Raw genomic sequence first — 57671 nt, forward strand, 5'->3', positions numbered from 1 at the left:
GTTTCCTGTATCTGCGCAACGTCAAGGGCTTCAAGTGGAATCACAAGCGCGTGTAGGCTTGCAGAACTGTTTGACGGTGTTTGTCCACTGCTGGGCATGCTTTGGATTGCGCCATCCCAAGCGTTGATTTTCAATGTACTGGGCCGCGCATTCACCAAATGTTGGTACTGTCGATTGGGCCGCCTTAGCTGCTTGAGCCTCAATGGGGTCATTGCCTTTACGAACCTCGCTGGAGCTGTTATGGGCTTGAATACGTGCGTCCTTCAGGCCAACCTGCGGGTAGCCACCAAGACCCATCTCACGACGCTTGCCAGCGATTACGTAGCGAAGAACCCATTTAGCCGTCTGATTTTTGCCGACAACGAACCATAAGTTGTTGCCATCGCTGTACTTGCCGGGAGATTTCAGAAGGGATTTACACCGAAGTTCATTGAGTCCACCTTGCATGTCGGTCCACCTTTCAGTCCACCTTTATGTGGTGTACCATTGTGGCTCATCTTGTATTATTTTGTACAGTGCTGAAGATGTAAGTAGTTGAATAAAAACAATTTATTTATTCAGGGGCACACGGGGAGCAGCATATATGGCGGACACCGCTTCCGCCAAAAAATAAAAAGCGCCGAATGCATCGCATTCGGCGCTTTTTTCATGGGCTTGCTCCAACAGCACGTAATGATCGCTGGGGCAAACCGAACCTCACGCTCAATTCGAATACTTTCTAAAAGTATAGAAATGGCTCGCATCCCACGCATCACTGGTCCGACTGATCAGGTCAATGTCCGTGACGGTGGTTTCATAAGTAGTGTTCTTGAAGTTTCCGTTCACACACTGAGGTGCTGCGGCACCCTCTCCACAGTAAATGGATGAACTGCGGGCAGAAGTCCTGAACTGTACGGAGTCTTCGTATCCCGAGCGAAGCCATTTCCCTCCACTGAATTGCGCAGCGTTTCCATAAGCGCCATAAATACGGGCACGGTATGTCGCTGGTTCAGAACCTTTGAGCAATGGATTGGAGTCGCTGGCTACTGACCATGTGAAATCCACCTTGTTGCCCTGGGGAACGAAATAGCCAATGCTTTGGTGTTGGACCAATGTCAATGCATTTTGAGCCTGGTAACTGACAGTTGGAAGCGCAGATATCAGGTTTGGCAGGGGCACAGACTTTTTGAAACCATCCACTGTCTTGGAGCGGGCGGTGGTTTTGAAATATTGAGTTGCACTGGCGGTATCTGTCGTATTGCCAGAAAAATAATAATCGAACTTCCAAGTCCCGAACTGTGGTAATTTTTCCAACTGTGCATCGGTCATGTCTTGGTCTACGAAAAACAAGAAGGAGCTTTCTCTGATTCGAGGATGCATGTCAACCACTGGTGGTTCACCTGCATATTTCGACTGAATTCGCAGAAAGCCAGTCCCCGTAGGAGCGCCATTTTTTTCCACTGTCAAGTAGGAGTAATTGCACACCCCTCCGGTCACATTGGGCTTCATGTTGAATTGGCCCTTATCACCTGCCTCATTGTAAGGAGGCGTGGTGATGACCACTTTCACCCAATTTTTGGTGCGATCGTTGCACGGCAAGTCAAACACATAACCCACGCTGTCATAGGTGTTGGCCTGATCTTTGGGGAACTCGCGTCTTTGCGCATAAGGACTCACCCCGCCTGGAAGGTTGTATTGATTGCCGATGATCCGGTATTGGTTATCTGTGGGATCGAGCCTCGCCACATTTTTCTCGTACTGGAAGTTGCCGTAATCGTCTTGCCAGCGGTAGCCAAACACCACGTCGCCCGCACTGGGGCCACTGGCGACTGACTCAGCGACGGTGTAGTGGTACTTGGGGGAGATGAATTTCACGCCAGGATTCGCCGTGAAGATTCCACCAAAATGCTGGTCAAACTTGACGACAGCGCCATTCTGTTTGTACGCCCCAGGATTTTTTCCATAAAAGATGGCTTGGCACTGCGCAGCCGTGATATCCGCCGCGGTCCCTCTGGCATTGCTGGTTCGGGACACTTTGTCCAGTGCATAGCAACTGGTCATTTGGTCCAGCAGGGCTTGGAGCTTGACGCTCATTCCATCGGTCGCCAGTTCGTTGGCATTCACTGCTGGCAGGGTCTTGTAACTGGCGGCGCTGCTGAAGCTGACATTCGGCAAGTCTTCACCTTCTTTGACGGCTTTGCGCAAGGTCAGATCAATGGTGGAAGAAGAGCCTTTAGGCTCAATCTTCACATCGAGCGAGTCCAACAACTTGTCAAAACCTGTGCCGTTGGCGGCAAAACTGACGGTTTGCGGGTTGGTGTTCGCAGACAAATTGAGCGCATCGAGCAAAGGCTTGATCGCAGCCAGCATTTCCTGATTTTTGGAAGCCAAGGTCGAACTGCTGATCGTGGCCAATTTGGCGGCAATCTCACTGATCAAACTTGTGGGATCGCCCGTAGGTGACAGACGGGCGGCAATCAGGTTGGTCAGTTGGTTGACGTTGGCTGTGGCTGTGGCTCCTGCCTCGGCCACAACGCTGAGCAATTTGGTGGAGCCATCATCCGCGATGATGATCAAGGGAAATTTGGCGGTTGCGGGGATGGATGCGCTGTAGCTCCCATCGGCCGCAACCGTTGCCGGGCTTTGCAGCAAGGCGACACCATCAGCGCTGTAGATCTGCACCGTGGCGGCAGCCATAGGTGCACCGGTGGCGGCTATGCCCGCAAGAGCGATGGTGCTGCTGCCTAGTGTGCTGGCGGTATTGCCACCACCTCCACAACCTTGAATGCCGAGCAGGCCAAAACTCAGTAAGGCCACACCGGCTGTTGAGATGCTTGTCTTGATCATTTTTTCCTCTTGTGAATTGAAATCTTCATCGAAACAACAATGGGTTAATAAAATTGACACAAAAGAGTCTAGTACTCAGAGCTGAAAAATACCAGTTTTTGTAATCAATCAAGCATTTTCAACACTGCATCAGGACAAAGCAAAACACGAGAAGTAAATATTAGTGAGTCAAATTTTCGTGGGCACGTTGAACTGCAGGCTCAACGCCCCCCTTCACCCACCAGCGCATAAGGTGCCCAAAACGCGGGGTGGCCATAGCTGGGGGATTTCATGGTTGACAGCATGCCTTGGCGCAGGGCTTCTGCGCGGCGAATGGCGGGGTCTTTCTGATACGCGGCAAACGTTTGCGTGGTCAGCTGCATCGCGCTTTCTGACTCCACCGACCAGTGCGTCACCAACAGGCTGCGGCTACCGGCGAAGAAAAAGCCCCGAGCCAATCCGCTCAAGGCTTCTTCGGCTTTGCCATCGGCACCGGCCGTGTTGCAAGCCGACAGGACCACCCAGTCTGCGTTGAGCTTGAGCGACAACACATCTTCCAGCGTGAGCAAGGGCGACTCATTGGGGTTGCTGTTGCCCGCCATGGCCAGCGCGGGTTGGTTCAAATTGGGCAGATCACCGGCCAACAAACCGTGGGTGGCAAAGACCACCACTTTCTTTTTGCCCAGCACACCCGAAGCACTGCTCTTGAGCACCGACTGACGTGTGGCGTCTTTACCCAAGATCACGTCCTGCGCAGGATTGGCCACCATGATTTTGGCCAGCTCCAGCACTTCGTCACGCGTCTCGGGCAAGGTGGGCAGCTTGCTGTAATTCACATAGGTTTCTGCATCCATCACGTTGCGCGATACGGACTCCAAGGCGCGCAGTGCAACGGCCGACCGGACAACCGAGCCGACCGGGGCTGCGGCGACTTGGCTGGCTTTGGGATCAAAGGCGGGATCCCCCCAGGCCATCAAGGCTTGCGGACTGGACGCTTGTTCCCCCAGTTTTTTCAAGGAGAGCCAGCCGTTGGCGGTGGGCACGTGGCTGATCGCCAAGTCCTTGATGAGCCATGAGGACTCAGCGGGGCTGCTTGCGGCATTGGGGCTGCGCGTCAGAACGGCCAGTGGCAGTTGCGCCAAAGCACCACTGGTGGCCACGATCAAATGCGCTTTGCCTTGCAGCTTGGCGTCCAAGGGGCCCAACAGTTCTTTGTAGAGTTGGTGCGAATCAGCATGGGCAAAGGCAGGCGCCTTGCTGCCGTATCCGGCCACATCGAGTGTTTTGCGAATGCGCGTGACCAAGCCTTGAACAGCGCTTTCGGTCAAGGGTGAGCGGTGAAAGCTCACACCGCCTTGCGCATCAATGGCCCAGACATAAGTTTGATCGTCCATCGGCAAGATGGACACAAACAGTTCGTCCGCTTTGAGTTGCTTGGCCACGTCGGTGTGGCTGGGCGACTTGGGCTGAATGAGTTGGAAGTACTCCGGATATTGCTTTTGAATTTGCGCTTTGTATTCCTTGCGCTGCGCTTCCAGCTCGAGCTTGCGTTCACGCATCTGTGCCACCACTTGGGGATTGCGCTTTTCGGCCACCTCGGAGTTTTGATTCGCAATGTAGGTGCTCAGGTTGGTGATTTCGTTGCGCGCATCTTGCTCTTTACGAATGATGTCCGACAAGCCCGGCACGTTCACACCCGCACGCACGGCTGCTTCGGTCAAGGCCTGTTGCACGCTGGAAGTGCCGATCTGGTCAGCCACGGTGAAAAGAGTTTGAGCGTCCTGCAAATTGCTGGCAGCTGTTGTGGACAGAAGCTGCATGTAGCTTTGCAAAATGAAGCGCTTCATTTTTCGCTGAATCGCGTTTTCGGCAAAGTCACCTGACAGCGATTCGGGTGCGCTCAGGTTCAAGCTGGCCTTGTCAAATGCCAAACGGGCTTGGTCTTTTTGACCGCCCATGGACAGCGCTTGAGCCAGCAAGCCACGAGTCAACGCCGTATAAAAATGAGCCTCTCCAAAAGAGGCCACATTGCTTTGCAACTCCGCATCCAACAATTTAACGGCTTCTGCGTAGCGTTGTGCTTTCAAATAAGCCCAACCACGCAATGCCACTTGCTTGTCAACACGACCGGCCTTTTGCCTAGCTACCTCGGCCACATCCAATCGTTTGATCAGCTGCGCCCAGTCGTCCATGCCCGCCAAGGCCACATGGATCTTGTCTTGTGCACTCAGGCGAAAGTGCGATTCTTGGTCCAGGTTCTGCGCATCCAAAAGGGTCTCAATCTTTTGGCTGAACTGCAGGGCATCTTTGAACTGACCGGCCGTGTTGTAGTGCTCTGCCAGCATCATGAAAAAGCGGACCATGCTGGGCTCCGAAAACCCGAAAGATTTGGCCGTTTTAAAAACCTCGCGCAAAGTCCACTCGGCGTCCGAGGCCAGCCCCGCATCCATTTGACGTTTCGCATGCATGGCCTGAATCACCAACAAATATTCCTGTCCTCGTTCTTTGATTTGAGCGTCAGAGGTCCAACTCAACATGCGCAACACGTCTTTGCTTTTGGCTACTGCCAATTTAGAGCTCTCGATGGCTTGTGTCCATTGCCCCGAACGGCTCTCCAGCTCGGACTTTCCCGCAAAGTAGATCATCTCTGCACGCGCAATGCTGTAAGGCGCAAGCCCACGGCGCGGCAGCATGCCAAATTCGTTGCGGATGATGCCGCCAGCCTGGGTGACCAGCTCCCCTGCGCGCTTGAGATTTTGATCCTGCATGTAGTAGTAGGACAACTCAATCTGCGCGTTGACCCTCAAGGGCAACCAGGGAATTTCCTTGGCTAATTCTTCACCCAAACGGTAGGCCTCGACTCGATCCCCTTTGAGCCACATCAGCTCACGCAAAGAGGATTTCGCCCAGTTGTCGTTTGCGAAGGGCATGGCCTCACGCAGGAATTTTTCTTCATTGACCGTGTCGCCCAACAACCTGGCGGCTGTGCTTTTTTCTTTGAGCAAGGCCTCTTTGGTGGCGTTCAATGCGCCCGGATCTACTGGCTTATTGACCAGCTCTTGCAGGCGCTGGGCTTCTTTCGCTGAAATCTTGAGCTGCCCCACCTCTTCCATTTGCGCCCAGGATGCGCTCGAAAAAAGGCTGCCAAAGACCACGACAGCAACAGCCGCCCAGACGGAAAGACGCTGTGACATCTTCACTCCAATTCTTAAAACTTCTTGAAAGCAGGAATTCATTTTGAATCGATCCATGGCGGCAGAATCAACGCCCACCCTCCCCCACCAGTGCGTAGGGCGCCCAATAAGCGGGGTGACCATAGCGAGCGTCTTGCATGACCTTGAGCATGCCGAGTTGCAAGGACTGCGCCCGGGTCGATTGACTTTCTGCCCCGTAGACTTTGAAGGTCTCGGTGGTGAGCATCATGGCGCTTTCGCTTTCGACCGACCAGTGCGTGACGAGCAAACTTTTCGCACCTGCATAAAAGAACCCACGCGCCAAACCTGAAAGCGCCTCTTCGTTCTTGCCATCAGCCCCAGCCGTGTTGCAAGCCGACAAGATGACCCAATCGGCGTTCATGCGCAGCCCCAGCACGTCTTGCAAGGTCAGCAAGGGCGATTCATCGCGCGAACCGGAACTGGCCATGGCCAGAGCAGGTTCAGACAATCCTGGCAAATCACCGGCCAACAGACCGTGGGTTGCAAACACCACCCATCTTTTGTTCTTGAGCTGACCGCTGTCACTCGATTGCAAGACAGACAGGCGTGTCGCCTTGTCGCCCAACAGAACATCTGTGGCAACATTCGATTTAATCAAACGCGCCAGGGCCAACACCTCCTCACGTGTTTCAGGCAAGGGCGGCAAGGAGGCATAAGTGACCGGGTCCACATGCGGCTGGCTCAAATCTGCACTGCGCACGGCACGGGTTGTGACGGCGGAGCGGACACCCGCCTTCTGGGCCGCAACGTTTGCGGGACTCAAAGTGAACGATGGGTCCCCCCACGCGATCATGGAAGCTTGGCCCGAGACCGTCTTGGGCATCTTGCGCAATGCCAACCAGGATTGGGCCGAAGAAATTTGACTGATGGCATGGCTCTTGATCAGCCAAGGCGCATCTTTGTCAGCCCCTTGAGGCCATGGGGCATTGACCAAAACCGCATAAGGAATTTGTCCCAAATCGCCACTGGCGGCGATGATCAATTGCTGCGCACCGGCCATGTGGCTTGCCTGTGGCGCCAGCAGCTCCTGATACAGACGGAACGCATCGTCATAACGGAATCTGGGTGCTTGGGTGCCCAGCCCCGCCACATCCAGGGTGGTACGCAAACGCTTGACGATTTGCGCCACTTCATCTTGTTTGAGCGCACTGCGATGGAAGTGCAAGCCACCATCTGGCCCGACACCAAACACATAGGTCTCCGCCTCAGTGGGCACAATGGCCAGGAAATATTCGCGGGCTTTGAGCACGCCTGCAATGTCTGCTGAAGTGGGGGTGCGCGGCTGCAGCAACTGAAAATAATCTGGAAACTCTTTCTCGATTTTCAGCTTGTAGTTTTTCCTGCTGGTATCGAGTTCCTGAACCCGCTTGCGCATGTCCGCGACAATCTGCGCTTTGTCTGCCGCAGCACCAGACATGGATTGGTTGTTCAGGTATTGGTACAAAAAAGCCAGCTCTGATTTGGCATCTTGATCCGCACGGGCCACTTCGCCCAATGCCGGTTGCGTGATCGATGCCCGTGCAGCGGCCTCACCGATGGCTTTCTGGACCGAGGATGAAATCAAGGTATTGGCAACGACAAAGGCTTGCTTGGCGTCCTCCTGCTTGTCCGCGCTCTCAGCCTTGGCGCTGCGAGACAGAAAGCCCAAATACTCCTTGTAGATTTTCTTTTTGACCTTCAAGTAAAACGGGTGCTCCTGATTGACGTCGGGCAAGGTCTCCGCATCTGCCAATGTCTTGAAGGCATTTTCAAACTCGGTTTTGGCCTGTGCCGATTTCGCAGGATTCCTTGACAAAGCCACCGCATACATGCCTCGGCTCAGGCCTGTTGCATACGCCTGCGCACCGATGTTGGCCACCGCCCAATTCATATGGCCCCGGTACCAATTTTCTGCCGCTTGTGTGCGCCCTGTCTGCAAGTAGGCAAAGGCGCGGTACTCGGTCAAAGCGGCGATGGGCTTGAGCGCGGGATCGTTGGCTGTGATTTTGTCCAACTGGTCGGTTTGAGCCACCAGGTCTTGCCAACGCTCCAAACCGGCCAAGGCCCTGATCACGCGATTAACGGTCCAAAGCGACTGGGCGGTGTTTTCTTTCAGGCCACTGGCAGCGACCATCGCTTTGACCTTGTTGGCCGTGTCGAGTGAATCCTGAAAACGACCCTGAATGAAATACAGGTCTGCCGTGGTACGGTACAAATGCCATAGGTGCTGGTCCGTGAACCCGTAAGACTTGAACAAGGCCAAAGCACTTCGCAGCGACTCTTCGGCATCAGACGTCGCACCCATCTGCATCTGGATCATCGCGTGCGAGACCGCCGCGTTGGCGTGGTTGCTGCGACTGAAGTTGGCCAACCATGGACTGACATAGCGGTCATGCGAAGCCGCCAACTCAACACCTTTGCTTAAGGCTTGTTGACTGAACTTCAACGCCTCGCCATACCGACCTTGGTACTGAAAATACTGAGCCTGGGCAATGGCAAACTCCATTTGCACCCTGACTGGCCAATAGCGCCCCTCAGGGGGCCTTTGGCGCTTCATGTCTTCTGCAATCAAGCCACTGGCTTCAGTGAGCATCCTCTGCGCATTTTGGTACTTCCCATAATCGAGAAACGAACCAGCGAGCTTGATGCGCACCCGCATCGCAGCGATCGGCTCTTTGGTGTCCTGATAGATCCCCTCCATGATCCCAAAGCCCTCAGGCGCGGCGCTGCCCTTCTCAATCAGGAGCATGCCCAGATTCCAGCGTGGGGACAAATTGTTGGGTTGTGTCCGGTACCACTCTCGAAGAACCCGCTCACGCTCATTGCGGTCATTGAGTTTGAAGGTGGCGTCTTCCAGTTTTTGGTAATGCAGCGCGACATCTTTGTCGGCCAAGCCCGCAGGCAAGGCTTGCTTGAGCACTTCACGCAACTGGGCCTCTACAGCGGGTGTCATTTCGGCACCCGAAGGCAGCTCTTGTGCACAGACCGCATGCGTCATCAAGCCAAAAGCTGCAATCACACACACCAGTCTCTTGGCAAAATAACTTGAGAAATCTTTCATGGCAAATGCGTCTTCAATATGTTGCTGATGGCGCTTCAGCGACCACCCTCACCCACCAAGGCATAAGGTGCCCAATAGGCCGGGTGTACAAACTGAGGTGAACTCATGGTCTGGAGCATGGCTTGCCTGAGCGCTTCAGCGCGGCGCATGCCCGGGTTGTTCTTGTAAGCTGCGAAGGTGTGGGTGGTCAACTGCATCGCGCTTTCTGATTCGACCGACCAGTGTGTGACCAACAAGCTGCGGCTGCCAGCAAAGAAGAAGCCCCGAGCCAAGCCACTCATCGCCTCTTCGGCTTTGCCATCGGCACCAGCCGTGTTGCAAGCCGACAGGACCACCCAATCTGCGTTGAGCTTCAAACTGAGCACGTCTTCCAATGTCAACAAAGGTGATTCGGCAGCGTTGGCCGACGCCGCCATGGCCAAGGCCGGTTGGTTCAGGTTGGGCAAATCACCGGCCAACAAACCATGCGTTGCGAACACGACCACTTGCTTTTTCCCCAACTGCCCTGAAGCGCTGCTTTTGAGCACAGAAGCCCGCGTGGCCTCTGCACCCAACACCAAATCGGTTCTGGGGTTGGCACCCAAAATTTTGGCTAACTCCTGCACCTCGTCACGGGTCTCGGGTAAAGGTGGCATCTTGCTGTAATTGAGGTAGCTGTCTTCCACCGACTGCTCGAGACCGGATGACTGCACGGCGCGTGTCGGTATTGCTGATCGCACATGCGATGCAGCCCCCATACTGGCGATCTGCTGCGCGGCCTTCAGGTCAAAAACCGGATCGCCCCAAGCCATCAGTGGCTGCACACTGGAGGGCACTTTGCCGAACCGCTTCAAGGACAACCAACCGCTGGCGGTTGGAACTTGGCTCACAGCCATGTCCTTGATGAGCCAGACTGCATCCTTGGGGTTAGCGGATGCGAAGGGTTGACGCACCAACACGCCCAAAGGCATCTTGGCCAATGCACCTGATGTGGCCAAGATCAAATGGGTTTTACCCGTCAAGGAGGGCTCGATCGGTCCAAGCAAGCCCTTGTACAGTTCGTGAGCATCGGCATAGTTGAATACAGGCGCACGCGCGCCCAGACCCGCCACATCCAGTGTCTTGCGGATGCGATCAACAAGCTCATGACTTTGTTTCTCACCCAGATTCCAACGGTGAAATTTCACAACCCCTGCTGCATCAATGGCCCACACATAGGTTTGGTTTTCCATCGGCAAGACAGAGACAAACAGCTCATCAGGCTTGAGGCCCTGCGCAATATCCGTATGCGAAGGTGCCTTGGGTTGCATCAACTGAAAGTATTCAGGAAACCCTTTTTGTATTTGGACTTTGTAGCCCCTGCGCAACTCTTCGATCTCGCGCATGCGCGCTCGCATTTGCTCCATGACTTGTGGGTTACGCCGTTTGTCTTCCTCTGCGCCCTGCCCTGTCATGTACTGGATCAGGCTGACCATTTCATTTTTGGCATCCTGCTCCTTGCGAATGATGTCGGCCAAACCGGGCACATTCACCCCAGAGCGCACAGCCGCATCCGCCAGCGCTTGTTGAACGGAAGACGCATTGAGGTAGTCCGCCAATTGGAAAATCAGTGCCGCATCTTGTGCATCCTGGCTGGCGGTCTCGGCCAACATTTCCACGTAACTCTGAAAAATAAATTTCTTCACTTTGAGGCGATAGGCGTCCTCGGCCATGTCGCCTGACAAGCCCTCAGGGGCCGTCATCACCTTGACGGCTTGTTCAAACTGAGTGCGGGCTTGGGCTTTGTCACCCGCTTTCCACAGCGCTGCCGCATAGATTCCGCGAACCAATGCGGTGTAGTCATGCTTTTCGCCGAAATTGCTCACGTGCCACCGCAAATTGCCTCTCAACAGTGGCAAGGCTTGTTCGGTGCGCCCTGTTTTCAAGTAAACAAAGGCACGAAGATCGGGTCTAACACCGGCAGTGCTCTTATTACCGATGAGGGCCTTTTCTTCATCCAAGCGCTCAAAGTTGGCCATCGCATCGTTCCACCTGTCAGCCCCCACCAACGCGATATTTTTCCTGTTTTGAGATCCGATCCAAGGCATGGTCCCTTTTTTGAAACCCTGATTCAAAACAATACGTTCTGCCTTGTCTGCGTAGGCCCCCGCCTCATTGAACTGGCCCGCCGCATTTCTCAGATCTGCATACGCGTTGTAAGTGCCAAACAGTTGCTCATCGCTGAAGCCATTGGCTTTGGCAAATTGGTAGGCTTGCCGCAAAGTGACATCGGCATCTGTAAACAGCCCGGATGCACTTTGCTGAGAGGCCAGTGCGGCCAATACCTTGATGTACCAGTGACGTCCGTGCACTTTTTGCGTTGAACCAATCGGCGCATCGTTGGCCATAGACTCCTTGCCCTTGGCCACCGCCAACTTGGCGGATTCAATCGATTCTGGCAACTTGCCTTTGCGGCTCAGAAAAATTGAACGGGCGTGATGAAACTCCATCTCAGCACGCAAACGCCAATAGGGCCCAGAGCTTGTCCCGTCAACTTGCTTGAATTCTCTTCGAATGGTGTTTTCCGCCTCATCCAACAAGGTTTGCGCCTGTTGGACTTGCCCGTCCTGGAGATGATCCAGCGCAAGCTCTGTGCGTATGCGCACGACATCGGTTGGCCTTCTGAAGATGCCATCCTTGATGAGGGCATGGCCAATTTCATAAGCCTCGGCCCTTTTTGGGGTCATCGATAAAACATTGCGCAGTCGCCACCCGACGGTGGGATCGATCTTGACCCATTCACGCAAGATGCTCTCTCGAAGCACCACATCCCCCAAAAGCCAAGCGGCCGTGTCTTTTTGCTGGAAAAACTCTTTTTGAGTCGCCAACCCGGCACTGGGATCCATAGGCGTTGCCAGAACCTCTTGTAAACGCTTGACCTCTTGAGGCGGCAATTTCAAAGACTGTGCAGGGTCATCTTGCGCATGGACACCCGCAGTCAACAGGAAAACCAGGCAGCACACCAGCTTGAGTAAATTCATGGCACGGCTTGACTGAAACATTGGCTTTCCTTGAAAAACTTATTCCACTTCAATGCGCAATTCCCGCTCTGCCAAACGTTGCTTGGCATCCTGGATTTGCAAAGTCAAACGGTGCTTGCCTTTGGGGATATTCGCCTTGTCCAGCTTGAACCCCTCAGCGCTGATCTGTGTGTACTGCGTCAAGCGGGAAGTGATGTCGAACTTGAGTCCGCCATACAAGACCTTGAAACTACTCACATCAATGGGCGCATCGTTTTGGGGGCGAAACGCGACGGCAATCGCAAACGGCGCCTTCAGTTTTGCATCGGGCACAGGTTCAGGCTGCAAGATATCGATCAAGGGCATGACAGCACGCGCCCGCAAAGCTGGCTGCGCCAGGTAACCGGCTTCGCCTTCGAATTGAATTGCCTCAGCCGGGTTGACCAACCAGGACTCTTGTGCCACCGCCGACGCCACCGCGCAGGTCAGCGACAAAACCAGAATAGACAGACTCAGGGGTTTCATGGAATCTCCTTGATCGGCAGCAAGACTGCGCCATAGGCATCGGAACACAAGGGGTTATTTTTCGCCCTCGCAGGCGTTTGACAGGCCTGCGTGCTGACGAGCGTGGAGGTGGTCAGCAAAGCGCCCAGTTGGGCTCGTCCACTGGCGTCGTTGAGAGACGTCACGAAGGGGCCCGATTTGCGGCCACCCAAGGCCGTCAAATCTCGCGGCGCATCGGCCACCATGACCAGCAAATGGTTGGTGCCCGCAGGGCCGGACGACTTGATGCGCCAATTGCCTTGCGGCAGCTTCAGCGTCTGACCCGCTTCAATCTTGTTGTTCTGGTCAAGGTCGTTGGGAAACAACATGTACAAGGCTTTGCCATCCGATCCGGCCAAAGCGGCATACACATAGCCTGCACGGTCAGATTGGACGGAAAACTCCAATGCATCCTGCCCGATGGTCAACGCATCTTTGGTCAAAGTGACCTGCACCTTGCGCTTGGCGTTGCGTTGCTCGAACATTTGCTGCAAAGCTTGTTCGCCCGACAGAGGCTTCACCTGCGGCGCAGTCACGGGTGCAGGCGCGGGTGCAGGCGCGCCAGGCGCAGGCTGCACTGGCACTGCAAGCACCGGGGTTGAGGCAAGGGGTGTTGCCACAGTTGCAGTTGGCTTCACAGCAGGCGGCGCACTGATGGCGCTGGGCTTGTTGTCCAGCAAGGCCGTCACCGGTTGCGCCGCGACTTGCGGCGCAGGCTGGCTGAACCATGCTGGCACAAACCCGGCATTGCCAGACAACACCAGGTTGTGCGGCTTGAAGTTGGTATCAAATTGCATGCGGCGGTTGATTTTTTCTTGCGCGCATTGACGGATTTCATCGATGTTGATGGCGCCCGAGCCATCCAAATCCTTGGCATCACGGAGCATGCAGTCGCGCATGTATTGCGTCGCCAAACCGCCTTTTTGTTCGTCATCAAAACTGATTTCGTTGTTGCGGGCTGCGGACAGGTGAATGATGTCCTGCGGCAAAGCGCCCTGGCTGACTTGTTCATTGACCAAGCCACGCGTTCTGACGTTGACGGGATTTCCGCAGGTCTCTGAGGTGCCCGCGAACTTGGGTCGCAAAGCACCTTCGTCGTTGGCATTGACCATGCCACGCGTGCGTGCTGCGGGCGTTGGCGGCACCAGACCGCCCGAATGACAAGCGTCGTACATCACAAACAACTTGTCGGTTTTTTGCGTGATGGAGGCCAGCAAATTGGCCATCTCTTTGTTGTTGATGGTGCCCTTGCTCATGCCGTCATAGGGCAGCAAGGCCTCCACACAACCGCCCGCTTGCGGGTCTTCATAACGTGTGCCGTGGCCGGAGTAATGGATGAACACACGGTCACCGTCTTGCACGCGTTCGTTCAAGCCTTTGAGCGCTGCACGGATGTTGTCGCCCGTGGCCTGGTCGTCTTGCAAATACTGGATGTTGCCTTCAGGCACCTGCATGACTTGCGCCATCTGTGTGGCCGAATAGCGATCGAGCTTGGTTCCGGGCAATGGCGGCACGCTGGGGTCGGCGTAGCGTCCAACACCAATGATGAGCGCATGCCGGTTGATGCGCGAAGCCGCAGTGGGTACGCCTCGCACGCCCAATGTCAATGCGTTGTTTCCGGCCGCCTCGCGACCACTGGAGATGCCTGCCACTGCCGATGCGCCCGCTTGCATGTTCAAGGCGCTGGCACGCACCCAGCCGGACACCTTGCCCGGCGGGCTGTTGAGCTCCACCAAAACCCAGCCGCCCTCGACAGACAGCACACGCACTGCCGCTCCCACACTGACCTGGGTGAGCACGGCTGATGTGGCCAGTTTTTCCTGCCTGATTTCAGCCGCACGGCTAACGGTGGCGTTTTGCGCCCCCGCTCCCGTTGCCAAGAAAACCAGACCCCAGAGTCCTGAACGAATGAATGAAGACATGGTGGAACTTTTCATGAAAAAACCGGTGGTTGCAATGCCGTCCAGCCCGCCAGGGCCAGATGCGTGACAGCAAGGCGCACATCCTGTGCCGACAAGCCTTGCGGCAGCGTCGTGACCTCACCTTGGCGGACCGACAAACCCTTGACCGCTCGCAACAGCAAAGGTTGCACGCGCAGCAATTGAGCCTGCGGGCCCACAATGGCCAAGCACGGCGAAAACGGACGCCAGCGCGCAGACAAATTGTCCCCGGGTGTCAAATCCAGCGACACCAAGCGGCAATCTTTGCCCGAGGCTTGCAAGCACGCCATCAATCGGTCGAGCTGGTCATGGCTCCAGGACTGGTCCGACACCCAGGGCAAAACCGCCAAAGGCTCAGTTGTATCTGGCAAGTCGCCACACCAATGGCGCTTGCGCAGCGTGTACCAAAATTTGAGCACTGCCAAAAACAAAACCGCCAAGCCCGCAGACAGATGCAGGTCAATGAACACATGCTCGGTGTGCAAACTGGCAAAGCCAATGCCCAGCAACACACCGGGCAAGACCAACATGGCAGGGGCCAGGGACGACACGCTTCGGTGGTGGCTCCACAAGGCAATGCCTGCACACATCAAGATCGCCACTGCGGCACCAGCCCATTTGGGCAGCTCCCAGATCGCGCGGCGATGCAAAGCATTGTCAATGCCCGTGGCCAAGGACTCGACACCCGCCTGTGTGCCCGACAAGGGCGTGGGGTGCGTATCGTGCAAACTGGGTGCGGTGGCGCCAATGATCACAATTTTTCCGGCCATCGAGGGCACGCGGGGATTCGCTTGACCACCATCGGCCTGCTCAAAAACATCAGCGAAATTCACGCGCTGGTACGTCGTGGCTGTTTTGCGCCAGTGAATGAGCACGTCATCACGCGTCGCTTCGGGTTTGCTGATGGGCGCAGGTTTGTTCTGAAACTGGGTCAGCCAGTAGCCATAAGCGGCAGGATCGACAGATTGCGTCACACTCATGGGCAATGACTGGATGATGCCGCCATCGCTCAAACGCTCAAAGTAACGGTAACGCCGCAGCATGCCATCGGGATCCACATAGCCGTTGTTAAAACCCAAGGGCTTCACGGCCACATGCGGCAGCACCGGCGGGATCAAGGCCACGGTGGCCTCCACGCTTGCATCGGCCGCGCGGGTTTGCGCCCACAAACTGGGCAAATGCTGTTGACTCAGACTGCTCTGACCATCGTTCGCAGCAGGCAAGCGCACCACGCTGAAATGGCTGTGCTGACTTCTTTGTGCAGCTTGATCCATCGCCGCATCACCGCCAGGGCTGAGCCTGTCGGCATCCGAAAACACAATGTCCCAAACCACGGCTGCGGGATTTTGACTTTCGATGTGATCGAGCACTGTGGCCAAAGTGTCACGCGGCCAAGGCCAACGGCCGAACTCGGGGGCCATGCGGGCCAGGGCTGATTCGTCGATGTCGACAATCACAATGCGCTCATCGTGCGGGGCTGTCAGCAAGCGTCCACGCACCATGGTGTCATAGGTGGTCTGTGCAATGCCGCCACTGACGCTCAGGAAGAAAACATCCAGAATCACCCACGCTGAAAAAGCGAGCACCAGCCCAGTCAGCACCCAGCGGTCCGGCCAAGAGGCCAGACGCTTGAGCAACGTTCGCTCCAAAGCAGCCGCAAAAGGCTGCCCTGACTCAGTCGAGATTGACAATGCGCACTCGGCGGTTTTCTGCGGCCAATGGATTGGACGCGTTGGCCAGTTGTGTGGCGCCTTTGCCAGCTGCCGTCAAGCGGGCCACAGTGACTCCGTTCTTGACCAGAAAGGCCTGCACCGCTTCAGCGCGTTGCTGGCTCAACTTCTGGTTGTAATCGGCCAGTCCCTTGGCGTCGGTATGTCCCTCAACCGCAAACTTGGACGGCAACAACTCGGCCGAATTCAAGGCGAGCGATAAATTCAGCAATGCCTGCTGACTTTCAGGTCGTATTTGTGAAGAGTTGAAATCAAACTGGATCAGCAAGGACAAAGAAGGTTTGGCCTGAGGTGCAGCAGAGACTGAAGCCGAAGAGGATGTCTGGTTGCTCGCAGCTTGCGGCGCCGCAGAAGTCTCGTTCGCATCGGGCGTGGTTGCACTGTTGGACTCCACCGTCAAATTGCGCAGACTTCTCAAACGCGGACCCTGCGATGGCGCTTTGAGCTGCTCAATCATCTGTTGTGCGCTTGGGGCGGCTGTTTGGGCGTGAAGCGCGCCATGTGAAGCGGCGGCAAGCATCAGCCAGAAGATTCTCAGTGCAGTGGTTTTCATAACTGTTATCGCTTTAACTATGATCAGCCTGATTATGTGCGCTGCCACACTGAACGGCCAGCATCAATGTTCTTCTCGAAATTTGAAATTAATTCTTATTTTTACATTTTAAAAATATTTACTCGCACTGGCTGAGCGCCTTCCGCCCTGATCGGGCAATTGCCCGGGATCGGCAAACCCTCGAAACAAATTCGAAGGCATTACAAGCCAGAGAAGATGCCGTTAAAATTAAATTTATGGAAAATATCAAAAGCCCTTTTGCTTCAGCCTATCTGCGCTTTTTGCAACTGGCACGTGCGGTGCAGGCACTGCCGGAAGGCGAAGACATGGATGCCAACGAATTGGCATTGCTGGAATCCGTGGTCTTGCGCTGGCACGAAGGCAAACCCATGACCGTGCGCGAAGCCATCGGCTTGGATCGCTTGGGCTCACCCGCCACCCTGCACAAGCGCATCACCCGCTTGCGGGAAAAAGACATGATCGGCACCTTGCACCTCGATGGTGACCGACGCGCCAAATACCTGACACCGACCAAGCGCAGTTTGGCCTATTTCGACCACCTCGGCCAATCATTGACACAAGCTCAGCAAACATCATTGGCATGAACTTGTCCATCAGAAACATGGCTGAGGCTGTGGTTCTCAGCTTGGTCAGTGCGGCTTTGTTTGCCGGATTTTTCAGGCTCAACGAGCTGATCTTTTCAGCACTCGAACACAGCCAAGGCGTCAACTGGATTTTCCTGCCCGCCGGTTTCAGGGTCCTCTTGGTCTTGGGCATGGGCTTGCCGGGATGCTTGGGCATCTTTCTGGGCACGCTGTATTTGGACCACGCACATCTGCTGCATGGTCATGCCATGCTCATTTTTCTGACCGGCATCGTTTCAGGTTTCACCCCCTGGGTGGTCATGAAAACCATGAGCCATAAGGGCCTGCTCAGTGCAGACCTGAAAAACCTGACCTACCAGCAATTGCTGAATTTCACGCTGTTTTATGCGGCCGCCAATGCCGTGCTTCATCAGTTGCTGTGGGCGCTGATCAACGTGCACAGCCACCAGCTGATGGTGGAACTCTGGCCGATGTTTGTGGGCGATTTGTTGGGCGCTTTGCTCATGCTTTACGCCTTCAAAGGCTTGGTGAACTTGATCCAGGGCAGACGCTCAAGCTCAGGCAGTCTCTGACAAAAACAGCGCCTGCAAATCGCTCAAGAAGTCAAAGCCGCGCTCCGTGGGCCAGACACGGTGCAAATCGCGCTCAATCAATTTCAAACGCTCGGCCTCTTGCAGGCCTTTTTGAATGCTGGTCATCGCCAAACCCGTGCGATCGACGAAATCGCTCAAGACAAAACCTTCACGCAAGCGCAAGGCGTTGAGCATGTATTCAAAAGGCAAGTCCTGGCGTGACACCTCGGTGTTTTGCGTGGCCGGCTCGCCCTTCATGGCCTGCTGCATGTACAGCGCAGGCTCGCGGTAACGCACCTGGCGCACCACACGGTGCGCAAAACTCAGCTTGCTGTGGGCACCTGCCCCAATGCCCAGGTAATCGCCAAACTGCCAATAGTTCAGGTTGTGGGCGCACTGATGGCCAGGCTTGGCGTAGGCCGAAACCTCGTAGCGTGACAGGCCTTGGGCCGAAGTCAGCTCGGTGATGCGGTCCATCATTTCGTAGGCCAGATCGTCTTCGGGCAAGGTCGGCGGAAACTTGGCGAACACCGTGTTGGGCTCGATGGTCAGGTGGTAAATCGAGATGTGCGGCGGCGCAAACGCCAGCGCGGTCTGGATGTCCTGCGTCAAACCCGCCAGTGTCTGTCCGGGCAAGGCGTACATCAGGTCCAGGTTGAAGGTGTCAAACACCTGGGCCGCTTCGGTCACCGCAGCCAAGGCCTGGTCGCGGTCGTGCACACGGCCCAGCGCTTTCAGATGCCCATTATCAAAACTCTGCACGCCAATCGACAAACGGGTGATGCCCGCCTGACGGAAAGCCTTGAAGCGGTCTTTTTCAAAGGTGCCGGGGTTGGCTTCCATGGTGATTTCGGCATCAGGTGCCAAACGCACACGTGCACGGATGCCACCCACCAAACGGTTGATGGCTTCAGGATCGAACAAGCTGGGCGTGCCCCCACCCAAAAACACGGTCTGGATGCTGCGGCCCCAGATCAAGGGCAAGCTCGCTTCCAGATCGGCAAACAAGGCGTTGATGTAAGCATCCTGCGTGGACGCCGCATCGTCGCCCGAGCGGAACTCGTGCGAATTGAAATCGCAATACGGACACTTCTTAAGGCACCAGGGCAAATGCACATACAGCGACAGCGGCGGCAAAGCATTGAGCTGCAGCACGCCCGGTCGCATGGCGTGAACCGGATCCAGCGGGTTCATGCTGCGGCAGGGCTTGTGGGTGCGTCCAGCCAACGCTCGCGCATCAAGGCCAGCATGGCTTGTGCCGCACGGCCCCGGTGGCTGTTGGCGTTTTTGACCTCCACCGGCAACTGGGCAAAGGTCTTGCCAAATTCGGGGATGAACATGATCGGGTCAAAGCCAAAGCCATTGCTGCCCAAGCGCTCACGGGCGATCTCGCCCACCACACGGCCCACGGCGATCAAAGGCTCCGGATCGTCGGCGCTGCGCACCGCCACCAGCGTGCTGACCATGGCCGCACGGCGCTGGTCAAGGCCTTGCATCTGCTCGAGCAAAGCCGTCACGTTGTTGTCGTCGCTCTTGGCATAGCCAAAGCGGGTGGCGTAATACGCCGTGTCCACGCCGGGCTGACCACCAAAGGCGTCCACGCACAAACCGGCATCGTCAGCCAGCGCAGGCAAGCCGCTCAACTGCGCCGCATGCCGGGCTTTGGCCAAAGCGTTTTCCACAAAGGTGCGAAATGGCTCTTCGGCTTCTGGAATGTTCAGCTCGGACTGGCGCACCAGCGTCATGTTCAGCGGCGCGAACATGGTTTGCAGCTCGGCCAGCTTGCCCGCGTTGTTGGAGGCGAGGACGATCTTCATGTTCAGGCGCTGAAGGTCAAGGTCTTGGGCTCGTCGTGTGCCTGGGTTTGCAGACGCACCAATTGGGCGATGCCTTTTTCGGCCAAGGCCAGCATGCGGTCCATCTCGACGCGGGTGAAGGCCACGCCTTCGGCGGTGCCCTGCACTTCCACAAAGTTGCCCGCGCCGGTCATGACCACGTTCATGTCGGTGTCGCAGGCCGAGTCTTCGGGGTAGTCCAGGTCCAGCAAGGCGGCGCCGTCTTTCAGGCCCACCGATATCGCCGCCACGCGGTCGATGATGGGGGACTCTTGCAGCTTGCCCGTGGCCATCAACCAGGCCACCGCATCTTGCGCGGCCACAAAAGCGCCTGTGATGCTGGCGGTGCGGGTGCCGCCGTCGGCTTGCAGCACATCGCAGTCCAGGTGGATGGTGCGCTCACCGAGCTTCTTCAAATCGAACACGGCACGCAGCGAGCGACCGATCAAGCGCTGGATTTCTTGGGTGCGGCCGCTTTGCTTGCCGCGAGCCGCTTCGCGGTCGCCACGGGTGTGGGTGGCGCGGGGCAACATGCCGTACTCGGCCGTGACCCAACCTTCTCCGCTGCCTTTTTTGTGACCTGGCACTTTCTCTTCGACCGAGGCGGTGCACAGCACGCGGGTCTGACCAAACTCGATCAGCACCGAGCCTTCAGCGTGGATGGTGTAACCGCGGGTCATGCGCACGGCGCGCAAAGCATCGGCCGCACGGCCGGAACGAACATAAGTGGTCATGAGTGTGTCTTTTGCGAATGGTGTGATGCGGGGACAGAACGGGGTGGCGGGCGAGTTTGCGATAATGCCCTGTTTCATGCATTGCCAAGCCTTTCGGGGCCTGTTCAAGGCAATTGCCCCAAGCCGGTGTTCGGCCTGCGGCGCGAAGGAACCAGTTCAATGTCAGTTTACAGTATGACCGGCTACGCCAGCGTGCAGCACAGCACGCCGGTGGTGGACGGCGAAACCGCCGCCAGCACGGCCCCCGCCACCCGCCTGGGGCTCGAAATCCGCTCGGTCAACAGCCGCTTTCTGGACCTGAGTTTCCGCTTGCCCGAAGAGCTGCGCCAGCTCGAACCCGGTCTGCGCGAACTGATCACCCGTCAGATCAAACGCGGCAAAGTCGAAGTGCGTGCCAGCCAGGACAGCGCCGACGGCGCCGCCCTGCAAGCGCCCAACCACCAGACCCTGCAAAAAATCGCCGCCCTGCAAGACAAGATCCAGGACTGGCTGCCCAAGGCCCGCGATCTGAGCGTGGCCGATGTGCTGCGCATGAGCGCCGGCAGCCACAGCCAAGCCGCACCCGACGAAGCCGCCTGGATGCAAGTGGCCACCCAAGCGATTGACGCCCTGCGCGAAGCACGTGCCCGCGAAGGCGCCCGCCTGACCGAGATGCTGCAGGGCCACATTGGCCAACTGCGCGCACTGGCCGAATTGGCCGGCCCCCTGGTGCCCCAACTGGTCGAGCAGCAGCGCCAGCGCTTTCTGGACCGCTGGAAAGACGCCATGGCTCTGGCCGATGGCAATCACCTGCCCGAAACGGCCCAGGACCGGGCCCTGACCGAAGCCACCGCCTTTGCCATCCGCATCGATGTGGCCGAAGAGCTGACCCGCCTGCGCTCGCACCTGGACGAACTCAGCCGCTTGCTGGACAAGGGCGGCGACATCGGCAAGCGCCTGGACTTTTTGATCCAGGAGCTGCACCGCGAAGCCAACACCCTGGGCTCCAAATCGGCCGTGCTGGAGATGACCCGCATCTCTGTGGACATGAAAGTGCTGATCGAGCAAATGCGCGAACAAGTCCAAAACATCGAATAAAGCCCTCAACATGGAATACCCAGGAAACCTCTTTGTCGTGGCCGCCCCCAGCGGGGCGGGCAAATCCAGTCTGGTCAAAGCGCTGATGGAGCTGGACTCGGGCGTGCACCCCTCGGTGTCGCACACCACGCGTGCGCCCCGTGGCCAGGAAAAGCATGGCCGCGAATACTTCTTTGCCTCGCAGCAAGAATTTGACGCGATGGTGCTCGCCGATGCCTTTGTCGAGTGGGCCAATGTGCACGGCCAGCGCTACGGCACCTCCAAAAAAATGATCGAAGAGCGTATGAGTCAGGGCTCGGACGTGGTGCTGGAGATCGACTACCAAGGCGCCATCCAGATCAAACAGATGTATGCCAATGCGGTGCTGATCTTCATCCTGCCGCCCAGCTGGGAAGAGCTGCGCTCGCGTCTGGAGCGGCGTGGCGAAGACGCGCCTGACATCATTGAGCTGCGCCTGAAAAACGCCGCTGTGGAGCTGGCCCAGGCCAAAGAGTTCGACTTCGTTATAATCAATGAAGTTTTTGAGCGTGCTTTGTTTGATCTCAAAGCCATCGTTCATGCCCAAAGGCTCAAATACATCGCCCAGCGAAGAGCCCGCGCTGACACATTCACGGCGCTCCATCTCGCCTAAATCTCTGAAGGAAACCACCATGGCCCGCATCACTGTTGAAGACTGCCTGGAACAGATCCCGAACCGCTTCCAACTGGTTCTGGCTGCCACCTACCGCGCTCGCATGCTGAGCCAGGGTCACACCCCTCGCATCGAAAGCAAGAACAAACCTGGCGTGACCGCACTGCGCGAAATCGCCGCCGGCAAAGTCGGCATTGAAATGCTCAAGCGCGTCGCCTGATTGGCGCCCCAACCGGCTTGCGCCGGCCCCAAAAAAAGCCCCAACCATGGGGCTTTTTTTCGTCTGTTTCCCTCTGAGACTTGTGCTGCTTCAGTTACATTGATGCCATGAGCGCAGCCATGCCCCCTTCTTCAACTTCTGCACACAGCAGCCCCAAGGCGATCAGCCCCGCCATGGCCAATGCAGCTGCGGCCAGCTTTGCAGCATTGACGGCCCGCTTGGACTACCTGAGCCCGCAAGACGCTGACATGGTGCGCAAAGCCTACCGCTTTGCCGACGAAGCCCACCTGGGGCAAATGCGCAAAAGCGGCGAGCCCTACATCACCCACCCCATCGCGGTGGCGGCCTTGTGCACCGAATGGAAGCTCGACGCCCAAGCCCTGTCGGCCGCCTTGTTGCACGACGCCATGGAGGACTGCGGCGTCACCAAATCCGAGCTGATCGAGCGCTTTGGTGCCCCCGTGGCCGAACTGGTGGACGGCCTGACCAAACTGGAAAAGCTCGAGTTCAACACCCGCGAAGAAAACCAGGCCGAGTCCTTCCGAAAAATGCTGCTGGCCATGGCGCGCGATGTGCGGGTCATCCTGATCAAACTGGCCGACCGCACCCACAACATGCGCACCATGGGTGACATGCCGCGCAGCAAATGGGGGCGGATCGCCTCTGAAACCCTCGAAATTTACGCCCCCATCGCGCACCGGCTGGGCCTGAACCAGATTTACCGCGAACTGCAAGACCTGTCCTTCAAACACCTCTTGCCCTGGCGCTATGCGGTGTTGACCAAAGCTGTCGCACGCGCCCGCAACCGCCGCCGCGACCTGATTCAAAAAGTACAAGGCGAAGTCGAGACCCTGTTCAAGCAAGCCGGCATGGATGTGCGCATCAGCGGGCGCGAAAAAACCCTTTACTCCATCTACAAAAAGATGGACGACAAGCACCTGAGTTTTGCGCAAGTCACCGACATTTATGGCTTCCGGGTGATCGTGCCCACGGTCATCGACTGCTACACCGCCATGGGCTTGCTGCACCAGATCTACAAGCCCGTGCCCGGCAAGTTCAAAGACCACATCGCCATCGGCAAGGTCAACGGCTACCAATCACTGCACACCACCTTGGTGGGCCCCTCGGGCGTGAACGTCGAGTTCCAGATGCGCACCGAAGCCATGCACCTGGTGGCCGAGTCCGGCGTGGCCGCGCACTGGCTCTACAAAGAGCACAGTGCCGCCAGCGCCCAGTCCGAACGCCTGGGCACGCAGTGGCTGCAATCGCTGCTGGACATCCAGAGCGAAACGCGGGACGCCGCCGAATTTTGGGACCACGTCAAGGTCGATTTGTTCCCCGATGCGGTCTATGTCTTCACACCCAAGAGCCAGATCATGGCCTTGCCGCGTGGCGCCACCGTGGTGGACTTTGCGTATGCCATTCACAGCCGCGTGGGCGACCACGCCATGGCCGCCAAGATCAATGGCGAACAAGTGCCTTTGCGCACCGAGCTGAAAAACGGTGACGTGATCGAAGTGATCACCGCGCCCGTGTCGGCCCCCAACCCCGCATGGCTGGGCTTTGTGCGCACAGGCCGTGCGCGCTCCAAGATCCGCCACCACCTCAAAACCATGGCCCAAACCGAGTCCATGGACCTGGGTGAAAAACTGCTCAACCAGGCCCTGCGGGCCGAAGGCATCGAACAGCTGCCTGGCGACGACGTGAAGGTTCAACCGCTGTGGGACAAACTGCTGCGCTTTACGGGCAACCGCAACCGCGCCGACTTGCTGATGGACATTGGCCTGGGAAAACGGATTGCCAGCATCGTGGCCAAGCGGCTGGTGGTCTTGCTGGGCGAACTGGGCCAAAAACCCGATGCCTTGCTCATGACGCGTGAACGCTTCACCGCGCATGAAAAAGTCTCGCAAGGCGCCATCACGCTGGACGGCAGTGAAAACGCATCGGTGGTGTATTCGCCCTGCTGCCGCCCTTTGCCTGGCGATGACATCGTGGGCTACCTGGGCCGAGGCGAAGGCCTGGCCGTGCACACACGCCAATGCCAAACCGCGCGCAAGCTGGAACACAAAGACAGCGAACGCTTCATTGGCGTCGAATGGTCCGACGAGCCGGTGCGCAACTTTGAAACCAGCATCGCGGTCACCGTGGTCAACGGCAAAGGCGTGCTGGCCCGGGTGGCTGGCGCAATGGCCACCGCCGAGGCCGACATCGTTCACGTGGACATGGGCCACGAATCGCCTCAAGACACGGCCGATCTGCGTTTTGTGGTGGCGGTGCGCGATGTGACGCACTTGGACAGCGTTTTGCGCCAGCTCAAGCGCACGCCCTCGGTCATCCAGGCCGAGCGGCAGCTGAACAAGGGCGCTTTGCCCACCTGAGGCACCCAGACTGCGCACGCACTGCTGGCGTGCCAGCTGGATTACCCCGCCTTGACTGGGTAGTGGACCTCCAGCACTTCGATCAGGATCACCCCTGAAGGCGTCACCAACTTCAGCTCATCGCCCACACGCGACTTGAGCAAGGTGCGGGCAATCGGCGAGATCCAGCTGACCTGCCCCTGCAGACTGTCGGCTTCGTCGATGCCCAAAATGGTGACGGTGCGCTCCACACCGCTGCCCTCCACATACGTGACCGTGGCGCCAAAGAAGACCTGCTCACTGCCATGGTGCACCGAGGGGTCGACCACCTCGGCCACTTCCAGCCGTTTGGTCAAAAATCGGATGCGGCGGTCAATTTCACGCAGACGCTTTTTGCCGTAAAGGTAGTCGCCGTTTTCCGAGCGGTCGCCGTTGCTGGCGGCCCAGTGCACGATCTCCACCACTTTGGGACGTTCGACATCGATCAGCTCAAACAACTCGGCGCGCAGACGGGCATAGCCCGCAGGCGTCATGTAATTGCGGGTACCGCTGGGCAATGCGGGCAAGCCCGGAGCGTCGTCATCGTCCTGATCGGTCTCTTGGGTGAATGCTTTGCTCATGACGTGCTGGCCAATGGTGCGAAATGTGGGGGCCACAAAGAGAAAAAGCCCACAACTTTCGTTGTGAGCTTTTCAATATGGTGCGGCTGGCAGGAATCGAACCCACGACCCCTTGGTTCGTAGCCAAGTACTCTATCCAGCTGAGCTACAGCCGCGCTATGCATTGAATTATAGCGGCATTTTTTGCCGCTTTCGGGCGGCGGCCAAAATTATTGCCAGGAAACGGCCGACATGTCGTTGGCAAAGACCGGAGAACTGGACCACAGTCCTTTGAGGCCTTTGCGGTACACCGCCGTGTTGGAGGCATTGAACAGGAACACGTTGACCGCATCCTGCGCAATCAGGCGCTGCATGTCACCAAACAGCTTGGTACGCTCTTTGCCAGATGCTTCCGAGTGCTTGGCTGCCAGATCGCGGAAAGCCTTGCTGTCGTAGCCCCAGTAGTAGTTGGGGTTGGCGTAGTTCATGTAGTCCAGCGGCTCCACATGGTTGATCACTGTCAGGTCAAAGTTGCCTTTGAAGGTGCCGCCCAGCCACTGGGCCCATTCGACGTTTTCGATTTTGGCGACGATGCCCACCTTGGCCAGCTGCGCCGCCAGGATCTCGCCGCCCTTGCGGGCATAAGGCGGTGGGGGCAGCGTCAAGGTCACGTTCAGCGGGGTTTGCACACCGGCTTCTTTGAGCAAGGCCTTGGCTTTTTCAGGATCGTAGGCGTACAGGCCACTCAACTCCACATAACCGGCATCGGTGGGGGCCATGTGGCTGCCGATCGGCTTGGCCAGGCCTTCAAACACGCCATCGATGAACGCTTTCTTGTCGATCGCATGCGACAGCGCACGGCGCACGCGCACGTCGTCAAACGGCTTCTTGCGGTTGTTGATGGTCATGATGCCCTTGCCGGCTGTGCTGCCGACTTCCACCACAAAGCGCTTGTCGGCCTGGAACTGCTTGAGGCTCTGGGGCGACTGAAAGCGTGGCATGCCATCGATGTCACCGGCCAACAGCGCAGCGACTTGCGCAGCCGAGTCGTTGATGAATCGGAACGTGACCTTCTTGATCTTGATGGCCGCAGGATCGCGGTAGGTGTCCGACTTGGACAGCGTCACTGCCGAGCCCTTGGCCCAGTTGTCCAGCTTGTAGGGGCCGGTGCCCACCGGCTTGGTGGCGGCATTGGCAGCGCTGTTGGGATGCAGGATCACCGCGGTGTTCTCGCCCATGCGGAACAAAAAGTTGCCGTCCGGGTTGTTGAGCACCAGCACCACGGTGTGGGCATCGGGGGTCGAGATGTGGCTGATGTTGTTGAACACCGCGCCTTTGGCCTTGTTGGTGCTCTTTTCGGCTTTGGCGCGCTCAAAGCTGAACTTCACGGATTCGGCATCGAAGGTCGAACCGTCCGAGAACTTCACGCCCTTGCGCAGCTTGAAGGTGAAGGCTTTGCCGTCGGCGTCCATTTTCCAGCTCTCGGCCAGCAAGGGCGAGACCGAGCCGTCCACGTTGATCTTGGTCAGGCCTTCGAAGATGTTGTAGTGCACGATCTCGCCAATGGCCGCAGCCGGGGCCATGGTCGGGTCCAAGCTGGTGGGCTCCAAAATCATGCCCAGCACCACAGTGTCTTTGCGGCTTTGCGCTTGCGACAAGGCAGGCGTCAAGGCCAAGCTGGCCGTGGCCAACAGGGCTACTGAACAGGCTCCCAACCAACGGCGGGAAATGGATCGATCGCGTTTCATCTTGACTCCTCAATGGGCCGGCTCCCATGACCGGGAATTGCCGATAACAAGGCCCGAGTGTAGGGGTGTTCGGGCCGTTTAAAAATTTGTTCTGCCGAGGCATGCTCCACCACGTGTCCGGATTGCAACACCAGCACATCGTCACACATCAAGTTGACCACCGCCAGATCGTGGCTGACAAAGAGATAACTCAGGCCATAGCGCTCTTGCAGGTCCATCATCAGGTTCAAGACCTGCGCCTGCACCGAGACATCGAGCGCACTGACCGGCTCATCGGCCACGATCAAGGCCGGGCGGGTGATCAAGGCGCGGGCAATGGCAATGCGCTGGCGCTGGCCGCCGGAAAACTCATGCGGATATTTGTCCAGATCGGCGCTTCTGAGCCCGACTTCGCTCAAGGCCAAATCAGCCCGCTCACGCTGCTCGGCCCGGCTCACAGGGCCGCCCACCGACAAGCACGCCAGTGGCTCGGTCACGATGTCCAGCACCTTCTGGCGCGGGTCCAGCGAACCATACGGGTCCTGAAACACCATCTGAAAACCACTGCGCGCACGGCGCAAATCGTCAGCACCCAGCGCATGCAGGTCCACGCCGTTCATCAGCACTTGGCCTGCGCTGGGCACATCCAGTGCCATGACCAAGCGCGCCAAGGTGGATTTGCCGGAACCCGACTCCCCCACCACGCCCAGGCTTTTGCCGGCCTCCAGCTTGAAGCTCACCTCCGACAAGGCCAGCAAATGGTCTGAAGGGCCCCAAAGCCGGGTCCGAGGCAAGGCAAAGCGCTTGCCCAGATGCCGCACTTCGAGCAATGGCGCTGCGGTGCTCATGACAAACTCCAACGAGGGCAGCTGACTTGATGCGCGGTGTCGCTGGGCAGCCGTGGCGCAATGGTCAACACCTCGGGCGCATGGCTGCGGCAGGCCTCAACGGCATCAGGGCAGCGGTCCGCAAACGCACAGCCCACAGGCAAATCCACCAAATCAGGCACGCTGCCTGCGATGGTGGTCAAGCGGGTGCCGCGTGCCAGGCCCAGGCGGGGCCGCGCTGCAAACAGCCCACGCGTGTAAGGGTGCGCTCTTTGCGCAAACAATTCGGGCGTGGCCGCACTCTCGACCACCGAGCCACCGTACATGACCATCACCCGGTCCACCTGGTCTCGCATCAAGCCCAGGTCATGGCTGATCAGCAGCAAGCCCATGCCGTCTTCGCGCACCAGTTGCTGAATCAGCGCGAGCACCTCCTTTTGCACCGTCACATCCAGCGCCGTGGTCGGCTCGTCGGCGATCAGCAAATCCGGGCTGCACGCCAGCGCCATGGCGATCATCACCCGCTGACGCTGGCCACCCGACAACTGGTGCGGGTAGGCATCGAGCCGCTCACGGGCGCGGGGCAGTTGCACGCGCTCCAGCAGCGCCAGCGCACGGGCTTTGGCTTGGGCTGCGCCCATGTTCTGGTGCAGGCGCAAGGGCTCGGCGATTTGTTGCCAGATCGGGTGCAGCGGGTTGAGTGCCGTCATCGGCTCCTGAAAAATCATGGCCATGCGGGCCCCGCGCAACTGGCACAGCTGCGGCTCGGGCATGCCCACCAGCTCGGTGCCATTCAGGCGCATGGAACCGCTGACCTGGGCGCGCTCGGGCAACAAGCCCATCAAGGCCAGCGCCGTGAGCGATTTGCCACAACCGCTCTCGCCAATCAGGCCCAGCGTTTGGCCCTTGGCCATGCTGAACGACACCCCACGCAAAGCCTGCGCCCAGCCCCGCGCCGTAGGCAAGCCCACACGCAAATCGTTCACTTGCAACAAAGGCGGTGTCATCGCGTTCACCTTTGCCGCGCCAGGCGGGGGTCGAGCACATCGCGCAAGCCGTCGCCCATCAGGTTCAGGCCCAGTACCGCCAAAGCGATGGCCACACCTGGATACACCGCCAACAGGGGCGCCTGGAACATTTGCGATTGCGCCTCGTTGAGCATGCGGCCCCAGCTCGCTTGTGGCGGCTGCGTGCCCAGGCCCAGATAAGACAAAGCCGCCTCGGCCAAAATCGCAATGGCAAATTGAATCGTGGCCTGCACGATCAGCACACTCGCGATGTTGGGCAAGACATGGTCGAAGGTGATGCGCCAAGGCCCCTTGCCTGCCGCATGGGCGGCCAAGGTGAAGTCCCGCGACCACACCGCCTGCGCCGCCCCCCGCGTGATGCGTGCGAACACCGGGATGTTGAAAATGCCAATCGCCACAATGCTGACCACCAGACCCGGCCCGTAAATCGCGGTCAGCATGATGGCCGAGAGCAAGGCTGGAAAGGCGAAGGTGAAGTCCGCCGCCCGCATGACCAGCTCATCCACCCAACCGCGCCGGGCTGCAGCCAGCAAGCCCAGGGGCACGCCGGCCCCCAAACCAATGCCCACCGCGATGAAACCCACCAACAAAGAGTTCTGACTGCCCACCAGCAAGAGCGAAGCGATGTCGCGGCCCAAGCTGTCGGTGCCCAGCCAATGCGCAGCGCTGGGCAAGGCCAGCTTGTTCGGGATGTCGATGTCGCCCACCGGGTAAGGTGACCACAGCAGCGACAGCAATGCGCTGGCCACCAGCAGGGCCACCATGCACCCGCCCGCCACAAAGCTGGGGTGACGCCAGGCGCGTTGCCAAAAGCCTTGCTCAAGCATGGGCCACCTTCAAGCGCGGGTCGATCCACGCGTACAACACGTCGATGGCGAAGTTGATCAGGATCACCAGGGCCGACAAAAGCATCACCACATCGCGCACCACGATCAGATCACGGTTGGCGATCGCCTGAAAAATCAGCCGCCCAATGCCCGGCAACACAAACACGTTTTCAATCACGATGGCGCTGGTGATCAGGTTGCCAAACTGCAAGCCCATCACCGTCAGCACCGGGATCATGGCGTTGCGCAGCACATGGCCCCACAAGACCTGACGCCGCGACAAACCCTTGGCACGCGCCGTGCGCACAAAGTCTTCGCGCAGGGTGTCCAGCACCGCCGAGCGCGTCACCCGCGTGAGGATGGCCGTTTGTACCGCCGCCAGCGCCACCGCGGGCAAAAGCAGGGCCTGGATGGCAGACCACACACCGCCGCCGCTGTCCTCGGTCCAGCCCGGGAAACCGCCCGCGCTCACCCACTGCAGGTGCACCGCAAACAGCAAGATCAGCAAGATCGCCAACCAGAAATTCGGAATGGCCAAGCCCAACTGGCTGAGCGTCATCACGCCCACATCGCCCGCCTTGTTTTGTTGAGAGGCCGCATAAATGCCCACCGCCAGCGCCACAGCCACCGTGAGCGCCATGGCCATCACGGCCAAGGGCAAGGTGACCTGCATGCGCTCGGCCATGAGTTCGGCCGTGGGGGTGTCATAAGAAATGCTGATGCCGGTTTGCCCCTGCAGCAAGCCGCCCATCCAGCGGGCATAGCGCACAGCTGCGGGCTGGTCCAAGCCCAGTTTTTCTTCCATCGCTGCAATCGATTCGGCGGTGGCGGTCTCGCCCAGAATGACTTGCGCCGCATTGCCCGGCAACAGCTCCAGCACGGCGAACACGATGACCGAGGTGGCCACCAGGGTCAGTGCAAAGCTGATCAGTCGTCTGAGAATGAATAATGACACGCTCTCGCCTAAGATGAATGACCGCCGACAACACGAGTTCGACATGACATCGCCAAAGATTGTAAACACCGCCACCGGCTCCATCGTGGATGTGCCGGGCCTGCAAGTCGGCCACTTCACGCACAGCCAACGCCCGACTGGCTGCTCGGTCGTGCTGGCCCCCGAGGGTGCCGTGGCCGCAGTGGATGTGCGCGGCGCCGCCCCCGGCACCCGCGAGACCGATTTGCTCGACCCGTCCAACCTGGTTGAACGTGTGCATGCCGTGCTGCTCAGCGGCGGCAGCGCCTTCGGGCTGGACGCGGCCAGCGGCGTGATGCGCTGGCTCGATGAACACGGCATCGGCTTTGAAACCGGCTATGGCCGTGTGCCCATCGTGCCGGCCGCTGTGCTGTTCGACCTGCCGGTGCTCCGCCCCGGTGACCCAGCCCACATCCGACCCGATGCAAAGGCCGGTTATGCGGCCTGCCAAGCGGCGTCCACCCAAACACCCGCCGCAGGCAATGTGGGCGCAGGCGCGGGCGCTTGTGTGGGCAAACTGTTTGGCCTGAACCGCGCCATGAAAGGCGGCATCGGCAACGCCAGCGTGCGCGTGGGCCCCTGGGTGGTCGGCGCGCTGGTGGCTTGCAACGCCGTGGGCGATGTACTGAACCCAGCCAACGGCCAGGTCATCGCCGGGGCCCGCACCGCAGACGGCCTGAGCCTGCTGGACACCCAAGCGGCCTTGCTGCGCGGCGAACGCAGCACCCGCCCCATGCCCGGCACCAACACCACCATCGGCGTAGTCGCCACCAACGCCACTTTGAGCAAAGCGCAAGCCCAGCGCCTGGCCATCAGCGCCCACGACGGCCTGGCCCGAGCCATCCGCCCAGCGCACACCACGCTGGACGGCGACACCCTGTTTGCCCTGGCCACCTGCAGCGAAACGGCTGCACCCGATTTGATGCTGCTCACCGTCATGGCCGCCGAAGCCACGGCACTGGCCACGCTGGACGCGATCTGCCAAGCGCGGGGGGTTGAAACGACTTTGGGGGTCTTGCCTGCGGCACAAGAACTGGGCGCATGAGGCTTTGAAAAGCATGGTCAGAAAAATCGATCATTTTTTAACAAATGGCGACAAGCCATGAGCCCACTTGCATAAGCCATCCTCTCGCAAGCTGCATTGGTAACTCCTATTGAAGAGCTGAGGGACATCGCTGCTGTTTCAGGAAATCAATAAAAATCTTTGGCGGTATCGCCAGTTCTTTAATCCTGGCAAGACGTTGCCCCCAGTGAACGCATAAGCCGCAATTTTTTACAATTAGTGAAAAATATATATACTTTCTGACATGAGCACTTCTCAAGTGATTCGGCAAGCCATAGCAGAACAGCCCCAGGGTGCGGTGTTCTCCAGTGCCGACTTTTTGTCGGCAGGAACGCGCGCAGCCGTTGACCAGGTGCTCTTTCGATTGATGAAGGTCGGGACGATCGTGCGGGTGGCCAGAGGGCTGTACGCCGCCGCTGGTCAGCGTGTGGATGCGCAAACGGTGGCCAGTGGCCTTGCGCGCAAGACAGGCGAGCGCGTGGGACTTGCACCAGTCGAAAGACATGGTGACGTACTGGTGGTGCCCACCTCAGGGCTGTCGCGCACCCTCAAGGCTGCCGGGTACACCGTGCAGTTCCAACGCATGAGCCAAAGGAAAGTCCAGCTCGCTGCCAGCGTCAAGGGCCGCGTCTTGCTTGCGCTATGGACCCAGGGCATGAAAAACCTCACGACGCTGGAGATTCAGCGCGCCACAGGAGACTGGGCCGAAGGCGAAATCGACAACTACGCAGCACTGATTCCAGCCTGGCTGCGCACAGCCATCCAGCAAGCCAATGCGCCACGCAAGTCCGTCAAGATCGGTTTGTCAGGTGCGTATGACTGGTCCAACCCGAACATCAAGGACGACGTGCTGATCGGGAAGGTGCTTGAGAAGCACAAGTTCGAAGATGTGGCGCGGCTGTGCTTCTACTACGGTGTCCCCAAGGTCAAACGCGTATTCAAGCGGCGTGCGTTTGAGCCGATGACCACTGCCAGTGTGACCCGGATGCTGGGCAACATCAGCAAAGGCCTGCGTACCTCACAGGAGCATGCCAATGCATAAGCTCAAACTGGAATTCATGCCAAAGGCAACGCAAAGGAACTTTGCTCGCCTCAAGGACGACCCCAGGCTGGCGGACTTCACCCTCGTCGGCGGCACTGCATTGGCCTTGCAAATTGGGCACAGGATCAGCGAAGACTTGGACTTCAATATCTTTGGCCAGAAATTGCCCATCAGAGCCATCGATGGGCTTCTGGATGAATTGGCTGCCGGTGGTGCCACGATTGAAAGCCTGATCACATCTGAACAAAAGCTGGGATTCAAGATCAATACGTCAGAGAACCTGGACCACTACATTCAGGACTACCTGATCGATGGTGCCAAGGTGACGTTTCATTCGCGCAATGAAGGTGATCGGCCCAAGGTTCAAATTGACTTCCTGAAGTCAACCCCCAAGGTGGTCGTATCCAAGGGCGGATTTGATGTGCTGGGCGTCGATGGGCTTCTTGTCATGAAAAGCATCGTCGTCTATGACCGCGTGAAGTCTCGGGACATCTACGATTTGATGGTCCTCACAAGAGATCATGGCTATACCCTGGACGATATCTTCACGGCCATCGATTCCTGCCAGCCCATCAGACACAAAGATCCTGAGCACTTCAAGAGCGTGGTCACTGGCGTGATTACGCTGAACAAAGACGAGGAGGGGTTTTCCAGCATCCATCTGAATGTGAAGATGGATGAGATCTACAAGTACTTCAAAAAACTGATCAACGACTATGAAATAAGGCTCGTTCAAAAATTGCGGACTTGATTGCGTATTGCTGCGATGAGCTGTCCACATAATCTGATATCCAGGACTTCCCTGCAATCAGCATGGCCTTGTGCATATGAATGAATATCCATCAGCGCGATGCACGAACGGCGTAGAGAGCAGTTCGCGGGTGATAAATGGTAGGGCGTCACGGACTTGAACCGTGGACCAAAGGATTATGAGTCCTCTGCTCTAACCAACTGAGCTAACGCCCCAACCGAAGCCGTGATTGTAGTGGGCCGAAGGGGCTTATTTGGACTGGCTCAGCGCATTGCTGACCAGTCGTGAGGTGATGTTGACGATCTGGATCATGCGGTCATAGGGCATGCGGGTCGGGCCGATCACGCCCAAGGTGCCGACGATCTGGCCGTCCACCTCGTAGGGCGAGCTCACGACCGACAGCTCCTGCATGGGCACGATCTGGCTTTCGCCGCCAATGTAGATGCGCACGCCTTCGGCCTGGCTGGACACATCGAGCAAGCGCATGAGCTGCGTCTTTTGCTCGAACAGATCAAATGCCCGGCGCAAATGCCCCATGTCACCCGAAAAATCGCTCACCGACAGCAAATTGCGTTCGCCCGAAATGACCACCTCGTTGTGGTCATCGGCCATGGCTTCCGAACTGACCCGGACGGCCGCCTGCATCAAGGTGGCGATCTCGCCTTGCAGGCTGACCAGCTCTTGCTGCACGCGGCTGCGCACCTGCTCGATGGCCATGCCTGCGTAATGTGTGTTGAGGTAATTGGAGGTCTCGATCAGCTGGCTTTGCGAGTAATCGGTCTCGGTGAACAGGATGCGGTTTTGCACATCACCTTCGGGCGAGACGATGATCACCAAAAAGCGCCGCTCGGACAGGCGCAAAAATTCGATGTGCCTGAACACCGAAGCCCGCTTGGGCGCCATGACCACGCCCACAAACTGCGACAAGCTCGACAGCAAATTGGCCGCGCTGGCAATCACCTTTTGGGGTTGATCGGGCGTGAGCGCCGGGGCCTGCAAGCCCGTGCGGTCCACCGTCAGCATGGTGTCCACAAACAGGCGGTAGCCCCGCGTGGTCGGGATGCGCCCGGCCGAGGTGTGCGGGCTGGCGATCAGGCCCAGCTCTTCCAGGTCGGCCATCACGTTGCGGATGGTCGCGGGCGACAGGTCCAGCCCCGAGGCTTTCGAGAGCGTGCGTGAGCCCACCGGTTGGCCGTCCGCGATGTAGCGTTCCACCAGGGCTTTGAGCAATAACTTGGCACGATCGTCGAGCATCGGGCCATTTTAATGATGTAATTTGCGCATGAGATCCCAATTCCGTCACGTTGCGCTGTTTGGCAAGTACCACACGACCACCCAAGGCGGTGCGCTGGAGAGCTCACGCCGGGCTTTGGACGATGTGGCCCAGTTCCTGACCAGGCAAGGCTGCGACGTGGTGCTGGACAAGGAAACCGCCCTGCACACCGGCCTCAACCAATACCCCATGCTGGAGATGACCGACATTGGCACCCAATGCGATCTGGGCTTGGTGATTGGCGGCGACGGCACCATGCTGGGCATTGGCCGGCAGATGGCCCGTTTCAACTTGCCGCTGATGGGCATCAACCAGGGTCGGCTGGGCTTCATCACCGACATTCCCCTGCAAAGCTACCAGGATGTGTTGCGCCCCATGCTGCAGGGTCACTACCAGACCGAAGACCGCAGTTTGCTGCAAGCCCACGTCATGCGCGACCAGCGCTCGGTCTTCAGTGCTTTGGCCATGAACGACGTGGTCGTCAACCGTGGCGGCACCTCGGGCATGGTCGAGTTGCGCGTCGAAGTCGATGGCCGCTTTGTCTCCAACCAGCGCGCCGACGGCCTGATCATTGCCACGCCCACAGGCTCCACCGCTTACTCGCTGTCGGTGGGCGGGCCGCTGATGCATCCGGCCATTGGTGGCTGGGTCATGGCTCCGATTGCGCCACACACCTTGTCCAACCGCCCCATCGTGCTGCCCGAATCGTCCGAAATCAGCATCGAGATCGTGGCTGGCCGCTATGTGAGCGCCAATTTCGACATGCAATCGCTGGCCGACCTGACCCTGGGTGACCGCATCATGGTCCAACGCTCCGAGCACACGGTGCGCTTTTTGCACCCCGAGGGCTGGAACTACTTTGACACGCTGCGCAAGAAAATGCACTGGAACGGGGGCGACTGAGCCGTGGCACTGACCCACATCACCCTGCGCGATTTTGTGATCGTGCGCGAACTGGAACTGGACCTGAACACCGGTTTTGGCGTCCTGACGGGCGAGACCGGTGCGGGCAAATCCATCCTGATAGACGCCCTGCAACTGGCCCTGGGTGCCCGGGCTGAGACCAGCGTGGTGCGCGAAGGCGCCAGCCGCTGCGAAGTTTGCGCCGAATTCGAGCCCACACCCGCTGTGGCGGCCTGGCTGAACGAAGCGGGTTTCGAGAACGAAGCCAGCCTGCTGCTGCGCCGCACGGTGGACACCACCGGCAAAAGCCGCGCCTGGATCAACGGCAGCCCCGCGACCGCCACACAACTGCGCGAGCTGGGCGAACATTTGCTCGACATCCACGGCCAGCACGCCTGGCAAAGCCTGACCCGCCCTGACGCGGTGCGTGGCCTGCTCGACGCCTATGCCAGCATCGACACCCGCCCGCTCAAAGCCGCTTGGCACGCCTGGCGCCTGGCCCAGCAAACCCTGGCCGACGCGCAGCAAGCGCAAAGCACCCTGGCCAACGAACGCGAACGCCTGGCCTGGCAAATTGGCGAGCTCGACAAGCTCAAGCCCGCCGCTGGCGAGTGGGAAGACATCAGCACCCAACACAGCCGCCTGGCCAATGCCCAAGCCCTGATCGACGCGGCCAACGAAACGACACTGCTGCTGGAAGGCGACGACGAAGGCGGCGCCCTGCGCCAGCTGTCCCGCGCCATCCAGAGCCTGCAAGCGCTGGGCCATGTGGAGCCCGAATTCAACGCCTTGGCCGAGGTTCTGCTGTCGGCCCAGGCGCAAGCCGAAGACGTGGCCCACAGCCTGCACAGCTACCTGCGCAAGACCGACCTGGACCCGCAAACGCTGGCCGAACTGGACGAGCGCATGGGCCTGTGGCTCTCGCTGGCCCGTCGCTACAAAAAGCCCCCCGAAGAGCTGCCACAGGTGCTGGTTCAATGGCGCGAAGAGCTGGCCCGGCTGGACGCTGCCGCCGATCTGGACGCGCTGGATAAAGCCGAACAAGCCGCGCGCTTGGCCTGCCTGCAAGCGGCGCAGCAGGTTTCGGCCCAGCGCCAAAAAGCCGCCAAACCCCTGGCCCAAGCTGTCACGGCGGCCATGCAGCAATTGGGCATGCAAGGTGGCCGCTTTGAGGTCAGCCTGCAAACGCTGGACGCCCCCGCACAACACGGCCTGGAAGAGGTGAGTTTTCTGGTCGCTGGCCACGAGGGCAGCACGCCGCGCCCCGTGGGTAAAGTCGCCTCGGGCGGCGAGCTCTCGCGCATCGCGCTGGCCATTGCGGTCACCACCAGCGAGCTGGGCGAAGCGGGCACCTTGATCTTTGACGAGGTCGACTCCGGCGTGGGCGGCGCCGTGGCCGAGACCGTGGGCCGCCTGATGAAACAACTGGGCCAACACCGCCAGGTGCTGGCCGTGACCCACCTGCCCCAGGTGGCCGCCTGTGCCGACCACCACCTGCTGGTCAGCAAAGCCGCAGCCCAAGGCCAGGTCAGCAGCCAAGTGCGCGCTGTCAGCGGCGAAGAGCGCGTCAGCGAAATCGCCCGCATGCTGGGCGGCGAAAAACTCTCGGCCACCACCTTGGCCCACGCCCGCGAAATGCTGGGCACCCCACAAGGCTGAACATGGACATCATCCTGATCACCGGCATGTCCGGCTCCGGCAAATCGGTGGCGCTGCACGCCCTGGAGGACGCCGGCTACTACTGCGTGGACAACCTGCCGCCCGAGCTGCTGATCCCCTTTGTCAAACTCGAAGAAGAACAAAAAGAGCAGCGATTGGCGATTGCCATTGATGTGCGCAGCGCCAACTCGCTGCACCTGATGCCCGAGCAAATGGCCATCCTGCGCGACATGGGCATGACGGTGAAGTCCCTGTTTCTGGACTCGTCATCCGACACGCTGATGCGCCGCTATTCCGAGACGCGTCGCAAACACCCCCTGTCCGGCGGTGACAAACCGCAAAACGACAAAGACCTGGCCGAGACCATCGCCTTCGAACGCGAGTTGCTGTCCGACCTGCGCGAACGCGCCCACGTGATCGACACCAGCTTGCTGCGTTCGGCCCAGCTGCAAACCTATGTCAAAACCATGGTCAGCGCCCCGTTTGCGCAACTGACGCTGGTGTTCGAGTCCTTCGCCTTCAAACGCGGCATCCCGACCGATGCGGACTACGTGTTCGACGTGCGCATGCTGCCCAACCCGCACTACGAAAGTGCCTTGCGGCCCCTCACCGGCATGGATGAGCCCGTACAAGCGTATTTGCGTCAGTCGGAAGAGTTTGTGCAAATGCAGCTGCAGATCGAAGGCTTTCTGGCGCAATGGATTCCCACCATCGAGCGCGATCACCGCAGCTACCTCACGGTGGCCATTGGTTGCACCGGCGGGCAGCACCGTTCGGTCTTCATGGTCGAGCAGTTGGCCCAAAGCTTTGGCAAACGCTGGCTCACCCTCAAACGCCACCGCGAACAAGACGGCAAATGACCCCGGGACGGTAAACTCATCGGTTTTGAATCTTCATACCGGCCATGTCCCACTACCACCTCTACGCCATCGGCAACGCCCTGGTCGACACCGAATACGAAGTCTCTGACGAACTGCTGGCTGCCATGGGCGTCAGCAAGCGGCACATGACGCTGATTGATACCGCACAACGCGCCGAATTGCTGACCCACGTGCAAGGTCTGCACGCCCGCCGCACCGGTGGCGGCTCGGCAGGCAACACGGTAGTGGCACTGGCCCAGCTGGGCGGCAAGGCGTTTTATTCGTGCCGCGTGGCCGACGATGAACTGGGCGCGTTCTACAGCCAAGACCTGCAAACCAACGGCGTGGCCACCAACCTGACCCACACTGCTGCGAAAGCAGGCCAGACCGGCAGCTGCATGGTGCTGGTCACGCCCGATGCCGAGCGCAGCATGTGCACCTTCCTGGGCGCCACCTCGCAACTCGACGCCAGCGCCCTGCACCCGCAGGACATCGCCAAGTCAAGCATCTATTACATGGAAGGCTACCTGGCCGCTTCGCCCACGGGCCTCGAAGCCGCTGTGCAAGGTCGCCAAATTGCCATTGAACACAAGGTGCAAACCGCGTTGACCCTGAGCGATGTGAGCATGATCAACTTCTGCCGCGCTGGCTTGGAAGCCATGATCGGCAACGGTCTGGACTACCTGTTCGCCAACGAAGAAGAAGCGCAAACTTGGTGCGGCACGACCGATTTGGACGTCATCATTGGCCAGCTGTCACAACTGGCCACCACGCTGTGCCTGACGCGTGGCCCCAAAGGCTGCATTGTCGTGCAAGGTGGCAACCGCATCGAAGTGCCCGCCGTGCCCACCAAGGCCGTGGACACCAACGGCGCAGGCGACATGTTTGCCGGCGCCTTCCTGTACGGCATCACCCACGGCCAAAGCCCCGCGCAAGCCGCCGCCCTGGCCAACCGCGCCGCCGCTGCCGTGGTCAGCCAACACGGCAACCGCCTGACGGCCACACAACTGCAAGGCATTGCCGCCCAAGCTGCAACGGCCTGCTGAGCTGGCCCGGGGCTGTAGATTTGGCCGTAGGCTGTTGATTTGGACCCCTGTCACCCCGGGCGAAGACCAGCCCCACTGTCACCCCGGGCGGAGACCCGGGGTCCATCCCCCTTGCATGCAGTGGATCCCGGATCAAGTCCGGGATGACAGGCGAAGCAAGTTGCCCTGACTTGTCACCCCTGGCGAAAACCCTGCCCCCTTGTCACCCCGGGCGGAGACCCGGGGTCCATCTCCCTTGCATGCAATGGATCCCGGATCAAGTCCGGGATGACTGAAAAAAAGAAGTCCGGAATGACAGGCGCAGCAAGTCCCCCTAACTTGTCACCCCGGGCGGAGACGCGCCCCCTTGTCACCCCGGGCGGAGACCCGGGGTCCATCTCTCTTACATGCAACGGATCCCGGATCAAGTCCGGGATGACTGATTAAAGAAGTCCGGGATGACTAAAAAAAAGTCCGGGATCACAGAAGCAACAGATTCACCCGACATTTTCAAACTGCACAGCACCACATCAACCACTTTGGATCAGGCCATCCACCACCTGGATGGTCTTGTCGCAGCGCTTGCCCAGCTCCGGGTTGTGCGTGACCAGCAGCACCGTGGTGCCCTGCTCCTGGTTGATGCGCCTGAGCAGTGCAAACACCGCATCGGCGCTCTTGGTGTCCAGGTTGCCGGTGGGCTCGTCGGCCAGCAACAGGGCCGGGTTCATGGCCAGGGCCCGCGCCAAAGACACGCGCTGTTGCTGGCCGCCGCTCATGTTGTTGGCCATGTTGTTTTTCCAGGGCGTCAGGCCCACGCTCTCCAGCAGGGCTTCGGCGCGCTCGCGCATGGCTTGATTCGGAAAACCCGCCGCGCCCAGCATGGGCATCATCACGTTTTCCAATGCGGTGAAGGCCGAGATCAGGTGGTGGTACTGGAACACAAAGCCAATGTGGTGCCCACGCAAACGCGTCAGCGCCTGATCGGCCAGCAGCGTGGTTTCTTCGCCCGCCATCTGCAGCAAGCCCGAGGTGGGCCGGTCCAGCAAGCCGATGATGTTGAGCAAGGTGCTCTTGCCCGAGCCCGAAGGCCCCATCACCGCGCAAAAGTCGCCACGGCGCAGCGTCAGGTCAATGCCATGCAGCACCTCGGTCTCGATGCCGGTGCCCACATTGAAGGCCTTGCGCACGCCCTGCAAACACACCACCACATCTTGCTGTGCATCAGCCATGGATCGCCTCCACCGGGTTCAAGCGTGCTGCCCGCAAAGCCGGTGCATAAGCTGCGGCCAGGCCCGTGAGTGTGGCCAAGCCCAGCGCCACAGCAAACAGCACCGGATCCAGCACCAGCGGGAACAACGGCGTGCCATCGGCATTCAAGGCCAGGTGTTGCCACAGCACCAAGCCCACCGCACCCACCACGCAGCCCAACACCGCGCCACCCCAACCCAGCAAGCCGCCTTGCAATAAAAACACGCGCAGCACCTGCCCACGCGAAATGCCCATCGCCCGCATGATCCCGATCTCGCGCGACTTCTGCACCACCGACACCACCAGCACACTGGCAATGCCAAACGCCACCGACAGGCCCACAAAAAACCGGATCGCCGTGTTGGCGGTGCTCTGCGCACTCACCGCCGCAAAAAACTGCGCGCCGGTCTTGATCCAGCTGTCGGCCTGCACGCCGGTGGCAGCCTGAATGCGCTGGGCCAGGATCTCGGCCGCGTACACGTCGCGCACCGTCACCTCGATGCTGGTCACACCGCCCAACAAACCCAACAGACTCTGTGCCGTGCGCAGCGCCACAAAGGTGCTGCGCTGATTGGCGCTCTTGTTGCCCAGGTCAAACACCCCGGTGATGGTCAAGGTGGTGGCCACACCCGCCGCATTGGCCACGCGCAGTTTGTCGCCCACATCCACGCCCAGGTCGCTGGCCAGGTCGGTGCCCACCAAAATGTCCTGCCCCGTCAAGCGCGGCGTGCCTCGCACGATTTTCTCGGGCAGCTTGACGATCTGAAAATAATCCTCAGCCTCCACCCCCGTGAGGCTGATGGCCCGGCTTGCACTGCCGCGCACCGCCAAGGCCGAACCACTGACCACCGGCGAGACCACCACCACATCGGGCATTTTGCGGATGTCGGTCACCAGCGATTGCCACTGGTCAATCGACTTGAGCCTTTGCAAAGGCGGCTGCACGATGGCCACATTGACCTCGCTGGGCGTGACCGCCTGCAAAGTGCGCGTGACCTCTTTGGGCGGCAAAAGCTGGATGTGCGCCTGCGCCGACAACACCCGCGCGATGAAGTTGCCCTGCAAGCCCGCCAGCAGCGCCGACATGAACACGATCACGCCCACCCCGATGGCCACGCCCACCAAAATGAACACCGTCTGCATGCGGCCTTCGCGCAAAAAGCGGATCGCCACAATCCATTCAAACGGCACCCAAGGCTTGAACATGCTGAGGCCCGTTCAAGGTTGCGCACGCACGCGCTGGCCTTCGCGCAGCGTATTAGCACCACCGCCAGGCATGGCGATCACGGCATCGCCCTCGCGCAAACCGGCCAACACCTCGACCCACGCGCCACCGCGCAAGCCCAGCCGCACCGGGCGGCGCACCGCATGGCCCGCATCGCGCAGCCACACCCAGGGCGCTGACCCATTGATGTCGTTGACGTGCCCCACCTGCAGCGCCAACGCTTGCGGCTTGCGCGCCACCGCCATGTCCACCGACACGGTCATGTCTTGCCGCAAAGTGTGAACAGGCTCCAGCACATCGAGCTTGACCTCCACCGCCCCGGTCTGCGCGTTGATGCCGGGGTTGATGTAGGCCACTTGGGCCTTGAACTTTTGCTGCGGGTAAGCATCGGCCGAGGCCAGCGCCTGCTGCCCCAGCGCGATCAGGCGCAGGTTTTTTTCATCGATCTGCACCACCAGCTGCGTGGCCCCTTCGGGTGACAAAGTCATCAAGACCTTGCCCGCTTGCACCACATCGCCCACCTCCACCGTGCGGCCAATCAACTGGCCACTCACGGGCGCCTTGACCACCGCATAGCGGGCCCTGGCGCCTACCACTTCGGCGTTGGCCTGCGCCTCGGCCACGGCACCCACGGCCAGGCTGTGTTCAGCGCCGCCGACTTGGGTCGATGCCACTTGTTTTTGTGCGGCCAGCGCTTGCGCATCGGCCAGCGCCAAAGCCTTGCGCGACTCGTCCAGCGCGGCCTGCCCGATGAAGCCTTGTTCAAACAAAGCCTGATTGCGCTGCCCGCTGGCCCGGGCGGCGTCCAAGTTGGCCTGTGCCTGGCGCAGCGTCTGCTGCACCACCGGCCCCTGCAAATCGTTCAACTGGCGCAGCCTGCCTTGTGCCTGCACCACGGCCAGCTCGGCCTGGCGCTTGGCCGACTGCAGCTCGGTACTGACCAACTCGATCAACACATCGCCCGCCTTGACGGCCTGCCCCTCCACCACCGGCACACGCGCCACCGTGCCGGTGATCTGCGCACCAATGTCCACCCGGTGCGGGGTCTCCACCCGGCCACTGGCCACCACGGTTTGCAGCAAATCGCGGCGCTGCACGGCCTCGGTCTGCACCTGCGGACCTACCCACCAGCGCCACAAGGCCGCGCCCAACAGCAAGGCCAGCAAGCCCAACATCAATTGACCGCCATGTTGGCGAATCCAGGTCCAAACAGCATTCATGAGGGCATTGTGTGGGGCCATGCCCTTGCCGCACATGATCCAAGTCAAGATCAGCCCATCCGCAGGGTGTGCGTCAGCCAACTGGGCAACAATAGAGGCTGTCCCTGATCTACACCCCTAACTCTTATGAAAAAAATACTGCTTTTGGGTTCTGGTGAACTCGGCAAAGAATTCGTCATCAGCGCCAAGCGCCTGGGCTGCCACGTCATTGCCTGCGACAGCTACGCCGGTGCCCCCGCCATGCAAGTGGCCGACGAGTTTTGCGTCTTCAGCATGCTGGACGAAGCACCGCTGCGTGCCGCCATTGCCAAATACCAGCCCGATTTGATCGTCCCCGAGATCGAAGCCATCCGCACCGAAGTGCTGCTGGAGGTGGAGAAAGAAGGCTTTGAAGTCATCCCCAGCGCCCGCGCCGCCAACCTGACCATGAACCGCGACCGCATCCGCGATGTGGCGGTGGGCCTGGGCGTGCGCACCGCCAAGTTCAGCTACGCCGAATCGGCTGAAGAGCTGATGGCCCGTGCCACCGAAATCGGTTTCCCGGTCGTCATCAAGCCCGTCATGAGCTCGTCGGGCAAAGGCCAAAGCGTGGCCAAGACCGCCGCCGACATCCAGGCCAGCTGGGACTACGCCTGCGCCGGCATGCGCGGCGACCGCCAGAAAGTCATAGCCGAAGAATTCATCCACTTCGAGTTTGAAATCACCCTGCTCACGGTGCGCCAGCGCAATGGCCAAACCCTGTTTTGCGAACCCATTGGCCACGTGCAAGAGCGCGGCGACTACCAATACAGCTGGCAGCCCCAGGGCATGAAGCCTGAGCAAATCAAAGCCGCACAAGACATGGCCGAAAAAGTCACCACCGACCTGGGCGGCGCGGGCCTGTTTGGCGTGGAGTTTTTCGTGACCAAAGACGAGGTGATCTTCAGCGAGCTGAGCCCCCGCCCGCACGACACCGGCATGGTCACCCTCATCAGCCAGAACCTGAGCGAGTTTGACCTGCATGCACGCGCTGTGCTGGGCCTGCCGATTCCGACCATCGAATGCGTCGAAGGCGCCAGCGCCGTGGTGCTGGCCGACAAGGAAGGCAAAGACCCCAAGTTCACTGGCGTCGAAGCCGCTTTGAGCGAGCCCGGCGTGGACGTGCGCCTGTTTGGCAAACCCACCACCCGCCCCTACCGCCGCATGGCCGTGGCCCTGGCCAAAGGCCCCAACGCACTGCAACGTGCGCGGGATGCGGCGGGCAAGATCAAGGTGGTGGTTTAAGTCGGGCTCACGCTGAGATGATGTGCCGTGACACGCCGATGGATCCCGGGTCAAGCCCGGGATGACAAATTGGCTGCTGATGACAAATTGGCTGGTGATGACAAATTGGCTGGTGATGACCAATTAGTTGGCGATGACGTGCTGTGTGTTGGGGCGATCTTGGGCTGACGCAATGGATCCCGGGTCAAGCCCGGGATGACACGGCAAGCGCTTACAAATTGGCGGGCGGAGACAAATTCGTTTTGTCATCCCGGGCGAAGACCCGGGATCCATCTTCACTCTGGCTGGCAATGACGATTTAAATTTGTCATCCCGTGCGAAGACCCGGGATCCATCTTCAAAGCACCACCAACCCACAAACAAGCACTCTCAGTCCTGAAACATGCACACCCTGGAACAACTGCGCTCCGGCCAACTGGCAGGTGCCCGCGAGATCAAAATCGCGTGTGGCCTGAGCGAGTTCCCGCGTGAAATTTTCGACTTGGCCAACACGCTGGAAGTGCTGGATTTGTCGGGCAACGCCTTGTCTGCCTTGCCCGATGATTTTGCGCGGCTGCACAAGTTGCGCATCTTCTTTGCCTCCGACAACGCCTTCACCGAAGTGCCCGAAGTTCTGGGCCAGTGCCCGGCGCTCAGCATGGTCGGCTTCAAGGCCAACCGCATCCGCCACCTGCCTGGCCAAGCCCTGCCCGCAACGCTGCGCTGGCTGATCCTGACCGACAACGCACTGACCGCCCTGCCCGCAGAGATTGGCCGATGCGCCCAGCTGCAAAAGCTCATGCTCGCTGGCAACCAATTGAGCGCCTTGCCACCCGAGCTGGCCGCATGCCACAAGCTGGAGCTGCTGCGCATTTCGGCCAACCGCCTGACCGCGCTGCCCGACTGGCTGCTGCGCATGCCACGCCTGACTTGGCTGGCCTGCGGGGGCAACCCGTTGGGCGAAGCCGCTGAAGCGCAGGCGCTGCACCACGCACCCATCGCGCACATCGCCTGGTCAGACCTGCAGATGCAGCAACAGCTCGGCCAAGGCGCATCGGGCGTCATCCACCAAGCGCTGCTGCACACACCGCAAGGTCTGCGCCCCGTGGCCGTCAAACTGTTCAAAGGTGCCGTCACCAGCGACGGCTGGCCGCACACCGAAATGGCCGTCTGCCTGCATGCGGGCACGCACCCGCAGCTGATCCCGGCGCTCGGCCAAATCACGGGCCACCCTGCGGCCACTCAAGGCCTGGTCATGCCCTTGATCGATCCGCTCATGCGCAACCTGGCCGGGCCACCCAGCCTGGCCTCATGCACCCGAGATATTTATGCCGAGACCACCCGCTTCACGCTGAACGCTACATTGCAACTGGCCCATGGCATCGCCTCGGCCGCACGGCACTTGCATCAGCGAGGCGTCATGCACGGCGATCTGTATGCTCACAACATCCTGCACGACGGCCAAGGCCACGCCCTGCTCGGCGACTTCGGCGCGGCCTGGCTTCTGGGCGGCACAGCCCCCTCAACCGCGCAGGCTCTGCAACAACTCGAAGTGCGCGCCTTCGGCTGCCTGCTCGAAGAGTTGCTGGACCGGTGCGATGTGAGCGGCACGCCCCAAGCCGCGCTGGCAGGGCTGCAGGATTTGAAGCAACAGTGTCTGCGTGAGACACCCGCTGAAAGGCCCGGCTTTGAGGTCATCGAAGACTGGATCGCCACGCTTCGCTCGCGATGACGGGGATAGAAGCTCCCGATGGCGGGGATAGGAGCTCGCGATGACTTACTTCTCGTCATTGCGAGGAGCGCAGCGACGTGGCAATCCAGTCTCTGCGCACACGAAACACTACAATCAAATGATGCAAAAAACGATATTGATCACGGGCGGCGCTGGCTACATTGGTTCACACACGGCTGTGGAATTGATAAATTCTGGGCACCACGTGGTCATCGTGGACAACCTGTGCAACAGCAGCGCCAAGGTGCTCGACCGCATCGAAGCACTGGCGGGCAAGAACTTCAGTTTTGTGCAAGCCGACGTGCGCGATGGCGCAGCGCTTGACCAGATCTTCCAGGCGCACCGCATTGAAGGCATCATCCACTTCGCTGGCCTCAAAGCCGTGGGCGAATCTGTCGCCGAGCCGGTGCGTTACTTCGACAACAACCTCGGCAGCACCCTCACCCTGCTGCAAGCCATGGACCGCGCCAATGTGCGCCGCATTGTGTTCAGCTCATCGGCCACTGTGTATGGCGATCCGGCACAAGTGCCCATCACCGAATCCAGCCAGCTGCAAGTGACCAACCCCTATGGCCGCACCAAGCTCATGTGCGAAGACATCCTGCGCGACCTGCAAGCGTCTGACCCGCGCTGGCACGTGGCCATCTTGCGCTACTTCAACCCGGTGGGTGCGCACATCAGCGGCACCATTGGCGAACACCCCAACGGCATCCCCAACAACCTCATGCCCTTCATCACGCAAGTGGCGGTGGGCAAGCGCGAATTTTTGAGCATCTTTGGCAACGATTACCCCACGCCCGACGGTACCGGCGTGCGCGACTACATCCACGTGATCGACCTGGCCCTGGGCCACTTGGCGGCACTGCGCTACCTGCAAGACAAGCAAGCCAGCATCACCGTCAACCTGGGCACAGGCCGCGGCGTGAGCGTGAAAGAGCTGGCCGACACCTTTGCCCAAGTGACCGGCGTGCCCGTTCCCTATCAGTTTGTTGCCCGCCGCCCGGGCGATGTGGCCGCCTGCTATGCCGACACCCGCCTGGCCCAAGAAGCCCTGGGCTGGAAGGCCGAACTCGGCGTGGACCGCATGTGCGCTGACGCATGGCGCTGGCAATCGCAAAACCCCAACGGTTATTGACCGATGACACTGCCCAAAGCCCTCACGCTGCCATTGTTCATGTTGCTGGCTGCCAGCAGCCTGAACACCAAGGCCATGGGTGCTGCTTGGGTGTTGCTGGTCGTCGTGGGTTTTTGGGCCGCCTGGCGCACGCGACAGACCAACACAACAGACACCGCCCCCTGGATCAAAACCTGGCTGATCGCCTGCGCCATCGCCATGGTGCTCAAGACCGTGCCCACGCTGTATTGGGCAGACCCCTGGGCTGAACGACAAGGCGAGATCCGCTTGCTGCTCGGCGCCTTGGCCGTCTGGGGCCTGAGCCGCTGGAGGGCGCTGGACTCGCAGAGCGTCCATCGCATCGCCCATGCGCTCACGGTCAGCAGTGCGCTGGGGCTGGCCTGGGTGGTGAGCTATGGCCGCGGTGAAGTCTGCACACACCCCATACCCTGGGCCGTCAGCATGGCCATGGTCAGCGGCTGGCTTTTGGCCATGGGGCAGCGCAGCGATGCACCGGCCCCACAACGGCGGCTGTGGTTGTTGGGTGGCCTTCTGGCCTTGCTGGCGGTGCTGGCCAGCCAAAGTCGCGGGGCCTTTGGCATTGTGGCTTGGTGGGCGGCAGCGCTGCTGCACCAAGCGTGGCAACACCGCCACCACGCCCTTGCGCAGCGGCGCCTGATGGTGCATGCCTTGTGGGTCACCACAGCACTGGCTGCAGCCCTTTGGGCCCTGAGCCACACCCCGGTTTTGCAACGGCCTGCGCAGTCCTTGCGCGACGCCGTGCACGAAATCACACGCTCACAACAGTCGGCGGCAGCAGGCGCCAACAGCTCGGTGGGCTCGCGCCTCTACATGTGGCAAAGAAGCCCCGAGGCCGTTGCCCAATCGCCCTGGCTGGGCCATGGCCGTGATGGCCGCAAACAAACCCTGGCCACGTGGGCAGCACAAGCCCAGTCAGACGAAATCAGCCGCCTGGGGCACCTGCACAACGAATACCTCAACCAACTGGTCGATCACGGCCTGTGGGGGCTGGCCAGCCAGCTGAGCTACATCCTGGGCCTGCTGTGGATGGTCAAACAACTGGTGCAAGCCCGACAAAAAACAGCTGCGCAAATCATCGGCTGCATCACCTTCATGCACACCGTCAGCAGCATGGCCAACGTCAACTTCGCGCACAACTACTACACCACCGCCTTGTCACTGCTGGTCATGCTGGCGCTGTGGCTGGCTGGCCGAACGCCACGAGACCCCAGATAGCCACGCTTCGCTCGCAATGACACGCCAATCCAGTGCTTGTCGCAGGCATAAAAAAAGGACCACGAAGGTCCTTTCAATACTGCATGCCCAAAGCGCCTCAATAAGCCCCATCTCGCCGCAGCACCACCTTGATCGTCTTGAACAAAATCGCGATGTCGTACCAAAGCGACCAGTTCTTCACATACCAAGTGTCCAGATACACCCGGGTGTCATAGTCCACATCGTTGCGACCGCTGACCTGCCAAAGCCCCGTCATGCCCGGGCGCACCATCAGGAAATAATCTACATCGTCACCATACTTGGACAACTCTGCTCGAATGACCGGGCGTGGCCCCACCAAACTCATCTCGCCCCGGATCACGTTGAACAACTGGGGCAGTTCATCCAAACTGGTGCGGCGCAAAAACTGGCCGATGGGCGTGATACGCGGGTCATTGCGCAGCTTGAACTCACGCTCCCACTCGGCCCGCGCAGCCGGGTCATTGGCCAGCAATTCACGCAAACGCTCCTCGGCATCCACCTGCATGGTGCGGAACTTGAAGCACGGAAACACATTGCCCGACTGCCCCACCCGCTTGTGCGCAAATATGGCCGGCCCACCATCGCGCTTGATGCGCAGCGCGATGTAAAGCAAGGGCAAAGCGCCCAAGACCAGCAGCGCCAAGGCCGCTGCCAAGTCAAACACCCGCTTGAGCAAACGTGCCGGCCAATAACGCAAGTTGTTGCGCAACTTGAGCATGGCCACTTCGTGCGAGAAGAAATAAGAAATGTCGGTGCCAAACAAAGGCACCCCGCGCATGGCAGGCACCACGCTCACATCTTCGGCCTTCCAGCGGGCCAGCATGCGCAGCAGGTCTTCACGCAAATCGTTTTGGCCGTGCTCCAGCGCCAGCACAAACTGCACCCCCGGCACCTTGGCCCACTGGGCCAGCTGCAAGGCGGCATCAGCGGGTGCATAGGCCATGTCCACAAAACCCACCACCGTAAAACCCAAAGCAGGCTCACTTTGCAAAGCGGCCACAGCCTCTTGCGCGTTGGGGCCATTGCCCACAATCAGCGTGGGCCGCTGCCACACGCCCAGGCGCCGCATGAAGGTCCGCGCCCAACTGCGCACCACCGGCACAAACACCGCCGCCAAAGGCCACACCAGCGCCCACCACAAACGCGACGAATTCCAGCGCGTCAGCGCCAGCACCGCCAAGTCCAGCACCGCCAGCACCATCAGAACCTGCAGCGTCTCGCCCAGCTCCGTCCAAAAAGGCTTGCGGTCACTGTAATGGCGAAACCGCGCCAAAAAGAAAACCATGCCCACACCCGCCACCGCCATCCAGGCCCAATAACGCTGAATGTCTTGCGTCACCAGCCAATGGGTGCCGGGCGCATCACTCAAAGCATCGGCCAGCACAGCCGCCAACAAGGCCGACCACAACATGGCCAACGCGTCAGCAGCCAACAGCACGCCCTTGGTCAGGCGAATCTGCAGGGGGCTCAGGCGACGCCAGTTTTGAGAAAAGGGGAATTCAAACAATTCAGATCCAAATGCAAGAAAAAAACAAACTCACTACAGGCATTTGCAACTTAAGTGGCCAAATCTCCAGCAAGTCCGTCTTCGCACTTTGGGCAAAGAGAACTTCGAACATCAGTTGACCCTTCGTGCCTTGACTGCACGACCCTGCACCTTGATGCTCTCCATATCCATCTTGCTCACGCGACCAGCAGCAACATCATTCATGCCCCAATCAATGTCTGCCTTCAAGGCCGCTAGGCTCAAAGTCTTCACCGACTGATAAGCCTCAAACAAGCGCAACGCCTCCCGAATCACCTCACTGGCCGAGCCATACAGCCCAGATGCAACGTGTTCACGCACACGTGCTTCCATCTCCGAGGGCAAAGATACATTCATGGTCATGCAAACTTCCTAGTTGGCAATTTTTGCCATTTTATGCACCGCCCCTCATTGCGGTTGGCATTCACCCCCAAAACCCCTTGTGCATGCTGCACCAGCGCTTGAACCGCAAAGGCCAACGCGACTCCAAACGTCCCAGGCGGTAACCGATCAGCTTGGCAGCCGTGCGCACCAGCGCAGAAGGAATCCACCATGGGGCATGACGCCACAAATAACCCAACTCAGATCGCACAAAGCGCAAACCCTCGCCACCGGCAGAACCGAACTCGGCCAAAAGCCAAGGGCTGCGGGCATGTAAAACGCCAGTGTCGAAATACCGACGGAACTCTTGCAACACGCTGTAATTGTGCGAATGGTGCACACAGGCATCGGCCACATAAGCCACCGATTTGCCAGTCAAAAGCAATCGGGCCGCGACCGACATGTCCTCGCCCAAAATCACATCGGACGGAAAGCCGCCCACCGCCTGCAGATCTGCCACACGGTAAGCCGCAAACGAGTTGGACAGAAAACAAGCCTTGAGCCCAAAACGGGATTTGTCGGCCAAGCTGACACTGCGCGAAACATCGGGGTAATTGAACAGCCTGGCATGCGCCGCAACGGGCGATGCATCGGCATGGGGCAACTGACGGCCATAGGCACAGGCCACGGCAGGATCGGCAAAAACAGACACCAAGCGCGACAGGGCGTGTGGATCGGCCAGCAAGGCGTCTTGCGTCATGTAGACCACCACATCGGTGCCAGCCGGCAAATGTGAAAGCGCCAAATTGCGCGTGGCACCGTGGTTGAAGTCTGCTGCTGCAATGCACTGCAACTGCCAGCCAGGTGGCAAAGCAGAAAAGTCTGTGTTGTCAGTTGAGGAGGAGTCGACCACCAGGCCCGGCACAACGTATTGCTGTGAACGCACCGCGTGCAACCACAGCGTCCACAGCAAGCCGGGGTTACGCGTTGGGACGACCAAACAAAAAGACATGAACAACCAGAACCCAAAAAACCTATAAAAATTCGAAGAGAATTAACCCATGCCATATCAGCCCACCGTCCACATCCTGCTGGCCACCTACAACGGGGCCAATTACCTTCAAGCGCAACTGCAGTCCATAGCCCGGCAAACGCACAGCCAGTGGACGCTGACCGTGAGCGACGACGGATCAACGGACGAGACGGTGAACATCGTCAAAACATTTGCGCAAAACAGCCCGCAAACCGTTACCCTGCTGCAAGGCCCGTGCGAGGGATCTTCCACCCGCAACTTTTGCCACCTTGTACAACATGCCCCGGCAAACACCAAGCAAGACTTGTACGCCTTTTGTGACCAGGACGATGTGTGGCTGGACACCAAGCTGGAGCGGGCCGTGCAGTGGCACGCGCAACACCTGCAGCAGCCCGTGCGCTTGTATTGCGGGCGAACACAGTTTGTGAACGAACAGCTCAAACCCATTGGCCTGAGCCCCGGCATACGCCGCCCGCCCAGCTTTGGCAACGCGCTGGTGCAAAACATTGCCAGCGGCAACACAATGGTGTTGAACCCGGCGGTGTTGGCTGCGCAAAAAAAAGTCCAGCCCGAGCACAGCGTGTGGCACGACTGGACAACTTACCTAGTGGCCACCGCCTTGGGTGGCGAAGTGTGGTTTGACGACGAGCCATGCCTGCTTTACCGCCAGCATGGGGGCAATGTAATTGGATCGAACAATGGGCTCAGCGCCCAGATCAGGCGACTGAAACCGCTGTTTGAAGGGCGTTTCAAGCAGTGGACCGATGCAAATATGGCGGCAGTGCTTGATGTGGGCCCCGCAGCTAGCGAGGCCGCCCAAGAACTTCATCAAAAATTTGCTCAACTTCGTGTTGAGCGATTTCCTTGGAAGAGGTTCTGCAGCTGGCAAGGAACCGCTATTCGCAGGCAAACAACCAGTTCTAATTTGACTTTAGGGCTGGCCCTTGCTTTGCAATTGTCCTAGTTACCCGCACTGTCGCTCTCATCTCAGCCCTCGTATATACCAAGTTGCGAGACAGGTATTTGCTTAATGTGCCTAAAATCCACTACATTACCAGCCCCGAATAGTCGCCCTGAATACTTATAGTATTCACGACTAATGCTATTTATTTTTTTACTTCTATCAAAGAAGTAATCCATGTGATGCATTGGCATATTTTTCGGTGTTATATGCATAACAAACGACCTACGTGTCATTTTTTTATCAATATGCTCTAACCCACCATGTAAAGTTGAAGGGTTCCAAATTATCATATCTCCCTTTTGAACGGTACAAGTCACCACCTCTAAATTTGCAATTTTTGCCATTTCAATCAATTTTTCATTGTATGCATTAAAAAGAGGAGTTGATGATGGCGGAACTTTGCTATTTGGATGGAATTGCTCTTTAAGTTTTTCAAGATCAGGTTCTGGCAACAAATGACTTCCTCGGACAGCAATTAACGCTCCATTACGTTCATCGACATCATCTAACGCAACCCATACACCCATGTATCCACCATTACCGCCAGAATAGAAATATGGCGTATCACGATGTAGCGGTTGCTGACTCCCCAATTCAAAAAAAAGTGATGTGTACAACGTGGCTTCGCCATATTGATCTACCACCTCACTGCCTAACTCCATTGCTTCAATGAAAATTTTTTGCAATGGTTTTACAGAGTAGTGTAAATTCACAACTCTCTGCAATAGCCCTTCAACAAGAAGATCGTGCTCGATTAGATTTTCATCATTTACATCACGAAATTTATCTATTGCATTGTTTGCAGCAGATATTAACTCCTTAGAAATTGCATTACGGATAATGCAAAAGCCATCCTTCTGAAATGTATCCCAAATCATGCTCATTTTAACTCCTTCAAATATTAACGCCAGCCGATGCAAATTTATAATTCCGACCTGAGCTCTCAATCGGATCCAGATCGGTATCAAAAATTTCGAACCCTTTACTGAAGCAACTGACAGAAATTAATCTTTCTATTGCATGCGCGAGCGTACCATCGACTTGTCCGAGTTCACTCTCAAAGTCTTCATCGCACAGGTGCAAATTAATCAAGGGCATCATTGCATCAGACCTTGCGATAAACATCGTACCAGCCGCAAATTTTAAATTTAACACTGAAGCCAACCTCACGCCCATGCGGGCGGACAAAGCTTCGATTCTTTCGTGGTTCGAACCCAAATAATAACCCATATCAACCAAATGACCGGACGGTGCAACCAATCCAATCCTTTTGTTATTTTCAAACAAACTCAAAACATTTTTAATAACGTCAGGACTCATCAGTTTTGCATACAAATCTTTTCTCCAGACATCACCATCAGCCCTGTGCTTGGATTTTTTCGTATGGATTTTTAAAAAGCTGGCATAGCCCTCAGCGCAAACCAAATCCATCGCCTTCAAGAACGGAAGCACATCTCGCCCTTTATTTTCGACCAAGATAAGGCTATATTCAAACATAATATCCTGCAACCGTCGTTCTACTTGCTCACAACAACTCGCATCTGCTGTAATAAAAAGCTTTAGTTTTACATCTCTAATTCTTTCCAAATTTTCGAGTATTTCAACGAATAGATCATAATAAAAAACATGAATAACAACAGCCAGATCATTTGATTTATTTCGATCGGGAAAATATGGTAAGGCACGTACTTGCGCCATCCTTGTAGCATCAAGATAAGCATACCCATATTTCTCATCTGGCTCGAGATGCGCCCCTTCAGCCCACTCATTCCATGCATTAACAAAAACCATCCTCTCATCTTTAGAGGGAAATATTTTTTTTGTATAATTAAGAGCATTCAGCAACCATTCTTGATAGTCGATTGGATTGCTTCCATATAAAATATTTCCTTTATTTTTTCTGCGCGCAGTATTATCCCATGAAGGATTAACACCGCGGAACAATTTGTAACCCGGATTCAAATAATTTCGACTCCTCCGCACCATCTCTTTCCAATCAAATAACGAAGAAGAAAACTTTTCAGCGACTCCATTTACCTTGTGCGTAACACTCGGTAAATTCATATTGTTCGGCGGGAATTCTATCGCAGCATCAAACCCATACCGAGAAGGATTGACACTATCAAATGATTGAGTATATGCCAAATATATTTCACCAATCCCATTATCCCTACACCAAGAGCGCCAACGTGCAACCGTGTTCTTTGCCGAAGGCAAAAGTGAAGGACGATAAACTAGAAGTAATGGCTTCCCATCAATACGTATATAACGCTTATCCTTAAAATACATTGAGACATGTGAAATAAAATCCAAGTCATCATCAGGACTATGCGCTTGCGCAATCAATATTTCACTATCTAAACCATCCCACCTTCGACTCCAATTCTCATTTGCCCAGCAAAGACAAAATGGAAGATCCAGAGATTCATTGTTCAAATAATTTAATATTGGCTGCTCCATCAATCTATGACCTGCAAACCAGTAAAAATAGAAGCAAAACCCTTCAATTCCATATAGTTTTGCGAGCTCTATTTGTCGCATTTGGGTTTTTGAATCCAGCAGGTTGTAATAGCCTAATTCACCTGGAATGTGGGGCTGGTAGTGCCCTAAATACTGTGGTTTTGCAGGCCTAACATTTGTCCACTCGGTAAACCCCTTCCCCCACCATTTATCATTTTCTGAGAATGTATGAAATTGCGGGAGATAAAAGCAAATTATCTTTATTTCTTTTTCTTCTAGCGGTTTTGCGTTCAATAATGGAACAACCCTCTCATTGGCAGCTACTAAATCCTGAACTCCCTCTTCGATCAAATTTTCATTTTGATGACCCGAGGCATCGCCATAATTACAGCCAATTAATAAATCCGACCTAATCTGATTAATTAGAGCCCCAAAACCTCGGTCACGTCCAAGGTTAATGACTTTATAGACTAGCGCTGCATAGCCTCCAGTATGCGTTGCGACAGCCCTAATGCGCCGCAAGAATCTGACAGGTGGGCGCGCCAAGCTAGCCACCTTCCGCAATGCAGCGGTATAGCGCCAACTACGTGAGCCTTGCATGGCAGATACAAGATGGGTTAAGTGTGTGACTTCTGCTTGTTTGGCGTTGAGCTGCTCTATTTGATTGACTAAGCACTCATTCTCTTTCAAAAGGCCAAGCGCCTTCGCCTCTGCAACACGCAAAGAGTCTTTCAGGCTCAATGCTTCTGCTTTGACGACTTCTATTTCACCTACAGTACGCGTTAGTTCTGCGCGGAGTTTTCCTGCGATCCCACTTTCCACAAGAAACGAATAATCGTTTCTTGCAGCCAACTCACCTTTTTTAACCCCCCAAAAATACAAGTCGTGTGATTCATGTTGAGATGAAAACTCATATTTATCAAATGCTGCATCTATATCTAGTACTGCTCTAATGTCAGATTCTTCAAGGTTTTTGTAGTAATCGGCCCAATTACCCAGCAATTGTATAAACGGTGCATCCTCGGGCGTCGTTCTACGCGTACCATGCTCAGGCCGGCCTGTCGTGGCACACGAAAATACAAACAACCCCCCTGGCTTGAGCATTCTGTATATATTTTTAATTGTTTTCGCATAATGTGAGTCGTGCTCAAAGCACTCTGTAGATATGACCACATCTACCGACTCGTCAGGCATCGCAAGCTCATGCCCTTTACAAGCTATATCTACGTTTCGGCCTTCAAACAAGTCAACCCCAATATACCCCGAATTTTCAAACAAATATTGATTGCTGCCATTTATGTCAAGCGACCCAATGTCGACCACCAGCCTTCCATTGAAAAACTCCGGCAATCGCTCTTTCACACTTTTACAAAAGTCTCTTTGCTGCTCATGCGCCATTTATTTTTCCAATTCAAGTTTAATTTTTCGCATTGGGATGCCCACTAGGCCTGTCGATACAGAGCTAGTAATTGATTTGATCACCAGTGCATCATGTATCCAGTGTTGCTGCTCGTGATCTTGCTGCGTGCCCGTGGCAATTGCCGCAGAAACACTGTAATCCCCAGGCGGCAGTGTTGGCATTGCGAATTCAAATTCCGCAACCAACGAATCATTTTTAGATGCACCAACATTTTTATCAGCATAAGCCGCATATGTGTTTTCGCCAAACAACACTTGCCCGAGTCTATCTTTGAACGAAAATCCAATAATTGGTTGATATATATTCTCTTTTACTTGGGCCGTTATTTTCAAAGTTACAATCTCACCACCACTATATTGATTGGCATATTTTTTCTGCTTATCAAAAATTTTAACATCTATGATTTTCGCCTTACCTTCTCCGAAGGCCCTGGCATTATCTTTATTAAAGCGAAAAACCATAAAGTCAGCAAAATAATTTCCCGCAGGTTCGACAATCTCACTGTCCTCTAGTTCGGTATTACCCGTCTTCTCTATCACGACAACTTTGTCGCTATCCACAGAGTCAGTATTTTTCTCGCTTCCCTTATAGAGCGAGGCCAAATAATCCTCGGCAATTACTTTGGGGCTACCCAATCTCATTAAACGACCGCTGTTTAACCAGACCGCTCGTTTGCACAAATTTATGACCGCCCCGGTGTCATGGCTCACAAACAAGACCGTTCCCTGCTCCATGAACTTCCGCAGAAAGCGCATGCATTTCTGAGTAAAGAAGGCATCACCAACCGCAAGGGCTTCATCCACCACCAAAATGTCTGCATCCACGTGCGCAATCACCGCAAAGGCCAGCCGCACATACATGCCGCTGGAATAAGTTTTGACCGGTTGGTGGATGTGATCGCCAATGTCGGCAAAGGTAGCAATGGCGTCAAAGCGCTGATCGACTTCTTCTTTGCTCAGGCCATAGAGCGATGCCGCCATGTAGACGTTTTCGACGCCCGAGAATTCAGGGTTAAAGCCCGCACCCAGCTCCAGCAGCGCGGCCACGCGACCATTGACCTTGACTTCGCCCCCTGTGGGGTTGAGGGTGCCGCAGATCATTTGCAGCAAGGTGGACTTGCCCGAGCCGTTGCGACCAATGATGCCGACGGTCTCGCCCTTTTTGATCTTGAAGCTGACGTCTTTGAGTGCCCAGAATTCTTTGTAGTACTGCTTGCGTCCGCGCATCAGCATTTGCTTGAGGCGGTCGCTGGGCTTCTCGTAGATCTGGTAGCACTTGCCAAGGCCATTGACTTCGATGGCGTATTCGATGCTGTCTGGGGTGGTGTGCTCAGAGGACATCGGCAAATCCTTTGCGGGTCTTCTGGAACCAGGCAAAGCCCAGCAGGGCGCAGGCCAGCGAGCCTGCGGCATACAGCGCCAGCAGCGTCATGTTGGGCAGCTGGCCCCAATAGAGCAGATCACGCGCCATTTCGATGGGGGGCGTGAGGGGGTTGAA

47 protein-coding genes and 2 tRNA genes (1 of these 49 running past the window's edge) are annotated in these 57671 nt (G+C 57.9%); 18 read left to right on the forward strand and 31 right to left on the reverse strand.

Translation table 11 applies throughout. The annotated features are described in order from the left end of the window. Nucleotides 1-30: 30 nt before the first annotated feature. The 9 genes from Q1W40_RS03055 to Q1W40_RS03095 all read right to left on the reverse strand — a co-directional run bounded on the left by Q1W40_RS03055 (nucleotide 31) and on the right by Q1W40_RS03095 (nucleotide 16852). Nucleotides 31-447, reverse strand: a complete 417-nt coding sequence (locus Q1W40_RS03055) for an Arm DNA-binding domain-containing protein (RefSeq protein ID WP_300708747.1) — start codon at nucleotides 445-447, stop codon at nucleotides 31-33. 255 nt (nucleotides 448-702) lie between these two features. Further along, entirely contained in the window at nucleotides 703-2826 is a 2124-nt protein-coding gene (locus Q1W40_RS03060; RefSeq protein ID WP_300708749.1) for a hypothetical protein, read from the reverse strand. Nucleotides 2827-3026: 200 nt separating this feature from the next. Continuing rightward, complete coding sequence (locus tag Q1W40_RS03065; RefSeq protein ID WP_300708752.1) at nucleotides 3027-5999, reverse strand: CHAT domain-containing tetratricopeptide repeat protein; 2973 nt, start codon at nucleotides 5997-5999, stop codon at nucleotides 3027-3029. Between the two features lie 67 nt (nucleotides 6000-6066). Further along, a complete protein-coding gene (locus tag Q1W40_RS03070; RefSeq protein WP_300708754.1) occupies nucleotides 6067-9060 on the reverse strand; it encodes a CHAT domain-containing protein in 2994 nt (997 codons plus the stop codon). Nucleotides 9061-9095: 35 nt separating this feature from the next. Then, nucleotides 9096-12059, reverse strand: a complete 2964-nt coding sequence (locus Q1W40_RS03075; RefSeq protein ID WP_300708756.1) for a CHAT domain-containing protein — start codon at nucleotides 12057-12059, stop codon at nucleotides 9096-9098. Nucleotides 12060-12098: 39 nt separating this feature from the next. Next, on the reverse strand, nucleotides 12099-12563 hold the full coding sequence (locus Q1W40_RS03080; protein WP_300708758.1) for a hypothetical protein: 465 nt from the start codon (nucleotides 12561-12563) through the stop codon (nucleotides 12099-12101). Beyond that, entirely contained in the window at nucleotides 12560-14503 is a 1944-nt protein-coding gene (locus Q1W40_RS03085; RefSeq protein WP_300708760.1) for a caspase family protein, read from the reverse strand. Before Q1W40_RS03085 ends, Q1W40_RS03080 begins: the two co-directional genes overlap by 4 nt. 11 nt (nucleotides 14504-14514) lie before the next feature. Further along, nucleotides 14515-16158 carry a CHASE2 domain-containing protein gene (locus Q1W40_RS03090; protein WP_300708762.1) on the reverse strand — a complete coding sequence of 548 codons (1644 nt, stop codon included), beginning with the start codon at nucleotides 16156-16158 and terminating at the stop codon, nucleotides 14515-14517. A gap of 37 nt (nucleotides 16159-16195) precedes the next feature. Next, nucleotides 16196-16852: an OmpA family protein gene (locus tag Q1W40_RS03095; protein ID WP_300708764.1), complete on the reverse strand. Its 657-nt coding sequence runs from the start codon at nucleotides 16850-16852 to the stop codon at nucleotides 16196-16198. Nucleotides 16853-17040: 188 nt separating this feature from the next. Between Q1W40_RS03095 and Q1W40_RS03100 the strand changes: the two genes are divergently transcribed. Together Q1W40_RS03100 and Q1W40_RS03105 are read left to right on the forward strand one after the other, a co-directional pair. Next, on the forward strand, nucleotides 17041-17409 hold the full coding sequence (locus tag Q1W40_RS03100; RefSeq protein WP_300708766.1) for a hypothetical protein: 369 nt from the start codon (nucleotides 17041-17043) through the stop codon (nucleotides 17407-17409). Next, nucleotides 17406-17981: a hypothetical protein gene (locus Q1W40_RS03105; RefSeq protein ID WP_300708768.1), complete on the forward strand. Its 576-nt coding sequence runs from the start codon at nucleotides 17406-17408 to the stop codon at nucleotides 17979-17981. The genes Q1W40_RS03100 and Q1W40_RS03105 overlap by 4 nt, the downstream gene beginning before the upstream one ends. On the opposite strand, the gene hemW is transcribed toward Q1W40_RS03105, so the two are convergent. The 3 genes from hemW to rph are packed head-to-tail and all read right to left on the reverse strand — an operon-like array spanning nucleotide 17967 to nucleotide 20550. Next, nucleotides 17967-19175 (reverse strand): radical SAM family heme chaperone HemW, encoded by a 1209-nt coding sequence (gene hemW, locus Q1W40_RS03110; RefSeq protein WP_300708770.1) that lies wholly within the window; start codon nucleotides 19173-19175, stop codon nucleotides 17967-17969. The genes Q1W40_RS03105 and hemW overlap by 15 nt on opposite strands. Then, nucleotides 19172-19798 carry an RdgB/HAM1 family non-canonical purine NTP pyrophosphatase gene (rdgB, locus tag Q1W40_RS03115; RefSeq protein ID WP_300708772.1) on the reverse strand — a complete coding sequence of 209 codons (627 nt, stop codon included), beginning with the start codon at nucleotides 19796-19798 and terminating at the stop codon, nucleotides 19172-19174. The genes hemW and rdgB overlap by 4 nt, the downstream gene beginning before the upstream one ends. Before the next feature lie 2 nt (nucleotides 19799-19800). Further along, nucleotides 19801-20550 (reverse strand): ribonuclease PH, encoded by a 750-nt coding sequence (gene rph, locus Q1W40_RS03120; protein ID WP_108322397.1) that lies wholly within the window; start codon nucleotides 20548-20550, stop codon nucleotides 19801-19803. A gap of 159 nt (nucleotides 20551-20709) precedes the next feature. Here rph and Q1W40_RS03125 point away from each other — a divergent pair, with 159 nt between their 5' ends. The 4 genes from Q1W40_RS03125 (at nucleotide 20710) to Q1W40_RS03140 (ending at nucleotide 24856) form a co-directional block, all read left to right on the forward strand. Next, a complete protein-coding gene (locus Q1W40_RS03125) occupies nucleotides 20710-21627 on the forward strand; it encodes a YicC/YloC family endoribonuclease (protein WP_300708775.1) in 918 nt (305 codons plus the stop codon). Nucleotides 21628-21637: 10 nt separating this feature from the next. After that, nucleotides 21638-22258, forward strand: coding sequence for a guanylate kinase (gene gmk, locus Q1W40_RS03130; protein ID WP_300708777.1), 621 nt, complete (start codon nucleotides 21638-21640; stop codon nucleotides 22256-22258). Between the two features lie 19 nt (nucleotides 22259-22277). Beyond that, the gene (rpoZ, locus tag Q1W40_RS03135; protein ID WP_108322400.1) at nucleotides 22278-22478 is read left to right on the forward strand and encodes a DNA-directed RNA polymerase subunit omega; all 201 of its coding nucleotides are present in this window, start codon (nucleotides 22278-22280) and stop codon (nucleotides 22476-22478) included. A 119-nt stretch (nucleotides 22479-22597) separates the two neighbouring features. Further along, on the forward strand, nucleotides 22598-24856 hold the full coding sequence (locus Q1W40_RS03140) for a bifunctional (p)ppGpp synthetase/guanosine-3',5'-bis(diphosphate) 3'-pyrophosphohydrolase (RefSeq protein ID WP_300708780.1): 2259 nt from the start codon (nucleotides 22598-22600) through the stop codon (nucleotides 24854-24856). 41 nt (nucleotides 24857-24897) lie between these two features. Here the strand turns inward: Q1W40_RS03140 and greB are convergent, their stop codons facing one another. The 7 genes from greB to Q1W40_RS03175 all read right to left on the reverse strand — a co-directional run bounded on the left by greB (nucleotide 24898) and on the right by Q1W40_RS03175 (nucleotide 30798). After that, nucleotides 24898-25455, reverse strand: a complete 558-nt coding sequence (greB, locus tag Q1W40_RS03145) for a transcription elongation factor GreB (protein WP_300708782.1) — start codon at nucleotides 25453-25455, stop codon at nucleotides 24898-24900. 78 nt (nucleotides 25456-25533) lie between these two features. Then, a tRNA-Arg gene (locus Q1W40_RS03150) sits at nucleotides 25534-25610 on the reverse strand. A 54-nt stretch (nucleotides 25611-25664) separates the two neighbouring features. Further along, entirely contained in the window at nucleotides 25665-27182 is a 1518-nt protein-coding gene (locus tag Q1W40_RS03155; protein ID WP_300708784.1) for an ABC transporter substrate-binding protein, read from the reverse strand. After that, nucleotides 27179-28009: an ATP-binding cassette domain-containing protein gene (locus tag Q1W40_RS03160; protein ID WP_300708786.1), complete on the reverse strand. Its 831-nt coding sequence runs from the start codon at nucleotides 28007-28009 to the stop codon at nucleotides 27179-27181. The genes Q1W40_RS03155 and Q1W40_RS03160 overlap by 4 nt, the downstream gene beginning before the upstream one ends. Continuing rightward, nucleotides 28006-28995 (reverse strand): ABC transporter ATP-binding protein, encoded by a 990-nt coding sequence (locus Q1W40_RS03165; RefSeq protein WP_300708788.1) that lies wholly within the window; start codon nucleotides 28993-28995, stop codon nucleotides 28006-28008. Before Q1W40_RS03165 ends, Q1W40_RS03160 begins: the two co-directional genes overlap by 4 nt. A 5-nt stretch (nucleotides 28996-29000) precedes the next feature. Further along, on the reverse strand, nucleotides 29001-29843 hold the full coding sequence (locus tag Q1W40_RS03170; protein ID WP_300708790.1) for an ABC transporter permease: 843 nt from the start codon (nucleotides 29841-29843) through the stop codon (nucleotides 29001-29003). Continuing rightward, complete coding sequence (locus Q1W40_RS03175) at nucleotides 29836-30798, reverse strand: ABC transporter permease (RefSeq protein ID WP_300708792.1); 963 nt, start codon at nucleotides 30796-30798, stop codon at nucleotides 29836-29838. The genes Q1W40_RS03170 and Q1W40_RS03175 overlap by 8 nt, the downstream gene beginning before the upstream one ends. 43 nt (nucleotides 30799-30841) lie before the next feature. Here Q1W40_RS03175 and Q1W40_RS03180 point away from each other — a divergent pair, with 43 nt between their 5' ends. From Q1W40_RS03180 to Q1W40_RS03190, 3 genes are all read left to right on the forward strand, one after another. After that, nucleotides 30842-31861, forward strand: a complete 1020-nt coding sequence (locus Q1W40_RS03180; RefSeq protein ID WP_300708794.1) for a P1 family peptidase — start codon at nucleotides 30842-30844, stop codon at nucleotides 31859-31861. A gap of 262 nt (nucleotides 31862-32123) precedes the next feature. Further along, a complete protein-coding gene (locus tag Q1W40_RS03185; RefSeq protein ID WP_300708796.1) occupies nucleotides 32124-32921 on the forward strand; it encodes a DUF6088 family protein in 798 nt (265 codons plus the stop codon). Further along, on the forward strand, nucleotides 32914-33672 hold the full coding sequence (locus tag Q1W40_RS03190) for a nucleotidyl transferase AbiEii/AbiGii toxin family protein (protein ID WP_300708799.1): 759 nt from the start codon (nucleotides 32914-32916) through the stop codon (nucleotides 33670-33672). The genes Q1W40_RS03185 and Q1W40_RS03190 overlap by 8 nt, the downstream gene beginning before the upstream one ends. A gap of 138 nt (nucleotides 33673-33810) precedes the next feature. Here the strand turns inward: Q1W40_RS03190 and Q1W40_RS03195 are convergent. Both Q1W40_RS03195 and hrcA read right to left on the reverse strand, forming a co-directional pair. Then, nucleotides 33811-33887 (reverse strand) — tRNA-Ile (locus Q1W40_RS03195). Nucleotides 33888-33921: 34 nt separating this feature from the next. Then, a complete protein-coding gene (gene hrcA / locus Q1W40_RS03200; protein WP_300708801.1) occupies nucleotides 33922-34926 on the reverse strand; it encodes a heat-inducible transcriptional repressor HrcA in 1005 nt (334 codons plus the stop codon). Between the two features lie 28 nt (nucleotides 34927-34954). Between hrcA and Q1W40_RS03205 the strand changes: the two genes are divergently transcribed. Genes Q1W40_RS03205 through Q1W40_RS03220 form a run of 4 tightly spaced genes read left to right on the forward strand, consistent with a single transcriptional unit; the run spans nucleotide 34955 to nucleotide 39413 of the window. Next, entirely contained in the window at nucleotides 34955-35848 is an 894-nt protein-coding gene (locus Q1W40_RS03205; RefSeq protein WP_300708803.1) for an NAD kinase, read from the forward strand. Nucleotides 35849-35851: 3 nt separating this feature from the next. Further along, entirely contained in the window at nucleotides 35852-37507 is a 1656-nt protein-coding gene (gene recN, locus Q1W40_RS03210; RefSeq protein WP_300708805.1) for a DNA repair protein RecN, read from the forward strand. Further along, on the forward strand, nucleotides 37504-38367 hold the full coding sequence (gene rapZ, locus Q1W40_RS03215) for an RNase adapter RapZ (protein ID WP_300708858.1): 864 nt from the start codon (nucleotides 37504-37506) through the stop codon (nucleotides 38365-38367). Before recN ends, rapZ begins: the two co-directional genes overlap by 4 nt. Nucleotides 38368-38411: 44 nt before the next feature. Then, on the forward strand, nucleotides 38412-39413 hold the full coding sequence (locus Q1W40_RS03220) for an adenosine kinase (protein WP_300708807.1): 1002 nt from the start codon (nucleotides 38412-38414) through the stop codon (nucleotides 39411-39413). A 509-nt stretch (nucleotides 39414-39922) separates the two neighbouring features. On the opposite strand, the gene Q1W40_RS03225 is transcribed toward Q1W40_RS03220, so the two are convergent. Genes Q1W40_RS03225 through Q1W40_RS03235 form a run of 3 tightly spaced genes read right to left on the reverse strand, consistent with a single transcriptional unit; the run spans nucleotide 39923 to nucleotide 43085 of the window. Beyond that, nucleotides 39923-40621 carry an ABC transporter ATP-binding protein gene (locus Q1W40_RS03225; protein ID WP_300708809.1) on the reverse strand — a complete coding sequence of 233 codons (699 nt, stop codon included), beginning with the start codon at nucleotides 40619-40621 and terminating at the stop codon, nucleotides 39923-39925. Then, nucleotides 40614-41846, reverse strand: a complete 1233-nt coding sequence (locus Q1W40_RS03230) for an FtsX-like permease family protein (protein WP_300708811.1) — start codon at nucleotides 41844-41846, stop codon at nucleotides 40614-40616. The genes Q1W40_RS03225 and Q1W40_RS03230 overlap by 8 nt, the downstream gene beginning before the upstream one ends. A 12-nt stretch (nucleotides 41847-41858) precedes the next feature. Further along, on the reverse strand, nucleotides 41859-43085 hold the full coding sequence (locus Q1W40_RS03235) for an efflux RND transporter periplasmic adaptor subunit (protein ID WP_300708813.1): 1227 nt from the start codon (nucleotides 43083-43085) through the stop codon (nucleotides 41859-41861). A 126-nt stretch (nucleotides 43086-43211) separates the two neighbouring features. On the opposite strand from Q1W40_RS03235, the gene purT reads away from it, so the two are divergent. The 4 genes from purT to Q1W40_RS03255 all read left to right on the forward strand — a co-directional run bounded on the left by purT (nucleotide 43212) and on the right by Q1W40_RS03255 (nucleotide 48430). Continuing rightward, nucleotides 43212-44348, forward strand: coding sequence for a formate-dependent phosphoribosylglycinamide formyltransferase (purT, locus tag Q1W40_RS03240; RefSeq protein WP_300708815.1), 1137 nt, complete (start codon nucleotides 43212-43214; stop codon nucleotides 44346-44348). Between the two features lie 382 nt (nucleotides 44349-44730). Continuing rightward, the gene (locus Q1W40_RS03245; protein WP_300708817.1) at nucleotides 44731-46059 is read left to right on the forward strand and encodes a protein kinase; all 1329 of its coding nucleotides are present in this window, start codon (nucleotides 44731-44733) and stop codon (nucleotides 46057-46059) included. Nucleotides 46060-46180: 121 nt separating this feature from the next. Continuing rightward, nucleotides 46181-47194: a UDP-glucose 4-epimerase GalE gene (gene galE / locus Q1W40_RS03250; RefSeq protein ID WP_300708819.1), complete on the forward strand. Its 1014-nt coding sequence runs from the start codon at nucleotides 46181-46183 to the stop codon at nucleotides 47192-47194. A 3-nt stretch (nucleotides 47195-47197) separates the two neighbouring features. After that, complete coding sequence (locus tag Q1W40_RS03255) at nucleotides 47198-48430, forward strand: O-antigen ligase family protein (RefSeq protein WP_300708821.1); 1233 nt, start codon at nucleotides 47198-47200, stop codon at nucleotides 48428-48430. 97 nt (nucleotides 48431-48527) lie between these two features. On the opposite strand, the gene wbaP is transcribed toward Q1W40_RS03255, so the two are convergent. The 3 genes from wbaP to Q1W40_RS03270 all read right to left on the reverse strand — a co-directional run bounded on the left by wbaP (nucleotide 48528) and on the right by Q1W40_RS03270 (nucleotide 51309). Next, the gene (gene wbaP / locus Q1W40_RS03260) at nucleotides 48528-49889 is read right to left on the reverse strand and encodes an undecaprenyl-phosphate galactose phosphotransferase WbaP (protein WP_315170228.1); all 1362 of its coding nucleotides are present in this window, start codon (nucleotides 49887-49889) and stop codon (nucleotides 48528-48530) included. 180 nt (nucleotides 49890-50069) lie between these two features. Next, nucleotides 50070-50339, reverse strand: a complete 270-nt coding sequence (locus Q1W40_RS03265) for a type II toxin-antitoxin system ParD family antitoxin (RefSeq protein ID WP_300708825.1) — start codon at nucleotides 50337-50339, stop codon at nucleotides 50070-50072. A 61-nt stretch (nucleotides 50340-50400) separates the two neighbouring features. Then, on the reverse strand, nucleotides 50401-51309 hold the full coding sequence (locus Q1W40_RS03270) for a glycosyltransferase (RefSeq protein ID WP_300708827.1): 909 nt from the start codon (nucleotides 51307-51309) through the stop codon (nucleotides 50401-50403). 49 nt (nucleotides 51310-51358) lie between these two features. Here Q1W40_RS03270 and Q1W40_RS03275 point away from each other — a divergent pair, with 49 nt between their 5' ends. Beyond that, nucleotides 51359-52294 (forward strand): glycosyltransferase family 2 protein, encoded by a 936-nt coding sequence (locus Q1W40_RS03275; RefSeq protein WP_300708829.1) that lies wholly within the window; start codon nucleotides 51359-51361, stop codon nucleotides 52292-52294. Between the two features lie 23 nt (nucleotides 52295-52317). On the opposite strand, the gene Q1W40_RS03280 is transcribed toward Q1W40_RS03275, so the two are convergent. The 4 genes in view from Q1W40_RS03280 to Q1W40_RS03295 are tightly spaced (at most 10 nt apart) and all read right to left on the reverse strand, a layout consistent with a single transcriptional unit that may run on beyond the window. Beyond that, nucleotides 52318-53178: a phytanoyl-CoA dioxygenase family protein gene (locus Q1W40_RS03280; RefSeq protein ID WP_300708831.1), complete on the reverse strand. Its 861-nt coding sequence runs from the start codon at nucleotides 53176-53178 to the stop codon at nucleotides 52318-52320. Between the two features lie 10 nt (nucleotides 53179-53188). Continuing rightward, a complete protein-coding gene (locus tag Q1W40_RS03285) occupies nucleotides 53189-56152 on the reverse strand; it encodes a glycoside hydrolase family 99-like domain-containing protein (protein WP_300708833.1) in 2964 nt (987 codons plus the stop codon). After that, complete coding sequence (locus tag Q1W40_RS03290) at nucleotides 56153-57514, reverse strand: ABC transporter ATP-binding protein (RefSeq protein WP_300708835.1); 1362 nt, start codon at nucleotides 57512-57514, stop codon at nucleotides 56153-56155. Further along, nucleotides 57504-57671: the 3' end of an ABC transporter permease gene (locus tag Q1W40_RS03295; RefSeq protein ID WP_300708837.1), read on the reverse strand. 654 nt of this gene lie beyond the right edge of the window; only the last 168 of its 822 coding nucleotides appear in the window; its start codon lies beyond the right edge, outside the window — the gene reads right to left on this strand; it ends in the stop codon at nucleotides 57504-57506. The genes Q1W40_RS03290 and Q1W40_RS03295 overlap by 11 nt, the downstream gene beginning before the upstream one ends.

The sequence above is a fragment of the Limnohabitans sp. genome (genome assembly GCF_030158565.1).
Taxonomy (GTDB): Bacteria; Pseudomonadota; Gammaproteobacteria; order Burkholderiales; family Burkholderiaceae_C; genus Limnohabitans_A.

Coding starts and splice junctions, on each gene's coding strand:
- Q1W40_RS03100 (WP_300708766.1), top strand. CDS start 17,041: ATGGAAAATATCAAAAGCCCTTTTGCTTCAGCCTATCTGCGCTTTTTG.
- Q1W40_RS03285 (WP_300708833.1), bottom strand. CDS start 56,152: ATGGCGCATGAGCAGCAAAGAGACTTTTGTAAAAGTGTGAAAGAGCGA.
- Q1W40_RS03290 (WP_300708835.1), bottom strand. CDS start 57,514: ATGTCCTCTGAGCACACCACCCCAGACAGCATCGAATACGCCATCGAA.
- gmk (WP_300708777.1), top strand. CDS start 21,638: ATGGAATACCCAGGAAACCTCTTTGTCGTGGCCGCCCCCAGCGGGGCG.
- Q1W40_RS03180 (WP_300708794.1), top strand. CDS start 30,842: ATGACATCGCCAAAGATTGTAAACACCGCCACCGGCTCCATCGTGGAT.
- Q1W40_RS03245 (WP_300708817.1), top strand. CDS start 44,731: ATGCACACCCTGGAACAACTGCGCTCCGGCCAACTGGCAGGTGCCCGC.
- Q1W40_RS03280 (WP_300708831.1), bottom strand. CDS start 53,178: ATGAGCATGATTTGGGATACATTTCAGAAGGATGGCTTTTGCATTATC.
- Q1W40_RS03235 (WP_300708813.1), bottom strand. CDS start 43,085: ATGAATGCTGTTTGGACCTGGATTCGCCAACATGGCGGTCAATTGATG.
- Q1W40_RS03165 (WP_300708788.1), bottom strand. CDS start 28,995: ATGACACCGCCTTTGTTGCAAGTGAACGATTTGCGTGTGGGCTTGCCT.
- hrcA (WP_300708801.1), bottom strand. CDS start 34,926: ATGCTCGACGATCGTGCCAAGTTATTGCTCAAAGCCCTGGTGGAACGC.
- Q1W40_RS03220 (WP_300708807.1), top strand. CDS start 38,412: ATGTCCCACTACCACCTCTACGCCATCGGCAACGCCCTGGTCGACACC.
- Q1W40_RS03270 (WP_300708827.1), bottom strand. CDS start 51,309: ATGTCTTTTTGTTTGGTCGTCCCAACGCGTAACCCCGGCTTGCTGTGG.
- Q1W40_RS03265 (WP_300708825.1), bottom strand. CDS start 50,339: ATGACCATGAATGTATCTTTGCCCTCGGAGATGGAAGCACGTGTGCGT.
- Q1W40_RS03275 (WP_300708829.1), top strand. CDS start 51,359: ATGCCATATCAGCCCACCGTCCACATCCTGCTGGCCACCTACAACGGG.
- Q1W40_RS03225 (WP_300708809.1), bottom strand. CDS start 40,621: ATGGCTGATGCACAGCAAGATGTGGTGGTGTGTTTGCAGGGCGTGCGC.
- Q1W40_RS03060 (WP_300708749.1), bottom strand. CDS start 2,826: ATGATCAAGACAAGCATCTCAACAGCCGGTGTGGCCTTACTGAGTTTT.
- Q1W40_RS03155 (WP_300708784.1), bottom strand. CDS start 27,182: ATGAAACGCGATCGATCCATTTCCCGCCGTTGGTTGGGAGCCTGTTCA.
- galE (WP_300708819.1), top strand. CDS start 46,181: ATGCAAAAAACGATATTGATCACGGGCGGCGCTGGCTACATTGGTTCA.
- hemW (WP_300708770.1), bottom strand. CDS start 19,175: ATGAACCCGCTGGATCCGGTTCACGCCATGCGACCGGGCGTGCTGCAG.
- Q1W40_RS03190 (WP_300708799.1), top strand. CDS start 32,914: ATGCATAAGCTCAAACTGGAATTCATGCCAAAGGCAACGCAAAGGAAC.
- Q1W40_RS03070 (WP_300708754.1), bottom strand. CDS start 9,060: ATGAAAGATTTCTCAAGTTATTTTGCCAAGAGACTGGTGTGTGTGATT.
- Q1W40_RS03125 (WP_300708775.1), top strand. CDS start 20,710: ATGTCAGTTTACAGTATGACCGGCTACGCCAGCGTGCAGCACAGCACG.
- Q1W40_RS03140 (WP_300708780.1), top strand. CDS start 22,598: ATGCCCCCTTCTTCAACTTCTGCACACAGCAGCCCCAAGGCGATCAGC.
- Q1W40_RS03085 (WP_300708760.1), bottom strand. CDS start 14,503: ATGTCTTCATTCATTCGTTCAGGACTCTGGGGTCTGGTTTTCTTGGCA.
- Q1W40_RS03105 (WP_300708768.1), top strand. CDS start 17,406: ATGAACTTGTCCATCAGAAACATGGCTGAGGCTGTGGTTCTCAGCTTG.
- Q1W40_RS03055 (WP_300708747.1), bottom strand. CDS start 447: ATGCAAGGTGGACTCAATGAACTTCGGTGTAAATCCCTTCTGAAATCT.
- Q1W40_RS03230 (WP_300708811.1), bottom strand. CDS start 41,846: ATGTTCAAGCCTTGGGTGCCGTTTGAATGGATTGTGGCGATCCGCTTT.
- Q1W40_RS03185 (WP_300708796.1), top strand. CDS start 32,124: ATGAGCACTTCTCAAGTGATTCGGCAAGCCATAGCAGAACAGCCCCAG.
- Q1W40_RS03075 (WP_300708756.1), bottom strand. CDS start 12,059: ATGAATTTACTCAAGCTGGTGTGCTGCCTGGTTTTCCTGTTGACTGCG.
- rdgB (WP_300708772.1), bottom strand. CDS start 19,798: ATGAAGATCGTCCTCGCCTCCAACAACGCGGGCAAGCTGGCCGAGCTG.
- rph (WP_108322397.1), bottom strand. CDS start 20,550: ATGACCACTTATGTTCGTTCCGGCCGTGCGGCCGATGCTTTGCGCGCC.
- Q1W40_RS03170 (WP_300708790.1), bottom strand. CDS start 29,843: ATGCTTGAGCAAGGCTTTTGGCAACGCGCCTGGCGTCACCCCAGCTTT.
- Q1W40_RS03160 (WP_300708786.1), bottom strand. CDS start 28,009: ATGAGCACCGCAGCGCCATTGCTCGAAGTGCGGCATCTGGGCAAGCGC.
- rpoZ (WP_108322400.1), top strand. CDS start 22,278: ATGGCCCGCATCACTGTTGAAGACTGCCTGGAACAGATCCCGAACCGC.
- purT (WP_300708815.1), top strand. CDS start 43,212: ATGAAAAAAATACTGCTTTTGGGTTCTGGTGAACTCGGCAAAGAATTC.
- Q1W40_RS03080 (WP_300708758.1), bottom strand. CDS start 12,563: ATGAAACCCCTGAGTCTGTCTATTCTGGTTTTGTCGCTGACCTGCGCG.
- Q1W40_RS03205 (WP_300708803.1), top strand. CDS start 34,955: ATGAGATCCCAATTCCGTCACGTTGCGCTGTTTGGCAAGTACCACACG.
- Q1W40_RS03255 (WP_300708821.1), top strand. CDS start 47,198: ATGACACTGCCCAAAGCCCTCACGCTGCCATTGTTCATGTTGCTGGCT.
- greB (WP_300708782.1), bottom strand. CDS start 25,455: ATGAGCAAAGCATTCACCCAAGAGACCGATCAGGACGATGACGACGCT.
- Q1W40_RS03065 (WP_300708752.1), bottom strand. CDS start 5,999: ATGTCACAGCGTCTTTCCGTCTGGGCGGCTGTTGCTGTCGTGGTCTTT.